Source organism: Gracilinema caldarium, assembly GCF_029265695.1.
Classification (GTDB): domain Bacteria; phylum Spirochaetota; class Spirochaetia; order Treponematales; family Breznakiellaceae; genus Gracilinema; species Gracilinema caldarium_A.
The window spans coordinates 1-53721 of sequence record NZ_JAJUHW010000018.1; the positions used below are offsets into that span (position 1 = coordinate 1).

The 53721-nt window shown below is 48.8% G+C and carries 49 protein-coding genes; 40 read left to right on the forward strand and 9 right to left on the reverse strand.

Translation table 11 applies throughout. The annotated features are described in order from the left end of the window. Positions 1-487, forward strand: a 487-nt coding sequence (locus Q7P68_RS07440) for a GAF domain-containing protein (RefSeq protein ID WP_304224476.1), incomplete at its 5' end; no start/stop codon positions are given. A gap of 30 nt (positions 488-517) precedes the next feature. Further along, positions 518-1012 carry a hypothetical protein gene (locus tag Q7P68_RS07445; protein ID WP_304224479.1) on the forward strand — a complete coding sequence of 165 codons (495 nt, stop codon included), beginning with the start codon at positions 518-520 and terminating at the stop codon, positions 1010-1012. A gap of 17 nt (positions 1013-1029) precedes the next feature. Here the strand turns inward: Q7P68_RS07445 and Q7P68_RS07450 are convergent, their stop codons facing one another. Beyond that, positions 1030-2190 (reverse strand): 30S ribosomal protein S1, encoded by a 1161-nt coding sequence (locus Q7P68_RS07450; RefSeq protein ID WP_304224480.1) that lies wholly within the window; start codon positions 2188-2190, stop codon positions 1030-1032. A gap of 147 nt (positions 2191-2337) precedes the next feature. Here Q7P68_RS07450 and Q7P68_RS07455 point away from each other — a divergent pair, with 147 nt between their 5' ends. The 13 genes from Q7P68_RS07455 (at position 2338) to Q7P68_RS07515 (ending at position 17472) form a co-directional block, all read left to right on the forward strand. Next, positions 2338-3030: a TetR/AcrR family transcriptional regulator gene (locus Q7P68_RS07455; protein ID WP_304224481.1), complete on the forward strand. Its 693-nt coding sequence runs from the start codon at positions 2338-2340 to the stop codon at positions 3028-3030. Next, positions 3020-4084, forward strand: coding sequence for an efflux RND transporter periplasmic adaptor subunit (locus tag Q7P68_RS07460; RefSeq protein ID WP_304224482.1), 1065 nt, complete (start codon positions 3020-3022; stop codon positions 4082-4084). The genes Q7P68_RS07455 and Q7P68_RS07460 overlap by 11 nt, the downstream gene beginning before the upstream one ends. After that, on the forward strand, positions 4081-7176 hold the full coding sequence (locus tag Q7P68_RS07465) for an efflux RND transporter permease subunit (protein WP_304224484.1): 3096 nt from the start codon (positions 4081-4083) through the stop codon (positions 7174-7176). Before Q7P68_RS07460 ends, Q7P68_RS07465 begins: the two co-directional genes overlap by 4 nt. Next, positions 7173-8522: a hypothetical protein gene (locus Q7P68_RS07470; protein WP_304224486.1), complete on the forward strand. Its 1350-nt coding sequence runs from the start codon at positions 7173-7175 to the stop codon at positions 8520-8522. The genes Q7P68_RS07465 and Q7P68_RS07470 overlap by 4 nt, the downstream gene beginning before the upstream one ends. Beyond that, positions 8519-10171 (forward strand): TolC family protein, encoded by a 1653-nt coding sequence (locus Q7P68_RS07475; protein WP_304224488.1) that lies wholly within the window; start codon positions 8519-8521, stop codon positions 10169-10171. Before Q7P68_RS07470 ends, Q7P68_RS07475 begins: the two co-directional genes overlap by 4 nt. Positions 10172-10341: 170 nt before the next feature. Next, positions 10342-10911 (forward strand): hypothetical protein, encoded by a 570-nt coding sequence (locus Q7P68_RS07480; protein ID WP_304224489.1) that lies wholly within the window; start codon positions 10342-10344, stop codon positions 10909-10911. Between the two features lie 120 nt (positions 10912-11031). Continuing rightward, complete coding sequence (locus tag Q7P68_RS07485; RefSeq protein ID WP_304224490.1) at positions 11032-11715, forward strand: hypothetical protein; 684 nt, start codon at positions 11032-11034, stop codon at positions 11713-11715. Beyond that, complete coding sequence (locus Q7P68_RS07490; protein ID WP_304224491.1) at positions 11708-12028, forward strand: winged helix-turn-helix domain-containing protein; 321 nt, start codon at positions 11708-11710, stop codon at positions 12026-12028. Before Q7P68_RS07485 ends, Q7P68_RS07490 begins: the two co-directional genes overlap by 8 nt. A gap of 15 nt (positions 12029-12043) precedes the next feature. Further along, complete coding sequence (locus tag Q7P68_RS07495; protein WP_304224493.1) at positions 12044-12739, forward strand: ABC transporter ATP-binding protein; 696 nt, start codon at positions 12044-12046, stop codon at positions 12737-12739. A gap of 1 nt (position 12740) precedes the next feature. Continuing rightward, a complete protein-coding gene (locus Q7P68_RS07500) occupies positions 12741-14021 on the forward strand; it encodes an ABC transporter permease (RefSeq protein WP_304224494.1) in 1281 nt (426 codons plus the stop codon). A 36-nt stretch (positions 14022-14057) separates the two neighbouring features. Then, positions 14058-15335, forward strand: a complete 1278-nt coding sequence (locus Q7P68_RS07505) for an ABC transporter permease (RefSeq protein WP_304224495.1) — start codon at positions 14058-14060, stop codon at positions 15333-15335. 73 nt (positions 15336-15408) lie between these two features. Further along, a complete protein-coding gene (locus tag Q7P68_RS07510; protein WP_304224497.1) occupies positions 15409-16212 on the forward strand; it encodes an outer membrane lipoprotein-sorting protein in 804 nt (267 codons plus the stop codon). A 21-nt stretch (positions 16213-16233) separates the two neighbouring features. After that, positions 16234-17472, forward strand: a complete 1239-nt coding sequence (locus Q7P68_RS07515) for a hypothetical protein (RefSeq protein WP_304224499.1) — start codon at positions 16234-16236, stop codon at positions 17470-17472. A gap of 294 nt (positions 17473-17766) precedes the next feature. Here Q7P68_RS07515 and Q7P68_RS07520 read toward each other — a convergent pair whose 3' ends face one another. The 5 genes from Q7P68_RS07520 to Q7P68_RS07540 all read right to left on the reverse strand — a co-directional run bounded on the left by Q7P68_RS07520 (position 17767) and on the right by Q7P68_RS07540 (position 21263). Continuing rightward, entirely contained in the window at positions 17767-18471 is a 705-nt protein-coding gene (locus tag Q7P68_RS07520) for a hypothetical protein (RefSeq protein WP_304224501.1), read from the reverse strand. Between the two features lie 14 nt (positions 18472-18485). After that, positions 18486-19046, reverse strand: a complete 561-nt coding sequence (locus tag Q7P68_RS07525; RefSeq protein WP_304224502.1) for a rhomboid family intramembrane serine protease — start codon at positions 19044-19046, stop codon at positions 18486-18488. A gap of 6 nt (positions 19047-19052) precedes the next feature. Continuing rightward, the gene (locus Q7P68_RS07530; protein WP_304224504.1) at positions 19053-19829 is read right to left on the reverse strand and encodes an exodeoxyribonuclease III; all 777 of its coding nucleotides are present in this window, start codon (positions 19827-19829) and stop codon (positions 19053-19055) included. A gap of 127 nt (positions 19830-19956) precedes the next feature. Then, on the reverse strand, positions 19957-20676 hold the full coding sequence (locus Q7P68_RS07535; protein WP_304224505.1) for an SDR family oxidoreductase: 720 nt from the start codon (positions 20674-20676) through the stop codon (positions 19957-19959). A 98-nt stretch (positions 20677-20774) separates the two neighbouring features. Beyond that, positions 20775-21263, reverse strand: coding sequence for a TOBE domain-containing protein (locus tag Q7P68_RS07540; RefSeq protein ID WP_304224506.1), 489 nt, complete (start codon positions 21261-21263; stop codon positions 20775-20777). Between the two features lie 149 nt (positions 21264-21412). Here Q7P68_RS07540 and Q7P68_RS07545 point away from each other — a divergent pair, with 149 nt between their 5' ends. From Q7P68_RS07545 to Q7P68_RS14040, 18 genes are all read left to right on the forward strand, one after another. Continuing rightward, complete coding sequence (locus Q7P68_RS07545; RefSeq protein WP_304224507.1) at positions 21413-21997, forward strand: RNA polymerase sigma factor; 585 nt, start codon at positions 21413-21415, stop codon at positions 21995-21997. Then, the gene (locus tag Q7P68_RS07550) at positions 21994-22638 is read left to right on the forward strand and encodes an isoamylase early set domain-containing protein (protein ID WP_304224508.1); all 645 of its coding nucleotides are present in this window, start codon (positions 21994-21996) and stop codon (positions 22636-22638) included. The genes Q7P68_RS07545 and Q7P68_RS07550 overlap by 4 nt, the downstream gene beginning before the upstream one ends. Positions 22639-22652: 14 nt before the next feature. Next, positions 22653-23081: a hypothetical protein gene (locus tag Q7P68_RS07555; RefSeq protein ID WP_304224509.1), complete on the forward strand. Its 429-nt coding sequence runs from the start codon at positions 22653-22655 to the stop codon at positions 23079-23081. 47 nt (positions 23082-23128) lie between these two features. After that, on the forward strand, positions 23129-23770 hold the full coding sequence (locus Q7P68_RS07560; RefSeq protein WP_304224510.1) for a hypothetical protein: 642 nt from the start codon (positions 23129-23131) through the stop codon (positions 23768-23770). After that, positions 23767-24681: a hypothetical protein gene (locus Q7P68_RS07565; RefSeq protein WP_304224511.1), complete on the forward strand. Its 915-nt coding sequence runs from the start codon at positions 23767-23769 to the stop codon at positions 24679-24681. The genes Q7P68_RS07560 and Q7P68_RS07565 overlap by 4 nt, the downstream gene beginning before the upstream one ends. A gap of 63 nt (positions 24682-24744) precedes the next feature. Then, positions 24745-25056: an ATP-dependent Clp protease adapter ClpS gene (gene clpS, locus Q7P68_RS07570; protein ID WP_304224512.1), complete on the forward strand. Its 312-nt coding sequence runs from the start codon at positions 24745-24747 to the stop codon at positions 25054-25056. A 176-nt stretch (positions 25057-25232) separates the two neighbouring features. After that, complete coding sequence (gene clpA / locus Q7P68_RS07575) at positions 25233-27626, forward strand: ATP-dependent Clp protease ATP-binding subunit ClpA (protein WP_304224513.1); 2394 nt, start codon at positions 25233-25235, stop codon at positions 27624-27626. Between the two features lies 1 nt (position 27627). Next, positions 27628-28404 carry a leucyl/phenylalanyl-tRNA--protein transferase gene (gene aat, locus Q7P68_RS07580; protein WP_304224514.1) on the forward strand — a complete coding sequence of 259 codons (777 nt, stop codon included), beginning with the start codon at positions 27628-27630 and terminating at the stop codon, positions 28402-28404. Positions 28405-28436: 32 nt separating this feature from the next. Further along, entirely contained in the window at positions 28437-29453 is a 1017-nt protein-coding gene (locus Q7P68_RS07585; RefSeq protein WP_304224515.1) for a sugar ABC transporter substrate-binding protein, read from the forward strand. Then, complete coding sequence (locus Q7P68_RS07590; protein ID WP_304224516.1) at positions 29450-30925, forward strand: sensor histidine kinase; 1476 nt, start codon at positions 29450-29452, stop codon at positions 30923-30925. The genes Q7P68_RS07585 and Q7P68_RS07590 overlap by 4 nt, the downstream gene beginning before the upstream one ends. Beyond that, the gene (locus Q7P68_RS07595; protein WP_304224517.1) at positions 30922-32481 is read left to right on the forward strand and encodes a response regulator; all 1560 of its coding nucleotides are present in this window, start codon (positions 30922-30924) and stop codon (positions 32479-32481) included. Before Q7P68_RS07590 ends, Q7P68_RS07595 begins: the two co-directional genes overlap by 4 nt. Further along, a complete protein-coding gene (locus Q7P68_RS07600) occupies positions 32478-33521 on the forward strand; it encodes a substrate-binding domain-containing protein (RefSeq protein WP_304224518.1) in 1044 nt (347 codons plus the stop codon). Before Q7P68_RS07595 ends, Q7P68_RS07600 begins: the two co-directional genes overlap by 4 nt. A 225-nt stretch (positions 33522-33746) precedes the next feature. Continuing rightward, entirely contained in the window at positions 33747-34856 is a 1110-nt protein-coding gene (locus Q7P68_RS07605) for a sugar ABC transporter substrate-binding protein (protein WP_304224519.1), read from the forward strand. A 180-nt stretch (positions 34857-35036) separates the two neighbouring features. Further along, entirely contained in the window at positions 35037-36563 is a 1527-nt protein-coding gene (locus tag Q7P68_RS07610) for a sugar ABC transporter ATP-binding protein (protein WP_304224520.1), read from the forward strand. A 16-nt stretch (positions 36564-36579) separates the two neighbouring features. Beyond that, entirely contained in the window at positions 36580-37764 is a 1185-nt protein-coding gene (locus Q7P68_RS07615) for a sugar ABC transporter permease (RefSeq protein WP_304224521.1), read from the forward strand. 108 nt (positions 37765-37872) lie between these two features. Then, positions 37873-39945, forward strand: a complete 2073-nt coding sequence (locus tag Q7P68_RS07620; RefSeq protein WP_304224522.1) for a methyl-accepting chemotaxis protein — start codon at positions 37873-37875, stop codon at positions 39943-39945. Positions 39946-39986: 41 nt separating this feature from the next. Further along, positions 39987-41348, forward strand: coding sequence for a sensor histidine kinase (locus Q7P68_RS07625; protein WP_304224523.1), 1362 nt, complete (start codon positions 39987-39989; stop codon positions 41346-41348). Between the two features lie 314 nt (positions 41349-41662). Next, entirely contained in the window at positions 41663-42070 is a 408-nt protein-coding gene (locus Q7P68_RS14040) for a hypothetical protein (RefSeq protein ID WP_486187666.1), read from the forward strand. A 67-nt stretch (positions 42071-42137) separates the two neighbouring features. Here Q7P68_RS14040 and Q7P68_RS07635 read toward each other — a convergent pair whose 3' ends face one another. After that, on the reverse strand, positions 42138-43628 hold the full coding sequence (locus Q7P68_RS07635; protein ID WP_304224524.1) for an alpha-amylase domain-containing protein: 1491 nt from the start codon (positions 43626-43628) through the stop codon (positions 42138-42140). Positions 43629-44007: 379 nt separating this feature from the next. Here Q7P68_RS07635 and Q7P68_RS07640 point away from each other — a divergent pair, with 379 nt between their 5' ends. After that, a complete protein-coding gene (locus Q7P68_RS07640; protein ID WP_304224526.1) occupies positions 44008-44346 on the forward strand; it encodes a hypothetical protein in 339 nt (112 codons plus the stop codon). Positions 44347-44420: 74 nt separating this feature from the next. Here Q7P68_RS07640 and Q7P68_RS07645 read toward each other — a convergent pair whose 3' ends face one another. Both Q7P68_RS07645 and Q7P68_RS07650 read right to left on the reverse strand, forming a co-directional pair. Then, positions 44421-45140, reverse strand: coding sequence for a response regulator transcription factor (locus tag Q7P68_RS07645; protein WP_304224527.1), 720 nt, complete (start codon positions 45138-45140; stop codon positions 44421-44423). After that, the gene (locus Q7P68_RS07650) at positions 45127-46839 is read right to left on the reverse strand and encodes a sensor histidine kinase (RefSeq protein ID WP_304224528.1); all 1713 of its coding nucleotides are present in this window, start codon (positions 46837-46839) and stop codon (positions 45127-45129) included. Before Q7P68_RS07650 ends, Q7P68_RS07645 begins: the two co-directional genes overlap by 14 nt. Positions 46840-46990: 151 nt before the next feature. Here Q7P68_RS07650 and Q7P68_RS07655 point away from each other — a divergent pair, with 151 nt between their 5' ends. From Q7P68_RS07655 to Q7P68_RS07680, 6 genes are all read left to right on the forward strand, one after another. Then, positions 46991-48289 (forward strand): efflux RND transporter periplasmic adaptor subunit, encoded by a 1299-nt coding sequence (locus Q7P68_RS07655; protein ID WP_304224530.1) that lies wholly within the window; start codon positions 46991-46993, stop codon positions 48287-48289. A gap of 34 nt (positions 48290-48323) precedes the next feature. Then, positions 48324-49013 carry an ABC transporter ATP-binding protein gene (locus Q7P68_RS07660; protein WP_304224532.1) on the forward strand — a complete coding sequence of 230 codons (690 nt, stop codon included), beginning with the start codon at positions 48324-48326 and terminating at the stop codon, positions 49011-49013. Then, a complete protein-coding gene (locus tag Q7P68_RS07665) occupies positions 49001-50563 on the forward strand; it encodes an ABC transporter permease (RefSeq protein ID WP_304224534.1) in 1563 nt (520 codons plus the stop codon). The genes Q7P68_RS07660 and Q7P68_RS07665 overlap by 13 nt, the downstream gene beginning before the upstream one ends. A 14-nt stretch (positions 50564-50577) precedes the next feature. Next, positions 50578-51879 (forward strand): ABC transporter permease, encoded by a 1302-nt coding sequence (locus Q7P68_RS07670; RefSeq protein WP_304224536.1) that lies wholly within the window; start codon positions 50578-50580, stop codon positions 51877-51879. A gap of 3 nt (positions 51880-51882) precedes the next feature. Next, positions 51883-53217, forward strand: a complete 1335-nt coding sequence (locus Q7P68_RS07675) for a TolC family protein (protein WP_304224537.1) — start codon at positions 51883-51885, stop codon at positions 53215-53217. Positions 53218-53499: 282 nt separating this feature from the next. Beyond that, positions 53500-53721 (forward strand): hypothetical protein (locus Q7P68_RS07680; protein ID WP_304224538.1); only part of this gene is annotated, 222 nt, incomplete at its 3' end.

Here is a 53721-nt window from a genome sequence, read left to right on the forward strand (position 1 = left end):
ATCAATGATTGATGAACAAAATCCATCTCGCAGCCGTTCCGCCCTATATGGAAGGCTTTACGAGCAGCTAAAAGAGCTTATTTCTACTAAGTCTCCGAACCTTATTGCCGGCATGGCGACCATGGCGGCTCTGCTCCATGCAAAGCTCCGTCATCATTTTTGGACCGGTTTTTATTTTGTCGCTGGAGAGGATGAACTCCATGTGGGTCCCTACCAGGGTGCGGTGGCTTGCCAGGTCCTAAAAGGCAGGGGGGTATGTCTTGCCTGCGCCCGGTCCGGAGAACCGGTCATTGTACCCGATGTGGAAGCCTTTCCGGGGCATATCGCCTGCGATTCCCGTTCCAAGAGCGAGATTGTCATTCCCCTTAAAAAGGACGGCCAGGTCGTCGCGGTTTTAGATGTGGATTCTGACAAACTTGCCCAGTTTGATGAAGGAGATGCGGAAGAGCTCCAAAAAATCGTGAATTTGCTGGTACCTCTTTTATAAACTGCTATACTTAAAGGGAGGGGGTATTGTATGAAACGTCTCCTCTCTCTAGTAGGGCTCTTAATTCTCACTGTTTCAATAGCAGGCGCGCAGGCCGCGCCCAAAAGGGTATTAACCCAGGCAAAACTGGATAAATTCGTAACCGATTTACCAAAGATTGCCAAGGATCTTGAAAAGTTCGCTGAAAAATATGACCAGGATATTGGTATGAACAATCCTGAACTTGCCGAATCCTTTAGCCAATTTACCGTTCCCAATGTGGCTGCCATGTTCAAGGCTATCCAAGCAGACGCCCAGGTAAAGGCTTTGCTTGCAAAATACGGTTGGAGCGATTTTTGGGAAGTCTATGGGGCCGTGCTCTCAGGCTACTTTCTTGTTACCTTTGAGGATATTGCAGCCCAAATGAACTCGGCAGAGTTTACCAAGGCGGTGGAAAAAAGCAAAGCAGACTACAATAAGGATGATTACCAACTGGTCAAGAAGAACCAGACAAAGATTGCCGCCTTATTCGAAAGCCTGGAATAAGGCAGGCTTTATTTTATTTATTTCTTTTTAAGCAGCGCCGCGAAGGGGTTATAGGTATCGTTCTCATCATCGCCGGCCATATATTTCTGAGATACCGCTTCTTCTTCGGCGGAGCCTGCCGGCTTAAGTGAGATACGCTTTCGGCTGCGGTCCACCTCAAGCACTTGGACCGCCAGGGTTTGACCAATACTCACCGCGTCTTTTACATTGTTGTACTTGCCGCCGCCCCGGAGTTCTGACACATGCACAAGGCCGTCCAATCCCGGCTCCAGGTTTACAAAAGCCCCGTAGTCGGCAATTCGGACCACTTTGCCTGAATGTTTTGAACCTGCAGGATACTTTTCCGCCGCCTTGTCCCAGGGATCTTCCTGGAGACTTTTAAGGCTTAAAGTGATTTTTTCCGTGTTCCAGTCCAGCTTAATGATTTCTGCTCGGATTTCCTGACCAACCTTTATCGCCTTGCTAATATCTTCCACCCGTTCACGGCTGATTTCCGAAACAGGAAGCAGGGCTTGCACCGCGCCGAGGTCCACAAAGGCCCCAAAATCCTGGATAGAAGTCACCTTTCCGGTGACTATACTGTGTTCTGTGAGTGTTTCCTTAAGCTTAGCCAGCTGCTCTGCATGCAGGGCTTCTTCTATTGCCCGGTTAGAGACAATAAGGTTCCGGCCGCCGTCCTTGTATTCCTGGATCAGGAAGGTGAGGTGTTTCCCGACCCAGCTTGCAGTGTCCTCTACACGTTTTAAGCCCATTTGGGAATAGGGACAAAAGGCCCGCGCTTCGCCGATTTTTACTTCGTAGCCGCCTTTAATTTCCTTTTCAACCACCCCTTCCACGGGGATCTTATTTTTATAGGCCTGTTCCAGCATGGAAGAATCTGTTTTATCCGCGCTAAGGCGTTTTGTAAAATAGAGCTGTCCGTTTTGAGCCTTAACAAAGAAAACCCGGATAGGATCTCCTTCTTTAACAGTTAGGTTTCCATCCTTGTCCAGCACTTCCGCTTTATCCAGGATACCTTCGCTCTTGCCGCCGAGCTGCAAAAACACGGTATCATCCGATATATATTCAATCCTCGTTTCTACCATCTGGCCGATTTCGTATTTTTCCCTGCTCCCCAGGTTCTGTTCCATGTAACGGGCGAAACTACTGTCTGCCGCTTCTGCTGCGCGCTTTGCCATCTTATTACTCTCCTTATCAGGTTGATGAAAGCATACCAAAAAAAATTATTTATGGGGAGGTCCATTACAAGCTTGAAATGGTTCTGCCAAAGCGCTATAATTACACAATAAATGTGTAAAATGTGTAATTATAGGGGGCAAGGTAAATTGGCCGATATCACACGGGACCGTATTATCAGTGCTGCCCAGGGAATTCTGAAAACCCGAGGGGCAGAAGCGCTTACCATGGAGACTGCCGCAGAACTCGCGGGGGTGAGCCGGAAAACGGTGTACAATTATTTCCAGAATCGTTTTGAACTCATTGATGCAGCGGTAGCCCGGTGGATGCGCCATGTCCTCGATGGAGTGGAAGGTATCGCTGCGGATAACAGTCTCCCCTTTATCGACAAGCTCAACGCTATCGTAGACCGGGGGTTTCGGGATCTCCGGGAAGGGGGCCGAATCTTTGGCCGGCCCCACCGGGAATTGCTTGACCCAAACGAGCTTGATCTGCGGAATAGCCTCCAAAATTCGCTGGAAAACCTGATTAAAAGCATCGTTAATTCCGCCGCCGGGGAAGGGTACATACGAGAGGAATTTAGTCCCCATCAAATTACCTGGATTATCATCAATATAATTACCGGAATTACCGTCCTTGAGCAGGTGGAGAACCAGAGTTTTTCCAAGGCAGAACTGCTCCAGGACTCTCTTAAAGCAGTGGTCCTTGGGGTCTTAAGTCCCGCCGGTTTGGCCGCCATGAGGGATTCTCCGCTGCTTATGGGACAGCCCGCCGCAAAGACCATGCCTGAGGATGAAGCGAAAGTGTTACGGCCCCAAGGAGCGCCCCATTATGGCAGCTAAAAAGCTTACGGTCGGCCGGATTGCACGGTTTTTTATCCCCCTGCTTATCCTCGCGGGTGCTTTTTTTATGAGCCGCGGAATGGGAAAGAGCGGCGAAACCGAAAAGAAGGCGAGTCCTATTCCAGTCCGGGTGGAAAAGCCCCGCTTCGGAGATTTAGTCCGGACCTTGACTATTAACGGCTATGTGGAATCAGAGCGAATGGTGACGGTACTTCCCCTTGTTTCCGGGGTGCTCCAGGACCTCTATGTGGATGTGGGGGACCGGGTGCGGGCGGACCAGATAATTGCCCGAATTGACCCTGAACGGTATCGGCTCCAGTTTCAGCAGGCTGAAACCGCGTACCTTTCTGCCCAATCTACGTTTGATCGGGTGTCCCAGCTCTACAAATCAAACGCAACCAGCACCCAGAACTATGAACAAGCCAAGGCTCAGGCGGAGGCTTATAAATCTCAGTACGATTTAGCAAAATTACAGCTCGAGTATACCAATATTAAAAGTCCCCTGGATGGGGTGGTTCTGAAAAAACATCTTTCGGTTGGATCCTTGGCTGCCCCTGAACGGCCCCTGGTAACCATTGCGGATCTCAATAACCTCCTTATCCGCTGCCAGATTCCTGAACGGTATTATTCCCAGTTTCAGAATGCCCACAGGACGGGCGGGGGAGACCTCCGGATTAGTATCCGGCGCAGCGACGGCTCGGTATTCCCTGGCCGCATTAAAAGTATAAGCCCCTTCGTATCGGCGGAAACGAAAAACTTCGAAGTGGTCATTACTGTCGCTTCTGGTACGGAGTCCCTGCGGCCCGGTATGTTTGTGACTACTTCCTTTGAACTTTCCCGGATAAAAAATGTGTACACCCTGCCTTTTGCAGCCCTTGCGGGGGGAAACACCCTGTGGTACGCCGAGGATGGCCGGGCAAAGAAAGCAGAAATTGCCATTACCGAGAGCAACGACGATAGGTTTGTGGTGGGCAAGGAATGGGCTGACCGGGATGTGATTGTGGAAGGCTGGTATTTCCTGCGAGAACAGAGTCCTGTGGCGGTAAGTCAATGATACTCTCAGATTTTTCGGTCAAACATCCGGCTATCATCGTTATACTCCTTGCGGCGCTGCTCCTCTTTGCCATGCTTGCTCTGGGGGCGCTCAATACAGAAATGATTCCGCCGGTTACCATGCCCAAGGCAACTATTATCACGAAACTTCCCGGGGCGGGGGCCAGGGAAATGGAACGGAATGTGAGCCGGATAATTGAAAACCAGATGGCCACTTTGCCGGGTTTAACGGAGCTTACTTCATCAAGCTATGCGTTCTATTCGTCGGTAACCCTTTCTTTTAACGCTTCGGTCAATGTTCGGGACAAGCTCCCCCAAATACGGGAACTTTTGAACGGCATTCTGGACGAACTCCCTGAAAATATTGATGGAGCCCCGGTTATCTATATTATGGAAGCCGGCGCGTTTTTGCCAATTTTTTCTGTCCGTATCGACAGTTCCATGGATCTGGAACAGCTCACTACCTATTTGGAAGACCGGCTGGAACCTTCCCTGGCCCGGATCGACGGGGTCTCTAAAATAAATCTGGTCGGCGGACTCCACAAGGAAGCCCGCATTACCCTGCGTCTCGATGACCTTGCGTCCCGAAAACTTTCGGCCCTGCAGATTTACCAGGCCTTGCAGTACAACAACCGGAACATCCCGGCGGGAAACGCCCAGTTCCGTGAGCGGGAGCTTTCCTTTACCGCCGCAGGATCCCTGGAAACCCTTTCTGACCTGGAAAACCTTACTGTAGGCTATGCTGATAATACGCCTATTTATCTCAAGGATGTTGCCACGGTGGCCCTGGTCCAGGAAAGGCAGGAATTCCGCGTCCGTTCCGCCGGTAAAAACTATGTTATGGTGGATATCCTAAAACGGGACGAAGGGAACACGATAAAAATAGTTTCGGAGGCAAAAAAGGTCCTGGAGGAGATCCGCCAGGAGACCAATGGAAATGTAAGCTATCAGGTCATTAGCGACCAGAGCGAAACTACCCAGCGTTCTTTGGAAACGGTCATATCCGCCGCCATAAGCGGGCTGTTACTTACAATCCTCGTTATACTGCTCGTGCTTCACAACTTCAGAGCCACCCTTATCATCAGTCTTTCCATTCCCCTTTCCATCCTCTTTGCTATTCTGGGCCTCTATGCCACGGGCCGGTCCTTGAACCTGCTTTCCCTGTCGGGCATGACCGTGGCCATCGGTATGATTGTGGACAATTCCATTGTTGTGCTGGAAACAACCTACCGGAAATTCAAGCAGAGCGGTGACCGGAAGGACGCGGCCCGCCGCGGGGCAGATGAACTCGGGGCCGCAGTGCTGGCCTCTACCGTTACCAGCATCTGCGTTTTTGCGCCCCTCCTTTTTCTCAAGGGTATCATCGGTATTATTATGAACGACCTGTCTTTGGCCATCGTGTTTGCCCTGGGGGCCAGCGCCCTCGTGGCGGTCGTGGTGGTCCCCTGGCTTTCTTCGCTCATCCTGGCCGATGAAGATACGTTGAAGCGGCCCAAAGTGCTGACCCGGATAGAAAAGGCCATAGACCGGACGTTAGACCGGCTCGAAGGGGGCTACCGGCGTCTCCTTTCCTGGGTCCTATCCCACAAGCTGTTTACCATTACCCTCTCCCTCTCTCTTTTAGCCGGGTCGCTCCTTTTTATCAGCGCCCTTAAAATCAGCTTCCTGCCCCCCACTGATACGGGGGAGATTGAAATCTATATCCAGACCCCTCTGGGCTATTCACTGGAGCGGACCCAGGCCAAGGTTGATGAACTGGACCGCCAGGTGCGGACTCTTGTGCCTGAACTCGAGGCTGCAGTCTATTATGTGGGCTCAAGCAGCGCCATAACCATCTCTGGCGCTCCGAACCGGGCCTACGGCAGGCTCAGGCTTGTTCCGAGCGAAAAGCGGAAACGGACCGTCCAGGACCTTATTCCCCTTTTACAGAAGACCCTCTCGGAAACGATTCCCGATGTGGATGTGACGGTTTTGAACGGCGGCTTTGATGCACTCCTGGCTCTCGGAACTGGCGGTCAGGGCTTCCAAATGGAAATTTACGGCCCTGACCTGGAGGGGGTAACGAAAACGGCTTCCATGGTCCAGTCCCTTTTGGACCAGGATCCGGATGTGTTCAAAACGGAACTCTCGGTCCGCAGCGACGCGGAACAGCTCTATATGGACCTGAGCCAGCTTTATATGGGAAGTCTCGGTGTTACGCCCTACGAGGCGGGCATTACAAGCCGCATTCTCTTTTCCGGCATGCGGTCCGGCAAACTGAGGCTCGGCTCAAAGGATTATACCCTCAGGCTTACCTCCGATGCGGCAGACAGGCCGATTAACCAGGACCTCCTGAACCAGATTACGGTAAAAACCCAGGACGGAAGGCTCATCAGTTTTTCCGCCTTTTCCAATCTGGAGGCCCGGGAAAGCCTTTCCCGGATAGACCGGAAAAACAGAACCTTTTCTGTCGAGGTCCGGGGCTATCTCAGGACCGAGGACCAGTCCGGGGTAAGCCGACGGATCCTGGCGGCCATGGAAAGTATGAACCTTCCCCTGTCAGTCAAATACCGGACCGCCGGGACGAGCGCCCTTATCGGCGAATCCCTTTCCAGCCTGAGCCTCATGCTGCTTATCAGTATCTTCCTTATATACGCAGTGATGGTCATCCAGTTCGAACGGTTCATGCAGCCCCTCATCATTATGGCTTCCATTCCGTTCTGCCTTATCGGGGTCGTATTCGGGCTCCTTATCTTTAATTCGGGTCTGTCTATGATTGCCATGCTCGCGATTATCGCCCTGGGGGGCACGGTGGTGAATAACGCCATAGTTATGGTGGATTACACGAACCAGCTCCGTGCCGGCGGTGCGGCCGACCTCCGAGCCGCGGTGATCGATGGGGCAGCGACCCGGCTCAGGCCCATCCTTATGACCGCCATGACTACCCTCTTTGGTGTCCTGCCCATGGCCCTGGCCCACGGCAATGGATCCGAGGTCTACGCGCCCCTGGGGCAGGCAATTTTCGGGGGCCTCCTCACGAGCACCCTCATTACGTTGCTTATTATTCCAATCCTGTATGAACGCCTGGAAGGGCGAAGAAGGGTACAAGTATGAAAAGAATCGGATCATCCATATTGATGAACACCGCGGTCCTCTTTGGACTTATTTTTGGTTTTGCCTCCTGTTCGGTAGTGTTCACCTCCAGCATTAACGGCCGGGTAATCGATAAGGAAGAGCGGGAAAACAACAACAATGTGGTCGGTATCTCCGATGCCCGGGTTTACCTGTATACGGACAGCGCTTCCTGGGAGGCGGATTATAACGCCTATGTGGAAGGAAACACCGCAACACTCCCAGACGCGCCGAACCGAAGGCCCTACCGGTATTTCCAAAGCACCACCACGGACAATAACGGCAACTACCAGTTTGCCGGAGTGGTTTGGGAAACAATGAACTCCACCTACGGTAAGACCGCAGACCGGAGGGAGGTTTATCTTCTGGTCTACCACCCTAACTATGGCCTCTGGAAAAACCCGAACCCCTACATCGTAGTCTCCGGTGTTACCAGCGAATTTCCCCCCATGGAGATTGAAGACCTTTATAACGAGGGCCGCCTCTCAGGCCGGGTCCTCAACTGGAGGGACGACAAGGCCCTGGCTAACGTGCCGGTTAATATCTATGTGCCTAAAAGCTGGTCCTATACTGCAGGTTCGGTGGATACGACAAGCCTCGTGTTTCCCACCGCTGCGGCCTATACGGTGAATACGGACGGTGAGGGCTACTGGTCTGCTACGATCCGCTACAAGAAAATGGGGGGCCACGCCGATAGCGTTAATAAAACCCGGGTCCGGGTCGCCTGGAACCAGACGGACTATCGGGCAGAAGACCCTGCGGCAGGAACTCCCGCCGAGACCAGCATTAACGGCGGAAAAGTATACGGCGACGAAGACCTGGACGGGAACGGCCGCACCGCTTTAGACGGGGACAGCAAGGACTGGTACCTCCTGTCGGTTGACATCCCCGCCTCTACGAGTTCTGATCCCCGGACGGTGGTCACGCCGGAAGTAACCCTGCAGCGCTATCATTTTACGGTCAATGTGACTGGCCGAGTGTTTGCGCATGAGACTGAAAACGACCCTTATGTTGCTATTAACGGCGCCAAGGTGGTGCTCACGGTCCCTGACAGCCTAAGCGGCCAGGAATTTGCCGCCTACTCCCAAACCCGGGATACCCAGAACGGCAGCGAAGAGGGCTACTTTAACCTGGGGACCGTGGAATGGTATTTGGAGGATATTACTTCTGATGAGGCGGACCAGAAAAGCGGCACCGTAACGGTAAAAACCGAGGTATTTCTTGACGGTTCCAACACCCCTGCCAGTTCCGTAGCTGGCCAACCAACAACGCTCAAACCTGACACGCCGGTTTATCTTAACCTCAAGGTGACGGTGCCCACCCCATGAACGGTTCGATACGGCGCAAGCCCCTTGTGGCGCCTTTACTTTTATTAATAGGAATGGCCCCCAGCCTGATCGCTCCAGGTTCTCTTGCGGCCCAGACCCGCAACGCCCCCTTTGCGGCGGACTATGCGGAGGCCAGCGGGAGCCTTGTCTCGCTCCTCGATTTTCAGGTCCCCTTTGAACCCGCGCCTCTGGGACGGCCCACTCAACCCGTACCGCACGCCGCATTAGAGCGGCCCACTCAGCCCACGGTTGCTGTCACTGCGGGACCGGCACCGCAGTCTGCGCCTGCCGCCTCCGCGGGACAGGCGCCTCAGCCCACCGCAGCGACCAGGGGCCCCTATAGCCTCGCGGACCTGGAGTCTTTGGCCCTAAGTTCAAGCCCCCTTATCCGTTCTGCCCAGGCTGGGCGGCAGGCTGCGGAGGCGGACCTCCGATCCGCTCAGGCCCAGCGGCTCCCTGTCTTTGCCCTGGACACTTCGGCCTCCTATCTCGGAAATCCCCTGGGGCCCATCACCATAAAAAAAGGCGAGTTCGGTTCTGTTGCAAATCCCCAGGATCCCAGCGGTTCAACTATTCTGCTACCTCCACGGGATACCACCCTTTATAAGGGTATGGAAAGCTCCCTGTACCAGTTCAAGCTCAGCGCCGACATTCCCCTGTTTACCTGGGGCAAAATCAATACCGGTATCGAGGCTGCACTGGCGGCCCTGTCCGCTGCCCGCATCAAGGAAAATCAGACGATACACGAATTGCGATTCAAGTTGCAGGGCACCTGGGAAGCTCTGGCTTATGTGGTCCAAACCGAAAAAATCCTGGAGCTGCAGTACAAGGCAGGAAGCCGCCTTCTTGAGCTTGCCCGGCAAAGCTATGCCTCTGGTTTCAGCACCCGTTCAGAACTCCTTGCAGCGGAGGTAAAAATTAAAGAAATCGAAATAGGAAAGGCCATGGCGGCGGAAAAACGAAACCGTCTCCTTTCTGATCTTATCTATATGACGGGGAACAGGGATCTTACTCTTGGGGATCTGGCTTTATCACCCATACCCGCAGGTCGACCGCGGCTCTCGCAGCCTCAAGCTTTGGCAGAGCTTCCCCGGAAAAACCTTAACCTTGCCTATGGCAGGGCCATGTTGGAAGCCCAAAAACGGATGCAGAACCTGGCGGAGATCCAAAGCTGGGGGCTTCCCGATATAGGACTTCATTTAGAAGCCTCCTATGGGGGCTCCCGGTTCCCCTTCTTTGAAACCGACTGGTATGGTAAGGACGACTACCAGTTTACCCTGAGCCTCGGCACCAAGGGGAGCCTATTTGGGAACCCCGTAAAGGCCGGTGAAGCCCTTAAGGCAAAAGCCAGGACTGAGGATGCCTTAGCCCAGCTTGCCCAGGGTGAACAGAATCTCGCTTCCTTTATACGGGAGCATTATCTTACCCTGGATCTCCAAAAGAGCAGGCTCGAATATGCCCAGCTCAAGCTTTCAGCCCAGGCAGAAGAACTGGAACGTCAGAAACAGCTCCTCTCTAGCGGGAGCGGAGCCGAATCGGAGTACCTCAGTAAACTCCTTGAAAGCCTCAGTACCCTGACCGACGCTTATAGCCAGCTTGCGATCTACCGCAGCACCCTCCTCAGCTTGGAAGCCGCAGGGGCGGAATAAATTCCGGAGATTTATATATCGTCTTTTTAATCGATATTTTAAATATTCGATATTATAGTCGAATATGAATAATATAGACTATAAAGTCGAATATTGTAAGATTTGACTAATTAGGCGATAATATAAATATGCACGCTATTTTGACCGGTGATATTATAGGATCCTCTCGTATGAAAGCCGATCTCTGGCTTCCTGTTCTGAAACAGGAACTGCAGGGTTTGGGTGAGGCGCTACTGATATGGGAAATATTCCGAGGAGACAGTTTCCAATGTATGCTTAAACCAGAGATTGCCCTGGAGAAGGCTATTCTCATCAAAGCAAAGATTAAGCAATTTTCTGTACTAGATGTGCGTATAGGTATAGGTATTGGAGATATCTCGTATCAAAGTGAACGGATTACCGAATGCAACGGAACTGCCTTTGTGAATTCCGGAACAAGTTTTGATGCATTAAAGAAATATACTTTAGGTTTAAAAACGCCTTGGAAAGAATTTGATGAACCAATGGGGATAATGCTCCAGGTGGCTTCTTTCATAATGGACTCCTGGTCTGCGAAGGAATCAATATTTATATATGAACGGTTGAGATCTCCCGATCTTTCTCAAAAAGATCTTGCCCAAAGAATGCAGAAAAGTCAAAGCACGGTGAGCGACGCATTAAAACGATCTGGTTATAATGAAATAGAAGCAGTGCTAGAGTATTACCGGAAGAGGGTAGGAAAGCTATGTCAGAGTTCATAACACCCATCAATTCAATTCTTTTAGAAACTTTTTTTTTATGGGTGTTTCGCTTCTTGACGTATTATAGTTTATAATATAAACTAGTTTATATAAATGCGTCGCCGCATAAGGAGTCGTTATATGGACACAAATGAGATGCCGGATCTGGAACATATTATTAAGGATATCCAGGCAATAAAGACTGCCCTGCATCGGCATGACCATGTTATCAGGCAGATACTGCTGCCAAAATACTTTGGCCTCATGAGCGCCTATTATGGGGGAGCCATGCTTTTTGTCTTTGGCTTATTCCAGGGCTTTATTGTGTATTACGGCGCTTACGATCATATCCCCCCTGTAGTGCGTTACCTCCTCTGGGCTTTATTTGCCTTTGCTACGGTGAGCGGCGGTATTATTAAACTCGTTAGCCTTACCAGGGCAAGCAGAGAACTTTCTGGCCCCACGGGGGTTTTCTCTCTGATGCGGGAGTTTTTTATACTGCCCCTTAGGCATGTTTATATAGGAGCTGCCATCGGCGCCCTCCTGGTATCGGTTTATCTGGTGCAAACCGGGCTTGCTATGCTCGTTATTTCTGTGGTGGTTCTGATGGTCGGTATTATTTGGAACCAGTTGGGCGAATTTATAAAAAGTCGATCCTATCTTATGGTGGGTTATTGGCTCATCGTGAGTGCCGGTCTTTCCTTTTTCTATGTTCAGACCTATCCCTTTGCGGTCCTGGCCCTCAGCCCCAGCCTGGGTTTTTTTGTATTCGGCCTCCTCGGACTTTGGGAAGGTCACAAGGACAGGAAGGCCTCCCATGAGTAAACCGGGCCAGGGCCCACGGCTGGACAAGGTTATCCACGAGCGGTCCAGGCTTATGATTCTGACCTACCTCGCATCTGCGGATAACCTCAGGGCGGCCTTTACGGAACTGCGGGACCAGCTTGGCTTTACCGCGGGAAATCTATCAATACAACTAAAAAATCTTGAAGATGCGGGCTTTGTACAGATCGAAAAATCCTTTGTGGATAACAAACCCTTTACCGATGTGGCATTAACGAAAGCGGGAGAAGCGGCTCTGCAAACCTATCTTGATGAGATGGAGCAGCTTATCATGGCCCTTAAAAATAGGTCGTAGCACAAGGAGGCTATTATGTCGGCAATTTTAGAACTGGAAGGTATTACAAAAATTTATAAAAAGGGAGAATCGGAAGTACATGCCCTAGATGGGGTGAGCCTTTCTATTGAAAAGGGAGAATTTACCGCCATTGTGGGACCCTCAGGGTCCGGCAAGACGACCCTTCTTAATATTATCGGGTGTCTTGATACCCCAACTACGGGGGTAGTCCGTTATAATGGCAGTCCCCTGGGTGCGATGAGCGAAGATGAACGGTCAGCCTATCGGAAACAGCATATTTCGTTTATTTTCCAATCCTACAACCTTATTCCGGTGCTGACGGTCCGGGAAAACGTAGAGCTGCCCCTGGTCATTGAACGGCGGCTCTCTAAGCCGGAAATTCGGCAGAAGGCAGAGGAAGTCCTCGCTGCCGTGGGGCTTGCCGGACTGGGTGATCGGTTTCCCCGGGAGCTCTCTGGCGGCCAGGAACAGCGGGTTGCCATAGCCCGGGCCCTGGTAAAGGATCCCTACATTGTGCTTGCCGATGAACCTACCGCCAACCTGGATTCTCATATGGCCGAGGAAATTGTGGAGCTTATGCGGAATATCAATAAAACCCTCAAGGCCACCTTTATTTTTTCCACCCACGACGCCCTCGTTCAAAGAAACGCCCGAAGGGTCATCAATATACGGGACGGGATTATTCATAGTGATGAAAAGAAAGGGGAATAATATGAATAACCGTAAGGAACGCACCGCTTGGACCACCCTTGCCACCATTGCCTGGCGTAATGTTTGGCGCCACGGCAAACGGACCGCACTCACGGTCATCACCATGACCTTTGGTCTCGGACTCTATATTGGTATGGATTCAATCCTAAAAGGTATGGACCGAATGGGCCTTGAAAATATGATGGAACTCTCCGATTCGTCGGTAAAGATTACGACCCGTGCCTATGACGAAGAAGCCCAAAGTATGCCCCTGGACTACGGTATTCCCGATGTGGCCGCGGTCAAGGCTTTTCTTATGCAGGATAAACGGGTGCTGGCGGTTTCCGAACGGCTCCGTTTTGTGGGTCAGCTTTCCAATGGGCAGGATGCCCTGCCGGTTCAGATTATCGCAATAAATCCGCAAGATGATGACCAGGTGTTTTCTCTTGCAGCCTATCGGACCGGCGATTCTTTGGCGGCCCAGACTGAGGGGCCAGCAATCATGCTGGGCAAAAAACTTGCTTCTGAACTGGGGCTCCAGATTGGTTCCTGGGTAACCCTGTCGGCCCGTACTCGTTACGATGCGCAGAACGCCCAGGATTTTCTTGTGGCAGCTCTGCTTGATACACCGGACCCCACCATTAATAACGGGAACGCCTATATCAGTTTTGCCGCTGCTGAACCCTTTTTGGATTTGGAGGGGCTCAGAACAGAATTGGTTGTCCGGATGCAAAAACGGGTCAATCTTAAAGACGCCATGAAGGATTCGGATGAAATTGCCGCCAAGGTCAATGGCGCCTTTCCTGACCTTTCGGCTAAAAGTTTCGGTGAAATTGGCCGGCAGTTCTTAGAGCTCTCCAAGGCAAAGTCCAAAGGGGCGGGGATGATCATCTTTATTATGATGATAATCGCTGGGGTAGGCATAGCCAATACGGTGCTTATGAGCGTTTATAGCCGGATCCGGGAGATTGGGGTGCTCCGGGCCTTTGGTCTTACCGCTCGGGATATTCGGCGCCTCTTCCTATTGGAAGGGGGGCTTATCGGACTTGTAGGCTCCCTTGCTGGTGTGGCCTTCGGCATACTCCTCGATGCATATTTTATTTTCTGGGGTATGCCCCTCGATGCCATGATGGGAAATATCGATATGGGGCTTCCCGTTGGAGGAAACCTCTACGGCGAATGGAATCCGGACCAGATGCTCACTGCCGCAATTGTCGGAATTCTAATAGCCCTCTTTGCAAGCCGTTCCCCGGCGAAACGGGCGGGGAAACTGGAAGTAACCAATGCACTGCGCTTTGTGTAGCTTCGCTGCGAGAGAAGAGAAGCAGGGAGAACCTTTATGAACTGGATTTTTGATTTAGCCCTCAGGAATATCAAACGGAACAGGCGCCGCACGGTGCTGGCGGTTATATCTATCGCCCTTGCGGTAGCTTTAACAACCTTCCTCAATGGTTTTACCAGCGGGGTCCTGCAAAATATGGTAAAAAATATCACTAAAAACGAAAGCGGACACATCCGTATCGCCTCAAGCGGTTTTGTAAAACGGTCCCGCTTTATGCCTATGGATGAACTGGTCAGCAATCCCAAAGCGGTCATTCAAGCGATACGGTCTATCCCCGAGGCTGAAAAAGAAATAGTAGCCATTGCGCCCCGTATCGTCTTTGGGACCCTCCTTTCTAACGGCCCCAATACGGTCCCCGCCTACGGTATTGCGGGGGACAGCGAAACCGAGGCTGGGGTACTCAACATGAACCGGAGTATTGTAAAGGGCCGGTATTTGGAAAAGAAGGGTGAAATCATTTTGGGCGAAAAAGCCGCTTCGTCCCTGGGCCTTACGGTGGGGGGCAGTATCCGTATCGTTACCCAGGGAGCCGATTACAGCCTGCGGCTGCGCCGCTTTACCATTGTGGGTCTCTTTTCTACCGGCCTTGTGCAAATGGACAAGGGTTTCTTTCAAATACCCCTGGAGGATGCCACGGAATTCTTAAGGACCGGCGGGGCAGTGCAGCAGATTCTCATCTTCCTAAAAGATTATACCCATGCCGATCAGGTAAGCGCTCAGATAAAAAAGAGTCTTGCCAAGGCGGGGATTCCAATTGCAGGAAGCGGCTCTGACGCGGATGGAGAGCTCAGCATTCAGAGCTGGACCGAAATCGGCGAATACCCCCGGCTCATCAAATTGATGGAAGTGATCTACTTTTGGATTGAACTTGTCATCACCTTTTTGGGGGCTTTTATTATTTCCAACATCATGATGATGGTAGTCTTGGAGCGGAAACGGGAAATTGGGATACTCAAGGCTCTGGGACTTAACCGGCGTGAGACACTCAGGCTTTTCCTTGCCGAAGGGGCTGTCATGGGTCTTATCGGAAGCGGGGCTGGCGCTCTCGTAGGCCTCCTCTTGTGCTGGGTCTTTTCGGTCTATGGGATCGATTTCAGTTCAGCCGTCGGATCCCTGACCTTCCCCATAGATCCGGTTTTTTATTCCGTAGTGAATCCCCTGAACGTGGTTGCCCTTTTTATCATGGGGCTTTTCGTTTCGCTTGTGGTTTCGTATCTGCCGAGCCGCCGGGCTGCCCTGCTCGATCCAGTGGAAGCCATCAAATCCGTCGCCTAGCCGGTTCCTGAAAATGGCCTGCATAGTAAAACCAGCGCTGGGCCCACGGGCGGCCCGGAAAGGAGTTATATCGATGAAAAAGATGATGTTTATATTGCTTATCCTCATATCAATGTTTGCCGTGGGTGCGAACCTCTTTGCCCAGACGGAGGCGGCATCCTCTAGTACGCCTGCAGCACTGGCATCGCCTGCCCTTCCTGCCCTGTCCGGCGAAGCGATTCTTGCTAAAATTGATGAAAACGCAAGCTTTAGTACCATAAGCTACCGGGGCATTATGGAAATACAGCAGCAGTCCAAAAAAATGCTCAAAGAGTTTTCTGCCCTCGCTGAGGGAGATAAAAAGGCCTTTGTGGAATTTATCAATCCGGAAGACCGGGGCATCCGGTACCTTAAAATAGACAAGGACCTCTGGATGTATTTCCCGGATGAGCAGGAAACGATTAAAATATCGGGCCATCTCCTTAAGGAAGGTATGATGGGCTCCGACGTTTCCTACGAAGATGCCCTGGAATCGGGAAACCTCCTCTCTAAGTATTCTGTTGCTGTGTCAGGTACCGAAACACTCGACGGCCGGCCATGCTATGTGCTTGAGCTCTCAGCCACCGCCAAAACAGCCCCCTACGACAAACAAAAATTCTGGGTCGACGGAGAACGTTTCATCGTACTGAAAACCCACATGCTTTCTAAAAGCGGAAAACTCATTAAAGAAAGCCAGGCCCTTAAGGTTGCCCAGTACGGAAAACGCTGGTTTGTGACCGAACTGCGCATGGAAGACAAGCTAAAAAAGGGCGGGGGTACCACCTTTAAGATGACCGATATAAAGTTTGATGTAAGTCTTCCGTCAGATCAGTTTAGCCTCCGCCGTTTAAGCCGTTAGGGGTACTTTATGTTTATATTGATGAAAAAACGGTGGCCCATGATACTCGCCTGTCTGCTCTTCGCCCTTGTCTCCGGGGCACCCATTCAAGCCCAAGAGGTGAGCCTGGCGCAAGAAAATAGCCCCGCCCAGAATCGGGGCCTTTCCTGGAACGCTGCTCTGAGCACAGACCTGGTGTACAGCTATACAGATGCAGCGCAGATAATACAGGCTGATTCCTGGGCAGATTTTGCCAACGCCCTCGGAAGCGGTTATTATGGAGGTTTTACCACTTTGAGTCTCGGTTTTCAGGGCGGGGACCGGGATTCGGCCCAGCTTGTGGGGCTCATCAAAATGCTTGTACCCTATGGTGTTGCTGCGGCCCAGCTTAGTCAGGCAGGTATACCGGTCCCCTTTGGGCTTGATATCTCAAAGCTCTATGTCACGCTCAGCTTTGCAAAGGCTGATCTTTCTTTTGGCCGTATGATCGTGAACTATGGAAAGGGTCGGCTCTTTTCACCCTCGGACCTTTTTTCCGCGGTGAACCTGCAGGACCAGGCCTTAGGCCGCCTCGGTACCGATGTGCTCCGCCTTCAGATTCCCCTGTCGGATCTTGCGGGCCTTGATTTTGTAGGAACCCTGGTCCTGCCTCCCGAAAAGGCTGTGTTTGGCGGCAGGGCCTTTGCATCCCTGGGCAGCTGGGATGTTTCAGCTATGATCTTCCAGAATAACGGCGGCCTTGCGTCGCTTAAGGCGGGCATGCTGACCCAAGCTCTCGTCCCTGGCGGCCCTGCCGCCGCATCAACAGAACCCTCTTTAATAGGCAGCATCGATGTTAAGGGGAATCTTGTTCTGGGTCTCTATGGGGAAGCTCTTATGTCTATCCCTTATGAAAACTATCATCTTGTTCCGGACCGGAGCAGCCTTTCGGTCGTCTTAGGCGCAGATTATTCTTTTGGGGGAACCCTTTTTTGTGCCCTGGAATACCAGGGTAACTTTGGAACAGGATCGCCTGTGGGCCAGTTCAAGGCTGACACGAGCCTCTTTGCAAGCCTTTCCTGGAAACTGGATGATTGGACAAGCACCGCCGGGCACCTTATCTATGCCCCAGATATCCAGGCCTGGCAGGCAAATGTATCGCTCAGCCGAAACCTCATGCGCCGAACCAGCCTCGTCGTATATACCGGCGCTTCCCAGGGCGATGTGCGGAGCAGCGGAGCGCAAAGCGGCGCCGATAACATAAGCCTTGCCCTGGGTCTTACCCTGCGTGCGGCTTTTTGATAGTCTCATATAATATTACATTATTTTCCCGTCAAATAGATCATCGATGTGCTTTTTTGCCATACTATCGTCCAGAATATTGGTTTCTTCTTGAACATAATATTTTAAGTAGCACTCGTTCCACTTCTTAATAATTGGAGTAATATTAAATGCATTAAGATAAGAATTTAAAAATTGGGAATTAAAGGATTCATCAATAAAGAACTCAACCTTTGATTGATCATGTTTGATAAAGCCAGAAACAATTATATTTGAATTTGGCTCGCTTTTGTTTATTTGAATCTTATAATCTATTTAAAGATCGGATTTATTTATTTTGATATGGATATCATTTTCTATCACAAAAAAGCAGCCTTGTCTTTCGGTGTGCTCTGGTTTTTCAAATTGAAGATCCTCGTAAAAATTTTGAATTACATATGAATTCGTCTTGAAAAAATAATCTTCATTTTTATGGTTTTTTCCTCGGATCATATCCTTAAAGGTCTTAAGTTTTAATTCTTCCAGAGTTTTATTTTCTTTCTTCTTTGTTTCTTCTAAGGAGGTTTTTAGTTTTTCAGCTTTTATTTTTTCTTCTTCGTCGACAAAAAGTTTCTGATAACTTAATAGTCGATTCATTTTGTCGATTGTAAAGGTAATGGCTGCGTTTTTATCATGAATTAAAAATTGGATAGCATCCTTAACAGAGTATAACATTTTTTCTTTTATAAAAAGTTTTTGATCGTAGAGCTTAAGTTCGTTTTTTATAGTTTGAATAATTGGTATAGCATTTTTATCAATATACTTAAAAATATCTTCCTGATTAAAATCGTTGACCCGCAAAGAAAGCAATTTTGCAGTCAATGCGTTGATATCATTAGTTATACTTTCTGCCTTGTTAAAAGCGTCTATTTTTTCATAGGTGCTTAAGTTTACGCTCTGTTGAATATGCGCAAGATACACAAGGTATTGGTTAACACTTTCATCTAGATCGAAAATGGTTTTATTAAACAAAACATACATTTATTTTTTCCTCTTTATCTCCGTGCAGGGCGGAAAAAGCCGAAGAGACTGCCGCAGAATCCGCCGACAATGTGGGCGAATTCCGAAATATTGTTATTGCTGAATGAATTAAAGATTTCCCGTCCCAGGTAGAGAGTAAGGACGAGAATAAAGGTAAGCGGAATTTCTCCCTGCTTAAAATTAGTAAAAGACGCAAGCAGTATCATCATAAATACCACGCCGCTGGCGCCCAACAGGGCTGTGGGGAGCAAAAAGGCATTGAGGATGCCGGTTACGAAGGCAGTAACGGCTATCATGAACAGAAGTGAGAGGGACCCGTAGGTTTCTTCCAATATAGGGCCTATGAGCAGGATAAATGAAAAGTTGGAAATCAGATGGGTCCAGTTTGCATGGCCTATAACATGAGTAAAGACCCTGACCCAGTTCAGTATATCCCGGGGGCTAAATTGGTTCTTTCCCGGTACCATAAAAAGAGACGTTGTGAGGCTGGGAAGCAGAGTCTGGCTTAAAATGAGGACGATGGCGCTCACAAAGGCGTAGGTTAATACCGTAGGTGAATTGTACTTAATATGCATAGGTTCCTACCTTAACACTAATTCTATAGGACAATGGTCAGATCCGGTAATTTCTGGTCTGATAAGAGACTTGGCAATTTCGGGTGCGAATGCTTGATTTACGCAATGATAGTCGATACGCCAGCCAATATTCCGTTCCCGGGCCCTGGTCCGGTAGGACCACCAGGTATAGTGTCCGCCTTCGCCGGGGTGCTCGGCGCGGAAGGTATCCACATAACCGGTGGCTAAGAACTTGGTCATCCAGGCCCGCTCTTCGGGCAGGTATCCGGGATTTTCTTCGTTATCCTCTGGCCGGGCCAGGTCTATGGGGGTATGGGCAATATTGTAGTCCCCGCATAAAATAATGTTTCTGCCGGACTGGACGAGGCTGTTGCAGATTTCCAGCATGGCATCGCAAAACGCAAGTTTGTAATCCAGCCGGGCGCCGGCTTCCTGGGAATTAGGAAAATAGGCGCAAATAATCGATACCCGATCAAAATCGGCGATAAGAACTCGGCCTTCGTTATCAAATTCCTGGATGCCCATGGTACGGACATTGTTCGGCTCGATTCTGGAATAGATAGCTGTTCCTGAGTAGCCTGCCTTTTTTGCGCTTGCCCAATAGGATTTATAAGGCCGGCCCTCAGCGTCCAGAGGGGTAAGCAGCTCAGGAGAAATTTGGCCGGGATGGGCCTTTGTTTCCTGAATGCATACCACATCGGCCGATTCTTGCTGCATCCACTGGATAAAACCTTTTTTTTCAACCGCCCGCAGGCCGTTCACATTCCACGAAAGTATACGCATGTTGTAAAAACTATAGGTAAAAACTATAAACTGGGCAAGGGTTGTTACAGATATTCAGCGGCTGCCGATCGAGCTGTGGAAAAAAATATTATACAGAGCCGATTGCCATACAGGATGACCGGTATATTTACCAGGCGAGTGGCTTTCCTTCCCAATCAATATAAAGAGGCATTTCAGCTGCTGCTGGGCTTTGTATAGTGAGCATGATTTGATTGAAAACTGCCTGAGCTGATTCTTCGGGGCTCAACTCTGCATTACTGCCGCCCATATCGGTTCGTACCCAGCCAGGATGGATTAAGCGGATCCGGAATTGTTCATCCTTCAACCTGTTCTGGAGAATCCGCATGCCCATGTTAAAAGCTGCTTTAGACATGCAATAGGCATATTCCCGGTCCCGCCAGCAGCTGCCGATACTGCCTGCTTCGGAGGAAATGTTTATGATACATTTTTTAGTTCCCGCTCTGAGCAGCGGCAGGAATGAGACTGCTGTCATGAGGGGGGCCACCGCGTTCACCTCAAGTGTGGGAAGGTATACAGAAAAATCAAGTTCATCAATATCTGGCTTGTTCTGTTCTAAATGTACCGCCGCATTGTTGATGAGTATATCTAATGAAGGGCTCATGGCCTGAATGCGGTCGCAAGCTGTGCGCAGCTGGGCTTCATCGGTAACATCGCACTGAATTGGCACAAGATGTGCTTTATTATGATCGGCTTGCTCGTTTGCGAGCTTTTCAAGGGTTTCTCCTTTGGACCGATAGAAAGCAAAAACCCTATGACCCGATACCAGAAAAATTTTACAGAGGGCTAGACCCAAGCCGCGATTTGCGCCGGTAATTAAAATATTCATAGTTATTTTTTATTGTATCACCGGCAATTGGGCTGTACAACTAAAAAACCGTCCCCCGAGATGAGGGACGGTCAGAAATGGTTAGGTAAGGGCGCTCATTATTTCTTGCCCGTGCTGGTCTGACTCTGGGTGGCTGTACCGGTGCTAGTCTGGCTCTGTGTCTGAGTCTGTGTTCGTGTCTGGGTCTGGTCTCCGGTCCCGTCTTTAAGCTGTAGGCGGAGCCGCTCCTGGTCCTGGGTTGTAAGCTGTACCGCATTCTTGACCTGTTCTTGTTTTCCGTTCACTTCGCAGGTGCGGGCATACAGTCTGGTTTGAATCTGAGCTGCGTTATCACCCTGTACTAATACTCCCTGGAACCGGATCTGGGCTCGTTCCCGGATTTGAAGCCGCTCAACTTCTGCTGCGGGAAGAACTACTTCTACCGTTTCACCGTTTGCTAGCTGCAGTGCAACCCGTGCTTCTGCCTGGAGCGGGGCTACCTGAAGCACCGTCCCTTCCACAGTACTCAGCTTTTCTGCATTCCCATTTGCCCACAGGGCACCGACACTGAGCGCTACAAGCACTGCAATCAAACTAATCCGTTTCATGTTAACCTCCTGGTTACTGGTCTCTGGAATAGGGCATGCTCATTTTTGCATGCTCTCTAACCTTATATACCTCGCAGCCAGGGAACTGGTTGCAGGCTGATCGAGAAAAATTGGGAAAAAATGTCTTTCCCATGCTATAGTTTTCTTCTGTGAATGATTCAAACATGAAAACGGAAGACAAGATTCTTCTTGCAGTGCAGCATGTGCTTGCGGGAGATAAAAATGCCTTTCGTGAAATAGTAGAAGTCTATAAAGATATGCTCTATCGGTATTGCCTTGCCAGGACTGGAAACGAAGAACGGGCTGGGGATTTGGTTCAGGAAATATTTATACGAACCTACCGGGCGCTTCCATCCTTTAAACTTGGTAAACAGTTTAGCCCCTGGATTTTTACTATTGCATCGAATGTGCTTCGATCTTCTTGGCGCAGGCTGAAACGTGAACAGAATATAGCTGAAAAGCTTTTTTATCCCGATGACCCTGAACAGAACAACCCTGAAAAAGATGCTTTACAGGCTGAAACTTCTGCGGAATTACTGCAGGCCCTCAGGAATCTTCCACACGAATTATACGAGGTGCTCTATCTTTATTATTTTGAAGGTCTCTCGGTCAGCGAAATAGCAAAAACGCTTTCTTTAGGAGAAGAAAATGTAAAATCCCGTCTTTTTAGGGGAAGAAAAAAAATCCGCCAAACCATGCAACCGGAAACACTTACGAAGGGTATAATAGAATGATGAATTGTGAACAGATCGCTACCCTGCTGAAAAGCTGGGAACAGAATGGGACCCTCTCTCACCGTGAATTTGAAGATACATCGGCTCATCTTGCTGTATGTCCCCGCTGTGCAAAACGGTACGCTTCCCTGATGCCCTTACTCAAACGGGATGCGGGTGACGTTCCCAACTTGAGCCTTCCTAGCTGGACAAAATCTGTTCCTGATTCGGACCGAATCATGGATAGCATTGCACGTAGTACCCAAACAACAAGAGGCAAAGCCCGTCCCGAACCATTTGTCCGCTTCCCTGGCAGATTGGTTCCCCTGGTTGCCGCGGCAGCCCTTGTACTTTTGTTGCCCCTCGGATACTTCATCTATGCTAACAGGGACTCGGATACGGTCACGGTGCGTTTTGTCCTGGAAGCCCCCGGGGCGACGACGGTCACGGTTTCCGGTAATTTTAACCAATGGTCAAGCCAGGATATCCCGCTTAAACCCGAAAAGGACGGAAAAACCTGGTCTGCCACGGTAAAACTGAAACGCTCCTTTGAATACCGGTATAATTTCGTTATTGATAACCAAATCTGGATAGCTGACCCGAATGCGGCGGTCTCTATAGATGATGATTTTGGCGGCAAGGTTTCATTGTTGGACTTATAGAGTAAAGGGAGGATATGATGCGGTGCAAGAAAATCAGTTTTATGATAACGGTTGTTTTAATTGTATCAGGTATGATATATGCGCAGGAACAAAATTCTTTTGCTTTACAAACACAAAAGATACTGCAATATCTCGATAGCTTATATCCTGATTTAGCTTCTGACAGTGCACTGCGCGCCCAGCTTACCGCACAAATTCGCATTCAATTGCTTAAGGGATATACTGTTCAGGATGCCCTTGCCCAAGCTGGGCAGGAATTGCAGTTAAGATTTAGAAGTGAAGAAAAAGATGAAGAAATGGTAGCCCGGAGATTAGAGTCTTTAAGAAATCTTGCCATGTATCGTTCAGAACGGGATATCCTGGCCGGCAAAGCGGGATTTGACCTGAGCAGAGGAAGTTCCGGCAGTTCCTCCCGGCAAAAACCGGGGTCTCCGCATCAATGAAAGGTAAATTTGTTTTCCTGTTAAGCTTTTTTATCCTCCCCGCTTTTATGATCTGGGGCGAATATGCCCCCCGTGTCTGGTTGCAGAGCAGCGCTTCCAGCGCTTACCATTCGGTATCACAGGAATTGCAAAGCCTTATTAACGATGCAGAGTCACGGCGCATCCCTGAAAATCTTGTACTCGACAAACTCAAAGAAGGGGCGGCAAAACGGGTTCCCCCGCAACAGCTCCTGCAGGCCCTGAGGACTGAAATTGATCGATTAACCATAGCAATGCAGCTTCTGCAAAAGGGTAGCCCTGTTCAAAATGCGCAGTTAGAGTCCCTGCTTAAAAGTTTGTCTTTGCTGCTACAAGGAGGTGTACTGGTGGACACCATAGATGCGGTCATTGACTATGCCGTCATGTTAGAAAAAAGCTCCAGTCGGGCCGTCAACGCCCTTTCATCGGCTTTTAGAATCATTGCCATAGCCCAGGCTCCGGCGGAGCTATTGCGGCCACTTTCAGAGTGTCTCGTTCGCAGCAACCTTTCGGAGTCCCAGTTCCCCCAGTTACAATCCTTTGCAGTTCGCGCCAAAAGCCGGCAAGTCCTCGGAGAAAACATGATAAAACTCATTATAGGAAGTTTGGACGGGGGCTACGGATTAGTTGGCCTGGATCGGGAGCTGCAAAAAAGGAGTCAGCGCCCATGAAAAAATATAGCGGAATTGTCTTATTATTTTTATTAACAATCATTTATCAGCCTCAGAGCCTTAATGCAGAACTGGTATTAAAACCCGGTGCAGGTTTTGGAGCTCAGGACCAATCGTTTGCTGAACCAAGCCTTTTTTACGGTGGGCAGGCTGGTTTTTCCGCTGACATCAATCTAGGAACCGAATGCCTTGTGAGCCTCAGCGGATCACTAGACGGAACCTGGTGGCAAAAACCATCAGCAAGCCAGTTTAACGCTCAGGGCGGAGTTGATTTTTCCCTTGCTCAGGACTTCTGGGTTTACAAAGCAGGACTTTCGGGCTCCTTTGGGGAAGACCAGCTTGCAGATACGGGTGCCTCAGGCAACATCCAATTCAGCCTGGCCGGCATCCGCAATGGTGCCACCGTGTCTTATCAAATTGATGGCTCTGTTCTTTTTAATGTTGGCCAAACTCTGACCATCGATTACTTTGGCGGGATTTCCGCTTCTTTGCTCTGGGGAGAGACGGTGGTAAAACCCGGCTTTGCTCTGTATACCAGTATGGCATCCTCTGGGTTCACATCATATTCGGTGAGTCCAAAACTTGGGCTGTCTTGGTATCCCGCCTTTCCTATTGCTCTCGATATTGTGCTTCTCTATGAAAGAAATCTCCTTGAACCAGGCGATTCACTGCAAATAAATACAGACTTTTCGATGCAGCCAGTGCCGATATTCGGTGTCAGTCTATCCCATGAGGCTTCTATGAGCAGCACTGGATATACCGGTACGGTATGGGGCGAGTTCCGTTTCAATCTTTATGCTTCCCTATGTTGTACAAGCTGGTGGTATGTATCAGGCAGCATGGATTACACAGAATTTTTGGATACCAATACTGGGTGGAAACTCAGTACTGGTGTAGGATTCCGCTTCTAAACCCGTTGTTTTATACCCTATTTTTAGCTATCTTTATTGGTAGAAATAGTAGGGGTTCGATGAATGTCAAAACGCATGAGTTTGGGTACCCTGTTAAAACCTAAACAGGAACAGAAGCTGCAGGAACCAGAACAGTACCGGGTAGTGTTGCTCAACGATGACTATACCACCATGGATTTTGTAGTAGCTGTACTGATGATGGTTTTCCATAAGGATGAAACAGAAGCCCAACGAATCATGCTGGATGTTCATAAGAAGGGAAGGGGTGTGGTCGGTATATATCCCTGGGATATTGCAACCACCAAGGCTGAACAAGTTCATAGCCTTGCCCGTCAGGCCGAATTCCCCCTACGCTGTCTTGTAGAGAAAGCTTAAGCATTTAAGCCAATTTCAAAAGTCTGTCACTTTTGAAATTGGCTTTGCGATTGCTTGCGGTTGCATGCTATTTTATATAAAAAGCATGCAACCGTTGCGCCAAATCGTGAATTTTAAGGTAGTTCTTTCAAAACTCCCTGAGTTTTGAAAGAACCTCATTTTACAGGAGTTAGTTTATGCAGATAAGCCGCCATGTGCAGGCTATAATAAATGCCGCTTACAACGAAGCCAAGGTCCGGAACCACGAATACCTTACCCCGGAACACATACTCTATGCCGCGCTGGCCTTTGAAGAAGTTCAGCAGGTACTCGCTGCCTGCGGGGCAGACCTTAACCAGATTAAGAGCGGCATGGAAAACTATTTTGAGCAAAAAGTTCCGGTTGTACAAAATATGGAACCTACCCAAACTGTAGGTTTCCAGAGCGTCCTGGAACGGGCGGTACTCCAGAGTCAGTCAGCCCAAAAACAAGAGCTCGATGTGGCAGATATTCTGGTATCCCTGTATGACGAAGAACGCAACTATTGCGCCTACTACCTCAGAAAAGCCGGTGTAAAGCGTATCGATTTGCTTGAGGTCCTTTCCCACGGAATCCGTTTCGGTGAAGAATCAGAGGAAGATGCCCCTGATAATATGGACCCATCAGCTTCTGGTTCCTGGAAAGAAAAAAACGACGAAAATGCCGAAGATTCAGAAAGTGAAGGCGGTATCGAACCGGAGCCCCGAATACGGCCGGCTCGGAAAAGCGCCCTGGAGCGCTTTACTACCGACCTCACCGCCCTCGCCCGGGAAGGAAAGCTTGAGCCGGTTATCGGCCGGGAACATGAACTTGACCGGACCGTGCAGGTCCTCTGCCGGCGGCTTAAAAACAATCCTATCCATGTGGGCGATTCGGGGGTAGGAAAAACAGCTATTACCGAGGGACTCGCCCAGCGCATAGTGGCTGGCAATGTGCCGCCAACTTTAAAGGATTTTTCAATTTACGCCCTTGATATGGGAGCCTTGGTAGCGGGCACCAAATACCGGGGTGATTTTGAGGAACGGATAAAAAAGGTGGTTGATGAAATCCTGAAAAAGGAAAAGGCTATCCTTTTTATCGATGAAATTCACACCCTCGTGGGAGCCGGAGCAACCTCAGGCGGGTCATTGGACGCGTCGAACCTCTTAAAGCCTGCCCTGACCTCCGGAAAAATCCGCTGTATCGGTTCCACGACCCACGAGGAATACACCAAGTATTTTGATAAAGACCGGGCCCTCTCCCGGCGTTTCCAGAAAATCGATATTAATGAACCAAGCGAAGCGGACGCAATCGCCATACTCAAGGGGCTTCGCCACAAATATGAAGAATTCCACCGGGTCCGCTACACCGATGCGGCCTTGGAAACGGCGGTGCGGCTTTCTGCGCAGTTTATCACCGAGCGGCGCCTCCCCGACAAGGCTATTGATGTTATTGACGAAGCGGGGGCCTTCGCCCGGATACAGGCCTTCAAGGCCCGGGAAGAACAGGGAGTAAGGGCCGACATAGCACTACCTGAAAACATTGGCGATCCCTTCCCGGATGAAAGCTCCGATGCTGACTTTATAGAAATTGATGTTCCCCAGATAGAAACTGTGGTAGCCCGGATTGCCCGTATTCCTGAGCGGACCGTTGGGGAAAGCGAAAAGGATAAACTGCGGTTCCTGGAAAAACGTCTTAAGGAGCGCATCTTCGGCCAGGATGCGGCTGTTGAAGCCGTGGTCCGGGCGGTTAAACAGTCCCGGGCAGGGTTCCGTTCTCCCAACAAGCCTGTAGCAAACTTCCTTTTTGTGGGACCCACCGGGGTCGGCAAGACCGAACTTGCCCGGAGCCTGGCGGATGTGCTGGGGATCGCCATGCACCGTTTTGATATGAGCGAATACCAGGAAAAACATACGGTGAGCCGCCTTATCGGGTCCCCGCCAGGCTATGTGGGCTACGAAGAGGGTGGCCTTTTGACCGATGCGGTCCGGAAACAGCCCCATGCGGTAGTTCTCCTGGATGAAATAGAAAAAGCTCATCCTGATATTTACAATATATTGCTCCAGATTATGGACTATGCCACCCTGACGGACAACAACGGCAGAAAGGCCGACTTCCGCAATGTGGTGTTCATTATGACCAGCAATGCGGGAGCCCGGGATATCGGCAAGAGCCTTATTGGGTTCGGCGAGCGAATCCTGGACGAAGCCGTCGTGGACGGCGCTGTGGAGCGAATATTTACCCCCGAATTCCGCAACCGTCTTGATGCGGTGGTGCGCTTCGGACACCTGAACCAGGACATAGTGGCTTCCATTGTTCGCAAGGAATTGGACCTGTTCCGCCAGCAGCTTGCCGAAAAGAAGGTGGTGCTCGAGGTCACCGAATCCTGCATCATGGCCCTTGCACGGGACGGATACAGCCGTGAATTTGGGGCTCGGAATGTATCTCGCTTAATAGAAGATAAAATTAAGAGCTTCTTTGTAGACGAGGTCCTCTTTGGCAAGCTCTCCTCCGGAGGTATTGCCAAGGCGGATTGGATCGACGATGCTTACAAGATAGAGGTGGTTTCTTAAAATGCAATTGGTTAAGTGGTCAGAGTTTTTCTCAGATCCGGGCCCGGATCTGCCTTATTTAGACGAAACACAACGGTATTTCTTTCCCAATCCATCGAGATGTGGAGATATTATATTTATCGGAGGCAACCTATCGCCGGGTATGTTGCTTTCGGCCTATGAGCAGGGAATTTTTCCCTGGTATGACCCCGAAGGTCCCATCATTTGGCAGTCTCCGGATCCCCGCTTTGTTATCTATCCAGAAACCCTCCATATTTCAGAATCAATGCGAAAAATCTTGAAAAAGCACCTTTTTACCATACGTTTTGATACCGATTTTGAAGGGGTTATCCGTAATTGTGCTTCTGTACCCCGACCGGGACAGTATGGAACCTGGATCGGCGAAGATATAATAGAAGCCTATACCAAATTGCACCATCTTGGATGGGCTCACAGCGCTGAAGCCTACCTCGATGGCCATCTTGTGGGTGGCTGCTATGGTATTCGGATCGGAAAGGTGTTTTGCGGGGAATCCATGTTTGCCTTGTATCCGAATGCTTCTAAGGCAGCCTTCCTGACCCTGGCCACAAACCTTTTTAATGACGAAGTGCAATTTATTGACTGTCAGGTTCCAACAGCCCATCTGCGTAGCCTTGGCGGCCAGATGCTGTCCCGACCGGACTTTCTTATGCTGCTTGATAATGCTCTTTTTTTACGGACCGTAATGGATCGAAAGCAAGAGCAAGATCAGGCTGACCGCCGAGGTTCTTGGACAAATCGCTATACAGAAATTTTCTAGCCTTTACTGCCCTGGCATGCTACAATACGCCCATGCGGAAGAACAGGTTCAGCCTTTTTTTGCTTATTGCCTTTGGTACTGCCCTAGCTTTTACAACAGCTTTAAACATCTTTTTGATAGGCAAAAGCAGAGAAGAACTGGGCAGATCGGTACTGCGCAATCCTGCATCTTTAAAAACAGTTAAAAAACATTTTATTGCCATACTGCCCGCCATTTCCGATCCCTTTTTCATAAACCTGTTTTATGGAATCCAGCAAGGATCTACCAAAGAAACCGCAGGGCTTGAGCTGTTATCCTATTCTCCCGAAGTCGAGGTAAATCAGTTTTTTCTTTCCGCTGAAGCCTATCGTTTTTTTGATATAGCCTTACGGTCCAAGCCCGATGGCATTGTCATGTATTTCCCGCCGGGCAGTGATATTAAAAGCTTTTCAGACAAGGCACAGGATAAACAAATTCCCTTTGTCCCTATCGCAATGGACCAACCTGTCCAAGGGATTCCCGCTTTAGTGACCAGCGATTCCTTTGTACAGGGTTCGGAGGCGGTCAGTGTAGCCCTGGGCCTGCTTGGCAAGGATGCCCGCATCGGCGTAATTCTGCCTGCGGGGAATCCTAATTCATTCATCCTTTCAGAAGAACCCTTTTTGAACGGCGCAATCTTTGAGATTAACCGGAGGCAGCAGGGCAAAATTGTCGCCGCCGAACGGGAAGAGGAAAACATACTGGGGGGCGAGGATGTCTGCACCACCATGCTCCAGCGTTTTCCCGAATTGAACTGTTTCATCTGCACCAGCGCCCGCAGTACGGTAAGCGCTGCCCAGGTTATTATAGACCGGGGCATGGTGGGTAAAATTGTCATTATTGGATCAGATGAAGATTTGGATGTGGCCCGGTTGCTAGAAAAAGGTGTTATTCAGGCTACCGTTGTCAGGGATGCTATTAAAATGGGGGAAACCGCAGTCCTCTCCCTTTCCCAAAAGGGCGTTATGTCCAAGTTTGCTCCCATCAGCAAAGTTTCAACCTACACTAAATATGGAAAGACCACAAAATGATGAAACACCGTCTGCGGAACCGCATTGTGCTTAACTCCATGGTGATCCTCTTTATTCTTTCTGTGGTAATGATATACACAGCCATATCATCCATGGAACTGTCCCGGAGTTTCGACCTGCTTCTGCAGAACAATCTTGTTCTCAAGGATATACGCAAAAACCTGGATGAGACCCAGAAGAACCTTACCGCATATCTGCGGGCAAAAAACTCCGAGTCCCTTAAGGAATATATCCGGTATGCCTCCAACCTGCAGGTTTTAGCGGGGAAATTGAACCGGGAAATAAAGGACGACCAACTCCTGCTTTTGGAGCGGAACCTAGCCATACTGCTCGATAATTATCTCGTGTCCACCGACAATGCGGTACAAGCAAAGCGAGGTCGTAACGTTGCAGTTTATGTGGGCCAATACGACGAAGCAAAAAAAAGCGAAGGGCTCATCAAATTCCTTTTGGAAAAAATGAACACCCTCTACCTGGATGAAGCCCTGTCTTCGTTCATGGGGTATCGGAATAATATAAGCCTGGTTTTGTTCCTCAATTTGCTGCTTATCCTGCTCGCCTTCCTGGTGAGTTCCATTTTTATGATGCGATATTCATCAATCATAACTGAGCCTCTGGAACATCTTTCAGAAACGGTTAAGGCGGTTGAACGGGGCGACTATTCTTATAATCTACCACCCTATGAAGATGATGATGAGATCGGCACCTTGAACCAGGCCTTTAAGCGTATGCAGAAAAGCATACAGAATGCCTTTGAAGAACTCAATAAAAAGGCGGAGCTCGAAAAACTGCTTTTAGAACAGAAAATGCAGATGCTCGACTACCAGCACAAATTAAAAGATGCGGAGCTCCTTGCCCTGCAAACCCAGATTAACCCCCATTTTCTTTACAACACCCTTTCGGCGGGCTGGCAGCTTGCCCTGGCAGAACAGGATGAGACTACCGCCGAATTTCTGGAGAAGCTTGCGGACTTTATCCGCTATGTGCTTAAACCTACCAACCGTTTTGTGCCTATTGCGGAAGAACTGGACTGTGCGCAAAAATACATTTGGCTCTTAAAGCTTCGCTTTGCTGATCGGTACCAATTTGATATTGATGTTGATGAACGGGCGCTGGTCTATGAAACCCCCGCCTTAGTTTTGCAGCCTCTGATAGAAAACGCCATCACCCATGGCCTCCATGACCTTGAGCAGGGTGGCCGGGTTTCCATTTCCGTCCAATTGGATGATGCGGGCCGGTTTATCCGCCTCGCCGTGGCCGATACGGGCAAGGGAATGAAAAAGGACGATATCGAAGCTGCTATGAAGGCCGCCAAACTGGATGATAATTCTGAACATAGCGGCATCGGACTCTTTAATGTGATACGCCGGGTCACCCTTTCTACCGCAGGCCGCGGTCACGTTGCCATAGAAAGTACCGAAGGCCAGGGCAGCAAGGTTATTATTAGTATTCCCATGGAGCTGCACGGATGAAACGAATTCTCATCGTAGATGATGAACAACCCATTATATCAGGGCTGAGTCTTGTCATAAAACGGTATTTCGCAGATGAGTATACTATTGTCGGCAGCGCCGCATCGGGCCGGGAAGCTATAGAAAAAGCACGAGACCTGGTACCAGATATTGTCCTTATGGATGTACAGATGCCGGGAATATCGGGGTTAGAGGCTATCAAGTCGATAAGCTCCTTAGGTGGTTCAAAGGCCTTTGTCTTAATCACCGCCTATGAACGGTTCGACATCGCCCGGGAAGCCCTCAGCCTCGGCGTGTGCGACTATATCTTAAAACCCGTTTCCCGGGAACGGCTGGAAATAGCCCTGCATTCCGCCGCTCAATATGTGGATCGCAGCAGGGAACTGGAAAAACTTAAGCTCCAGCTGGCAGAGCAGGACCATCAAGCTGCTCCACTTATTAAAGACGCTTTTTTTTATCGCATTAAGAACGGCATTCCCTACCAGCGGGAGCTCTCGATAATCCGGAAAACCTTGAATCTGCAATCTGAAGATGCGGCGATTGTTATTGCCTTTATTCGTGCTTCTGATGATGAACCTGTGGCAGGTCTTTATAAACGATTGTCAGAATATGTCCAATATAAGACTGAGGCCCTGATAGGCAGCCTGGAAGAAGGGCAGTATGCCCCCATCCTCGTTTCTCTTAAAAAGCAGGATACTGAAAGGCTGCAAAATGTACTGCAAAATCTTGAATTGGCCTTTGCATCCGAAATAAATCTGGGGAGGCTGTCTCTGTTCCCTGGAGAAATTCTCCCTCTGGAATCGCTCCATGATTCTTGGGATACAGCGTTGAACCAAATACTTCTTCAGCCAAAGGCTCTACAGACGAACGAGCCTTTGATCTGGCCGCCCGGATTGGAACGAGAGCTTGCGTCTGCAGCCAGGGATGCGAATCTGGGACAGATCCAGCGGATTTATGAAACTATTTTAGAGCAGCTTATGGTCCGGGGCTTCCATGGCAGCGAAGACCTCTATCGGTTCCTCGGAATTATTTCCCTCATAGTTGGACAGTTAGCTGAATCGGCATCCCTGTCAGAGCAAGAAATAAAACAATTGCTTGACTATCGGGAGCTTATTTCTCTGTGGGAACACAAGTTCATTTCTTCTTTTTTAGAAAGAGCCAGGGAAAAGCTCTCCCGAATCTTGGAGAGGGCGAGAGAAAAGAGAAAAATTTCACCGACCGCAAAACGAGCCCTCCAGTATATGGAAAACCACTTTGCAGAACCAATCAGCCTTGAACAGGTGGCAGAAATTCTCGGGATTGCGCCTGCCAGCCTATCCCGGCTTTTTTCGGAAGAGCTGGGAACCGGTTTTGCCCGTACCCTCATTGAGTACCGGCTTAAACGGGCTAAGGAACTGCTCCGCCAGGACAACCTTTCGATAAAGGATGTCAGTAATGCCTGCGGTTACCAGGACCCAAACTATTTTACCCGTCTTTTTAAAAACTGGATTGGAATGACTCCCACAGAATATGTTGAATTCCTGAGACAAAATCCAGAAGGAGCAGATAGGCTATGAAACGAATCCTTGTTGGTTTTGGCCTCCTTGTTATTGCATGCACTGTAACTATTTCGTGCACTCGAAATGCTAAAAAATCGGATACCTATAAGCCGGTCATCGGCCTTTCTCTGGACTCCCTTGTGGTAGAGCGCTGGCGTCGCGATGTGGACAGCTTTACCCGCGCTGCTACCGATTTGGATGCCTCGGTAAAACTCCGGGTTGCAAACCAGGATGCGGAAACCCAAATTGCCCAGATTAAAAGCCTTGTAGATTCTGGAATTGATGTGCTTGTGGTTATCCCTAACCATGCGGACAAATTAACCGATATCTGCCGGTCTGTTGTGCGCAGGCATATTCCCGTCATTAGTTACGACCGGCTTGTAAACCGGGCTAATGTGGACCTTTATATTTCATTTGACAACGAAGAGGTCGGTTCTCTCATGGCAAGCGCAGCCCTGTCTGCAAAGCCTGAGGGCAACTATGTTATTATTAATGGAGCTATAACTGATAATAACGCCTATATGATCAACAAGGGCTATCACAAGGTGATGGATCCCCAAATTGCTGCAGGTAAAATCAATCTTATTAAAGAAATATGGCCCTCCGACTGGATAAGCGATGAAGTAAAATCTCGGTTTGAACAATTACTGTCGGAAGAAAAAAACATAGATGTGGTTCTCTGCGGAAACGATATGCTGGCAGAAACAGTGATAGGTGTGCTTTCGGAAAACCGGATGCTGGGAAAAACACTCGTCCTCGGTCAGGATGCGGAGCTTTCCGCCTGCCAGCGGGTTGCAGAAGGGAGCCAATTTGCAACGATTTACAAACCTATCGAACGGCTGTCGCTCAAGGCTGCCGCTCTGGCGGTTATGCTTGCGAAGGGAGAAAAGCTTCCCGCCACATCGACTATATTTGATGGTTTATATAATGTTCCCTATGTTAAACTCGAACCTATTCTCGTAACCAAGGACACTCTGGAGAAAACAGTAATCAAGGACGGTTTTCATAGCTATCAAGATGTATTCAGGAATGTTCCCAATCATAAAAAGAAGGAATAGCTGGTCTCAAACCAGGATAAATTTGACTCTCTTGTATGTTAAAAAAGTGCTATTTGGTTTGTAGTACATAAAATATTAAAAAATACCAGAAAAATGCAAATTCTTTCCTGATGCGGGATTCTAAAAACCGGGAGACACTGGTACTCGGCAGGGGGCTGGTTCAGCTGCCCTGTCACTGCAGTTCTTAGTAACTGCAGATAAAAAGTCCCCATGTAGGAGGAAGCAATGAAACTGGTACGTGGTTTGTTCATTGCACTGCTCTCTGTAGCCGTTATCGGCGGTGTGTTTGCAAGTGGCCAGGGCGAAGCTGGCAAGACCCAGGTTGGTATCGTTCTGCCGACCAAGGATGAGCCCCGCTGGATTCAGGACCAGACCCGGTTCATGGATGCCCTAAAGGCTGCTGGTTTTTCCGCCAACGTTCTGTTCAGCCAGGGCGATTCTGCCAAGGAAAAATCAAATGTCGAATCCCTGATCAGCCAGGGTATTAAAGTTCTGGTTATCTGCCCCCATGACAGTGCTGCCGCAGCTGCTGCTGCCGACCTCGCTGCTAAGGCAGGTGTAAAGGTCATTTCCTATGACCGGCTTATCACCGGAACCACCTCTGTTGATTACTATGTAACCTTCGACAGCGTCCAGGTTGGTGCCGCTTGGGGTGATTACCTCAATTCCAAGGTTCCCGCCGGTTCCAAGAACAACAACCTCTATATCTATGCTGGTGCTGCTTCTGACAACAACGCCTTCCTGTTCTTCGAAGGTGCCTGGAGCAAGCTGCAGCCCAAGATTGCTGACGGAACCTATATCGTTCGCAACTCCGACAAGGCTGTCGCCCTTAAAGATAAGGCTAAACTGACCCGCGATGAAATGGCCCAGATCATTGGCCAGGTTACCACCAACTGGAACTTCAACGATGCGAAGAGCAAGGCTGAAGCGAACCTGACCGCTGTTGACGCCGATGCCAAGGGCACCGTATACATCTGCGCCCCCAACGATGGTACCGCCCGGGCTATCGCTGATGCATTCGCCGCTGACAAGGCTGTGACCAAGTACTACATCACCGGCCAGGATGCTGAAATCGCGTCCATCCAGTACATCATCGATGGCAAACAGTCCATGACCGTCCTTAAGGACGTCCGCACCCTGGTTCAGGATGCTATCAATGCAGCAATTGCCTATATGAAGGGCCAGACTCCTCCTGTTACCGCCTACTATAACAACGGCAAGAAGGATGTTCCTGCAAAGCCCACCGCTATCGTGACCGTAACCAAAGAGAATGTAAAGAAAGAAATCATTGATTCCGGTTACTGGCCCGCTGACAAGTTTACCGGCCTGAAATAAATAACCGGTACAAATCAGCCCTGTAGGCGCTGCTTACAGGGTTTGCAGCCTGAGCCTGCTGTGGCAGGCTTGTTTTTAGGGCTGCATGAAAGTCTGGGAATGTGGTTGTCCGGAGAAACAAAAGAGGATCTCCGGACAATCCATTGTTTGGCTTTTAATACATTATGAGCAGGTAATCCAATGAGCGAATCCATACTGGAAATGCAGCATATCACCAAAACCTTTCCCGGGGTACGGGCTCTCAGCGATGTCACCTTTTCGGTAGCAAAGGGAGAAATACATTGCCTCGTTGGTGAGAATGGAGCTGGTAAGTCAACCCTGATGAAAATTTTAAGCGGTGTTTATCCACATCACGAATTTCAGGGAAAAATTATTTTTGATGGAAAGGAAGTAAAATTTAACGGCATCCATGACAGCGAGGAAGCCGGTATCGGAATTATCTATCAGGAACTGGCCCTGGTTCCGGAAATGATGGTCTATGAAAATGTGCTCCTTGGTCATGAAATAAAACGGGGCTTTACCATAGATACCCATGAAATGATAAAAGAAACGGAGCTTTTGCTTGAACGGGTTCACCTTAAGGTTAATCCCACCACTAAAATTAAGGACCTGGGAATCGGAAAACAACAGCTTGTAGAAATTGCGAAAGCTCTCAGTAAAAATGTAAAATTGCTGATTCTGGACGAACCCACCGCAGCCTTGAACGAAGACGACTGCGAAAACCTATTGAATATTATCCGGGAACTCAAGAGTCAGGGTGTAACCTGCATCATGATTTCCCATAAACTTAAAGAAGTACTGAGCATTGCGGATACCATTACGGTCCTCCGGGACGGCAAGACAATCTGCACCATGGACCGGGAAAAGGACAAGGTCACCGAACAGGTGCTGATCAAGCACATGGTTGGCCGGTCTATCGAAAATATTTATCCTAAACGCAATTCCCGAATTTGGGATGATGTGGTTATCGAAGTAAAGAACTGGACCGCTTTTGATCCTAAGCTGGGCCGTACGGTTCTTAAAAATGTCAATTTCAAGATCCGGCGGGGCGAAATTGTAGGTCTCGCGGGCCTCATGGGTTCTGGCCGCACTGAGCTTGCCCGCAGCCTTTTTGGGAATCCCGACGGTTACGAGATTTCCGGAGAGCTGGTGTTCAAGGGCAAGAGCCAGCGATTCAATCACCCGGCAGAAGCAATCGAGGCTGGTATGGCCTATGCCTCAGAAGACCGGAAACGAAATGGTCTTGTGTTAATACAGCCCATTAAGACCAATATAACCATGGCAAACCTGGAAGAAGTGGCAACAAAACAGGGCGTTATTATTGATGAAAAGGAAATCCAGGTTGCTTCCGAATACGTCAAGGATATGACGATTAAAACCCCCAGTATTCAGCAGTTAGTGCTGAATCTGTCCGGCGGCAACCAGCAGAAAGTTTCAGTTGCCAAATGGCTTTTTGCTAAACCAGATCTGCTCATTCTAGATGAACCCACCCGAGGTATCGATGTGGGTGCGAAATATGAAATCTACACCCTCATGAATGAGCTTGTAGCCCGGGGCATGAGCATCCTTATGATTTCGTCGGAATTGCCAGAGGTGCTCGGGATGAGCGACCGGGTCTATGTCGTAGCCAACGGACAAATAACCGGTGAATTGCCGATCAGCGAAGCCACCCAAGAACGTGTCATGGAACTCGCTACCCAATATTAGGATTTTGGAGGAAAAAATGGCCTATAAAGAAATTAGAACCATGATCCGCAGAAACCTGCGGGAATACGCAATGTATATCGCCCTCGTGGCAATTATGATTATTTTCAGTATTTTTACCAACGGGAATTTTACATCTTCTCGTAACATCGCTAATCTGCTGAACCAGACCGGGTATATCGCGGTTCTTGCGGTTGGTATGACCCTGATTATCGTCATCCGGCACATTGACCTTTCTGTCGGCTTCTTAGCCGGTTTCCTTGGCGCGGTTGCGGCGGTCCTGATGACCCAGGTACACCTTAACGCCTGGTTAACCATACTCCTCGTGTTAGTGCTTGGCGCCGCCGCTGGTTTTGTAACCGGTTTTCCCGTTGCAACCCTGGGGATCCCTGCCTTCGTATCCTCCCTGGCTGGCTGGCTCATTTACCGCGGCGCCCTCATGCTGACCACCGCCGCAACCGGCACGATTATTGTTCCCAACGAGGATTTTAACGCCCTAGGTAACGGCTATATTCCTGAGCTGCTTCCTCTGGATAACCTTCTCCCCGGTCTTCATAAGACGACACTCCTTATCGGGCTTATCGCTATCGTTATTATGATTGTGACCCAATTCTTGGATCGCAAGCGCAAGCAGCAGTACCATTTCGATGTCCTTTCCATGCCCATGTTTATCCTCAAGCTTCTGCTTCTTTCGTTGGTCATCGCATATATCACCTGGATCCTCGCAGGATATAACGGCCTTTCGTGGACATTCGTGATCATGATGCTGGTTGTCTTTGTCTATGATTTCCTTGCCCGCAAGACTGTTTTGGGACGGCACATTTTTGCCGTCGGCGGCAACCCGGAAGCTGCAGAACTTTCCGGCATTAACGTAAAAAAGATTACTCTCTTTGTATTTGCCTCTATGGGGCTCCTTTCAGCATTGGCTGGTATCCTCTTTACTGCCCGGCTCAAATCCGCCACTCCCCAGGCAGGCACCCTGTTTGAACTGGACGCAATTGCAGCCTGCTATATAGGCGGTGTATCCGCTGCCGGCGGTATCGGATCTATTACTGGTTCCCTTGTCGGTGCCCTGGTGTACATGTCCCTCATGAACGGCATGAACCTCATGGGAACCGATATATCCTTGCAGTACATTATCCGCGGTCTTGTTTTGGTGGGCGCCGTTATCTTTGATGTCACTTCCCGGAAACGAAAGGCATAATGTGTTAGAGATAATGTAAATAATAAATATAATAGAAAAAATATGCTTCTAGTGATATAATAAAAGGGCTGTCTGATGAGGCAGCCCTTTGTTGTAAGGGGGTAAGTGATGAAGCAAACAATCCGATTAAAAATGATTTTTAGTTTCGGGTTATTGGCCATACTTATCCTGAGTACCATAACCTTCGTTATTAGTCTTCGAATTGGCTCTGATGTCCAGCGGATTTCTCAGGACGATATTCTTCAGCTTTCGCAGGCAAAAGCTGAAGTTTTGAACAGGCAAATCGAACAGCTCCGCTGGGAACTGAGCATCCTTGCTTCAGTTTATCCTATTAATGAAAAAGACAGCATGGAGGTGTTGCAAAAACTTCGCCGTCAGGTTTCCGAGGAAGTCCTGGGGGTATTTTATACAACTGCCGATGGCACTACTTATACGGATCTTCGGTCAACATATTCATCAAAAAATAATGATTTCTATAAAAAAATTGTACAGGGAACCGACTTTGTCATCGGAAAGCCGGAAATATCACAGAATTGGGGTATCCCCATAGTTGTATTGGCAAAGGGGATACGTGATCCTAACGGACAGTTAAACGGTATCCTTGGTTTTCAAATTAAGCTTTCTACTCTTTCTAGTATTACTGAACGAATCAAGGTAAATAAAAGCGGCTTTGGCTGGCTTGTGGATCAGGATGGGCTTGTACTTGCCCATCCGGACGAAAGCATTGTCATGGATATGCAAATCCAGGATGCGGATTCAAGAGGGTACAAAGGTCTTGGGGCGCTCAGTTCCCGTATCCTTACTACAGAAGCTGGTTTTGGATCCTATACGGATAATTGGAAGAAATCTTATGTATGTTTTTTTTCCAAAGTTCATGAAGTTTCCCAATGGAAACTGGTTATTTCGGTTCCCACCTATGAATTGAATAAACCTATACGGGATCTTTTTATTTTTATCATAGCCCTTTCTGTACTAGCGCTCTTTTTTACCATCTTGGTATCATTGCTCATAGCTCGTTCTATTACAAAACATTTGCAGAAAACGGTCTTTACCTTTCAGGCTCTTGCCCAGGGGGATGCGGATTTAACGAAGCGTATCTCTGTGCCTGGATCTGATGAAGTAGCCGATCTCGTGAGCAGCTTTAATGCATTTATAGAGAAACTGCACGCCTTGGTGACAAGCCTCAAGCAAACGCAGCAAGAATTGTCGTTAGTTGGAAAAAATCTGGAAAACGAAAGCTTACAGGCTAAAAATACGGCAGAAAAAATAATCAATACGGTTGTAATGGTCCAAAATAAATCGGAAGATCAGGTTCAAAGTACCGATCAGGCTTCCGATGCAGCAGGACAGATAACACAATCTATAGAAGACCTTAATGCAATCATTAAGACCCAGGCCGAGAGTATAGGTCAGGCTTCATCGGCTGTAGAAGAAATGATTGGCAACATTGGTTCAGTGACCGCCTCTGTGGAAAAAATGGCGCAGCAATTCGAAGAGATCAACAGGGCCTCGGGTCTTGGTTCGGAAGCCCAGCAGGATGTGGTCGATCGGATCAGTCAGGTTGCGAACCAATCTCGGGCGCTGATAGAAGCTAACGAAGCGATTGCGGCCATTGCGAGTCAGACAAATCTGCTTGCCATGAACGCTGCCATAGAAGCGGCTCATGCGGGTGAGCTCGGCAAAGGTTTTTCAGTTGTGGCTGATGAAATACGCCGTCTTGCGGAGACCGCAAGCGAACAGTCCAGGACGATTGGTGCAAATTTGGCTTCCATGGGGGCCGAAATAGAGGGCGTTGTGTCGTCCTCCCAGGCCTCTGTTCAAACCTTTGGGAGTTTGTTGAATCATATTGAAGCCACTGGTTCATTGGTATTGGAAATAAAGCATGCGATGGAGGAACAAAACACCGGTTCCTCCCAAATTCTAGAGGCTCTAAAAAACATGAATGATATTACCGACCAGGTTCAGCGGGCCTCAGGAGAAATGGCATCCAGTATATTGGTAGTACGGGATGAAATTGAAAGCCTCCATGAAAGTGCCCATGATATACAAGACCTCATGGATGTTATCGTTTCTGAAGTCAAAGAAATAGAAGGCACTACAGGGGTGGTGCTCGATTCTTCCGATAGGACTGGAAAAATCATCTCCACTATGGAAAGCTATATCGGCCGGTTTAAGGTATAAGTTATTGGCTTTTTTTTGAGTTCTCTACTATCTTTTTTAGTATGAATGCAGTTCCGCATGAACGGCCTTCTTTACTTAAAGAAGTATCCTTTTCCGTATTTAAGGTCTTTTTTGCAATGCTTCTTTGCATAAGTCTGGGATGGTCTGTTTTTGCGTTTTTTTCAGTCAGGAACGCTGTTCATGTAGAAGATCAGTATATCACCACGATTTTTAGGACATCCCTTAATGAAGCCCTTTGGGAAATGGACTCTCAAAAAATCAGAGAACTTGCACAGCTTATTGTATCGAATACTTCTTTGTCATCCCTGGAAATCATTGATGAAGAAGGAATTCTTCTTTTTTCTTATAGCAAAAATCAAATAAAATTGTTCGGCTATAGTGTGCAATCCCGATTTGAGCATATCAAAAACGGTTATAAAATAGGTGAAAGCCGGTACTCGCTTGACTATATACTCATAATAAAAGGAATTGCAGGCGGTTTTTTATTTTTTTTAGGAGCCGTTTTGTTCATTTTTTTCTTTATGCAATTTTTCTTAAGAAATATCCTCAAGCATAAGCTGCAGGATCCCCTGGACGAAATTGCCCAGCTCATTTCAACTTATGGAGTATTAACCACCGAGATAAAAGAGGAAGACGAAACAAGGATACTATTTTCTGACTCGATTCACAAAGGGTATATAGAGTTTGAAGGAATCCGAGGGCTTCTTCTCTCTCTCAGGGATACTATTTTAAACCAATTTAAAGAATTAAAGCGTTCTATCGCCGAACGAGATATACTAATGCGCGAATTAAATCATAGAATTAGAAATAACCTCCAGCTGCTCTCCGCAATTATTAACCAGCAAAGAGCCGCAGCTATAGAAGCAGCTACAGATGAAACTGATATCCTTACCAAGTTATTAGGTCGTATTGACACTATTGCAGAAGCCTACGGTCTTCTTATTGAAACTCGAAGAATTAATGGCATAGAAATGGCGTCGTATATCGCTTCAATTTGCGGTCTCAGCAAGGAAATGACGGGTAACGGTTCAATTACTTGTATCATGGATATACAGCCGATGGTGTTCCCTATCGATTATGCGGTAGCAAGCGGACTCATCATTTTTGAGCTTATCTCCAATGCAGCGGAACATGCCTATGAAGGTGGATCTGGTGCAGTACGTATTACATTGCGGCAAGAGGGAGACCTGATCATCCTTTCAGTTGCTGATCAGGGAAAGGGGTGTCCCTTTACTATAGCTAATCCACCCAACGGAACCCTGGGTTTCCGTTTTGTAGCTGCCTTGAGCAGTCAGATGAAAGCCCTTATTCATGAATCATCGAAAAATGGCTTCGAAGTTGTTTTGGAGATGAAAAGAAAAGAAATAGAAGATTCGCTCAAACGGGAAATCTATTCGCGATGAAAATGCGTTCAATAATTATTTTTTATATCTTGCTTGCAACTCTGCTTACTGCACAGGGGGAGAACACTTTAAACTTTGCTATCGGCGAATGGAATCCCCATACAGGAACAAGTCTGCCAGAATATGGATTTGTAACCGCTGTTGTCCGCAAAGCATGTTTAGAAGCAGGATTGTCTCCGACATTCTATTTTTTCCCTTGGCCTCGGGCAGAGTATCTTGTTCAAAAGGGCGATTTTTTCGCAACCTTTCCATACCTTCAGATACCGGAACGGGAAGATTTTTTTTATTTTTCGGACCCCTTATTTATTTCAAAATTGATAATAGTCCGAAATAAAGACTCTAAAAGAACCGCAGAATTTAAATATTCAGGGAGAATAGAGGAGTTAAAGTCCTATCGAATCGGCACTACTGCGGGGACCAAAGCGGTTGTTGTACCACTTCGCAGCAGAGGTATTCTGGTAGAAGAATCTGCCAGTCTAGATTTTGCATTGAAAAAGCTTGCGAAAGGAAGACTCGATTTTGTTATAGATGAATATAAGGTAATTTTGGATGCCTCTAAAAATTTGTTCCGCGGTCAAGAAAATCCAATTGATATAATTGAAAAACCTTTTGCTGAAAATTTGGAATATTGTCTCATGGTTTCCAAAGCCTATCCAAATGCACAGGTCCTTTTGAAGCGTTTTAATGAAGGCTTAAGAAAAGTATTGGGTCAAGAAAAATAAAGGCTGACCACATACGTGAGCCAGCCAAACCGACGCCGGTTCTTATGAACCGGCGAAATTACATCAATTATAGTCCATCGACAGAGTAAACCGCATAGCCCCGAGGTGGAGCCCACACCTCTACCCAGCCGTTGCTGTCGCAGTATTTCGTCTGGGGTTGGTAATTTTGGCCACTGACCGGAGAATACCAGGCATATACCTTAAGATTTTTATTCTTTAAATAATTATTTCCTGTCTGCACCCAAGAACCTTTCCAGCTTGTGGGATGGTCATTGATAATAACGATGTAACCAGGAGAACTAGTTGAAGTCCCATAGCTGCCATAAATGAGCATGTCACCATCATTGGTTTTAAGATTTTGTATAGTTGGTGCTCCAGAAGCTAGTTTCCCTCTGACCCAGACCAATTGTTTAATACCATTACCCCACTGGCCGCCTAGGTTGCTCAGTCCATAATTGTAATAATCTTTCCACCAGATACAGGGGTAACCCTGGTATGTAAGTATGAACGCATAAGCCATCATTTTATCTGTGTAAATTTCGTCTGTGTCGTGGTTCCCAACAAAAGTGACAGCCCTCATGGGATTCTTGGCTGCGAAGGACTTACTATAATCGACCAGATTGGGCAAATATCCGCCACCGCTGGTATTATTGCAGATATCCTTCATGGTGTAATAGAGGGCAAAATCAAATGCAGAAGCATTGGCTTCATTGGTCCACCAGTTCAAAGTATCGGTATTCGCATCCCAATATTCGCCGACTGAGAAAGCTCCGCCAGTAGCGGCTTTCATGTCTTTTATTACCCACGGTTCAAGACCTTTAACATAGTCAAAACGCCACTGGGTAAAGCCCGCATTGGTGGTACTCATCAACCAGTTCATCCATGCCTTCTGATCATTGTATGCAGAGCCAGATACAAAACAGACATCAGGGAACCCTGCAAATGCACCGGGATCGCTGGAACAATAATTATTGGGATGGAAGGAATCCCAATGCCATTTATTCTTTCCTGAGGCAACTGCAGAAAAGTCTGTCCATGTATTGGCACCAGTTTTAGGATTAAATTCGCTATTTCCTCCAGATCGGTGGTTCAAAACTATATCAGCCATACTGGCGATACCGTAACTTTTAAAAGCTGCAATAGTACTCTTTAATTCCGCCTGTGAACCGAAGCGGGTTTCGATAGATCCTTTTTGATTGTATTGGCCGAGATCGTAATAATCGAATGGATCGTAGCCCATGGAATAGGCTCCATTGTCAGCCTTGGAAGGTGGCGGGAACCATATCGCATCAATACCATAGCCGCCAGCCATATTGGCAAGTTCCGCAGCCTTGCTTTTCATGGTGTTATACCAGGTACCCCCTGCAGGGACGTCCCAATAAAAGCCCTGCATCATGACCCCAGATTTACCGGTTATGGAACGGGCTATGCCGGTATCATTAGTGCCAGCCTGATCATTCTGGCTCGATCCAAAAAACTGTGTGTCACATCCTGAGAACAGTAGTAAAAGGCTTGCTGCAACAGCAAGCACAATACTAAATCTCATACCCCTTTTCATGTGATCCTCCTTACTTTGATTTTTATCCGCCCCAGCGAAATTGATACGAATAGAATTACAATGGAGATAATAGAGTTTGTGTAGATAATCTATGTCGTATATAAAAATGGTAAACCTACTCTAAAAATCTGTCAACAAAAATCTAAACCGTTTTATGTTACATTATTAAAAATATCTATATATGTATTAAATGATATAAAACACCTGTTTTATTTATTGGGATTCATATGTTATTATATTATAATATAATAAAGAGAATAAAAATTTATTGATGAGTATGGTATTAGCGACATCTTATTATATAGTTTGTATTTGATATAATGAGTATTGTTTATCTGGTTTACCGTTTTAGTATTATATATGTACTGAGGGTTGTGCAGTGGAAGAGCTATGGCTCGTATCGGCAGAAAAATTGTTATATACCCGTGAGGATGGCCGCCTTATTATTGCTGCACAGCTCAAAGTTGTGACCCAAGTAAAGAATCTTAGTTATGAAAAACGTGTTGGCCTTCGATATAGTATGGATCAATTCGAACATTATGTTGATATGATTGGTCAATGGAGCCGGCAAGTAAACAATGAGATCGATGAGTTTGTTGTTCTAAGCCGTGCCGATATTCCCCCCGGAGTTCTGGTACAGTACTCTCTGTTTTACCAGGTAGAAAACATTACTTATTGGGATCCTCCTGATGGGACTTTTTATTCAATCCAGCTGTAAGTGTAGTGTATCCAATACCAAGAGAAATATAAGCAAGTGTTACCCGTTACCTGAACAAACTATATAGCCTCCGTTCAGGGCACAAAGCGGTACCCTAGACCGCGGACTGTCTGGATATGGTAGGGGGCCGGCTCGGTATCTCCGATTTTTTTGCGAAGCCAGGCAATATGAACATCCACCGTGCGGGTTGTAGTTTCGGTCCCATAGCCCCAGACTGCATCGAGGAGCTTGTCCCGGGAAATGATTTGTCCTGGGTGTCGGGTAAGGAAGGCGAGCAGCTTGTATTCCTGGGCAGAGAGACTCTGTATTGTACCTGAATGTTCCACCGTACCGGTCTGGAAATCCACCGTAAAATGGGTGTACCGTTCGGTTCCCCGAGATCTCTCAGAAGGAGTCCCGCCTATTGGCCCTTCCTCCTGGGGCTGGGCTCGTCGCAGCAGCGCTTCTATACGGGCAAGCAGTTCGTTCATATCAAAGGGTTTACAGAGATAGTCGTCGGCTCCTAATTTTAGCCCTAATACCCGGTCGATAACCTGGCTCCGGGCGGTAAGCATAAGGATGGGCAGCTTATAACCGAGAGCCCGCAGGTCACGGCAGATATCAAAGCCCCCTTTGCCGGGAAGCATCACATCTAAAATAATAAGATCATAGGAGCCGTTTTTTGCCTTTTCAAAACCAGCTGTTCCATCACTGGCGGTATCGCAATGATAGCCTTCGGCGGTAAGCCGGTCTGAAATGGTCAATACCAGGCCCGGCTCATCTTCCACAAGGAGAATAGAGCTAGTCTTTCCCATGTCCAGTCTCCTTATGTAAAGGCAGTTTGATGATAAACAGGGCCCCCAGATCTCCCATGCTCTCGCAGGAAATGGTTCCCCCATGGGTTTCGATAATCCGGCGCACAACATTAAGGCCGAGCCCGCTGCCGGGGACCTGGTTTTCCCTTGCCTGGACGCCGCGGTAAAAGGCCTCAAACACCTGTTTTCGTTCCTGCCGCGGAATACCGGGACCATGGTCGCGGACCGCAATAATAGCCCATTTGTTTTGTTCCTGCCGAATATCTATTCCTAAAAAAGCTCCGTCCCTGGCATGTTTGAGCGCATTGTTCACCAAATTGCCCAGGGCAAGACCAAGGGTTTGTTCGTCTCCCCTCACAAACAAGCTTTCCGGGGCTATTACTTCGACTCGGAATTCAGCTTCCGCAAGGGCTGATTCATATTGCTGCAATACCATGTTGATGAGCTTCCGTAAGTCCAATGGTGCAAGTTCTAGTTGCTTGTGGCTCGAAAGCCGTGAATAAATGAGGAGCCGGTCCACCATGGTGGCTAATTTGTTGCTTTCTCCCATAATCATGGCGCCGTACTTCCTAGCCCTTTCCGGCTCAGCGACGATGCCCGAGGCCAGGTTGTCCGCCGCTGCTTTAATGACCGCCACCGGAGTTTTAAGTTCATGGGTTACGGTGGCGATAAAATCCTGCTGACGCTCTGCCAATTCCTGGTTTCTCCGGACTGCTATGGTAAGCGCAAGTATGGCCAGGGCAAGCAAAAGAAAGGTTCCCATACTAAGTATGGTATTTCGGAGCATGATAGTATTTACCACCGCCTTGAGGGACCCCGATTTATGAACCGCCTCGAGCACCCATCGAGCCCCTTCGATACGGTCTCGCTGTTCTGGCGGTCTTGGTTCTGAAAAACCTTCAGCAGCCAGGTCGGGATTCTTCTGGGTTGCCGCGTACTGACGCCTGAGCTGCAGTATAGTCATGGCTGGTACGGTATCAAAATTGGGATCCCTATTTTCCGGCAGTCTGCTAAAGGTAAACAAAAAATCTGGCCGCAAGAGAGGATACCGAATATCGGGATTGTCAAAGATTCCATCGGGAATACTGATTGAGGATTCGTACACTACAGTTTGGTTTACCCGGTCGATCACTCTAAAATAGTAGTCGTTTTTGCCGAATAAAAATTGTTCTGCCAGCGGTGGAATTAATTTTTTGCTTAATACATCGTTGTTAAATTTAATAACCAATTTGTACCGATTTGCTGTGTTCCCTGGCCGCAGGGGAAAGACAAAAAGACCGGAATCTTCGATCTTAAAGGCAACACGTTCAAAAGCTGTTTCTTCCCATTGCCAGGCGGTTGAGGTTATATCAAAGCGCCCTTCATCAACTATAATATAGAGCTCTGAAATGATGTCCGGACTTTGTGCATAGGTTTTCCAGGCAGTCCAACGTTTTTCGAATTCTTCAAAGTCTCCCCGGCTGAGAATGTAGGCCATTTCATCACAGTCGAAATCAAAAAGAACAGGGATGACGGCAATTTCGTTTTGAATGGCGTTTCCCAGCTGGTTCGCCGTAGAATGCAGGGCCTGTACTAGCCGGTACCGTTCCCGGACTCCAAGATCCCTAATCCACCTGATCTGGTTTACCGCAAGAAAGAGTAACAGGGGTATCATTGCGGCGGTCAGTACTATAGACCAGTAACGCTTAAAAAACTTCATATTATTATTGTAACAAAGAGCCCCGTTTCCTGTCATAACTGGGCTTCCTGAGATCGCATCTTTTTACAATTTTAACATAAGGTTTTACACACTCTTAACCACAGCAGCTTCGTTATGCAGTACGTTTAGCCTGTCGAAGGAGAAAAATGCTATGCCAAATACAAGTCCTATTTTTCAGAATGGTCCAGAGACGACAAAAAAACAGACGGTCTCTTGGCTGCTTGTGGCGGGACTCATTGTGGTGATAGGAATCGCCGCTTTGGGTCTCAGTACCCTTTTATCTGCCAAACCCCAGAACAGCACTGCGGTCGTTAAGGCCACATCCCAGGCGGTGGTGGAAAAAAAGACCATCCGGGATATCGTGTCAGTATCAGGCGTCCTTGAACTTGCAAAAAAAGAAATTATTACCTCCCCCGGTGACGGTGTAGTTACCCAGGTATATGTACAGGAAGGTGACCAGGTTGCTCCGGGGCAGGTCTTGCTGCAGATCGGTGTCTCTGATCTGGAGTCCCAGCTCCAGAGCAAACAGCTGTCCTTAGAAAAGTTGAACCGTCAGATTGAACAAGCCACGGTTACCCAGCAATACAGCCGTAAACAACGAGCAATCGAGATCGATGCCGCATCCAGGGCTGTCGATGATGCCCAGCGGGAGCTGGATAAGGTTCAGGCTCTTAAGGGTAAAAACCTTGCCTCAGACCAGGAAGTTCTGGCAGCCCAGCTCAAGCTGCAGAGCGCCAAGGATACGCTGGTAAAAGCCCAGATAAACCAGGACCAGGCGGAGGCTTCCTATCAGCTTGATATGAAAAACTCCCAGGCCGACCGGACTATTTTGGAAAAGGACATTAAGGACCTTAAGGACAAGATCGCTGCCTATACGGTCCGCACCAGCCGGGGCGGCACGGTCTACAGTGTATCAGTGGAGGCCGGAGGCACGGTCAGTAATTACAAGGAACTGGCGGTTGTGGCCAATCCTGCCGACAGCCGTGCCGCCCTCGATGTGCCGGAGACCCGGATAAGCTCCGTAACAAAGGGGCAAGCAGTGACTGTTTACGTAGGGGAGAATGCCTACGCGGCCACCGTAGATACCATTGCACCCTCGGCGACCAGTTCATCAAGCTCATCGGGCTCGGTGGTTAAAGTAACTGCCGTGTTCAAGACGAAGCCCGAAAAACCCACCATCGGGGCTTCCGTATCGGGCGAAATTGTGGCTGGTACCTTGCAGGATGCACTCGTACTGCCCCGGGGACCATATCTATCCAGCGGAAACTATTCCACCGTTTATGTGGTATCCGGCGGGGTAGCAAAAAAGCAGACCGTTAAATTCGGTGTTGCTGACGGTTCTTATATTCAGGTTGTTTCGGGACTTAAAGAGGGGGACCGGGTCATTATTTCTGACTACCGGGACTTTATCCATCTCGATTCATTCACCGTCGATGAGTCGGCTAAATAATTTTAACTAAATCATTTTATAGCAAGGAGTATGTATGCTGCAATTAACGAATATAACTAAGGCTTGGAACACTGGCACAGGCCAGATCGTGGGATTAAAGGACATTAATCTGGAAATTAAACGGGGCGAATTTGTGACTATAATGGGGCCCTCTGGGTCTGGAAAATCAACGCTGCTTCAGATTATTGGTCTTCTTGATATGCCGACCTCCGGGGTGTACAGCATCGAGGGCCGGGATGTGATGGGGCTCCGGGATGCAGACCTGGCTCGGATACGAAACCGCCACTTTGGTTTTGTATTCCAAAAATTCCATCTGCTGCCTGAGCTGACGAGCCTCGAAAATGTAATGCTCCCCATGGGGTATGCGGGGGTTCCCTTAGCCCAGCGTAAGATTCGGGCACAGGAATTGCTTAATAGGATGGGACTATCCCATAGGCTCCACGCGCGGCCTACTACCCTGTCGGGAGGTGAACAGCAGCGGGTGGCTATTGCGCGCTCACTGGCAAACGATCCGGGCTTCCTTTTGGCGGACGAACCGACGGGAAACCTGCCCTCTGACCAGGGAGCGGAAATTATGGAAATTCTCCATGCCCTTAATAAGGAAGGCATGACGGTTATTATGGTTACCCACGACGAAAAACTCGGTGCCCAAGGGACCCGGACAGTACGACTTAAAGACGGTCTTATTGAGCAGATTGTGGAGCGTGAGCCATGGACAAAATAATGTTAAGCTGGCGACAGATCCGGATTCACTGGGTCGATTCGCTTTTAGCGGTGCTGGGAATTGCACTGGCAACCGCTATACTTGCGGCGGTAATATCCTTAATAGGTTCTTATAATACTGTTTTTGATCGTTTTACCCAGCAGCCCCAGGCCCGGCAGATTACGGTTCGCGGTGTTTTCCAGGCCATGGGATCCGGTGAAGCTGCGGTCAGGGTCGATGCGGCTTCGAGCGAACCGGTACGGTTCAATCTGCAGGATGTCCCCAAAATATTGGAGGATAATCCTGACATTGTGGCCTCTTACCAGGCCCGGTATATGCGGTTTACCACCACCTCTGTTGCGGGTGGTGGATTCTTCGGCGGTGCTGGACCTGGTGCTGGTACCGGTGCGGCTTTATTCGCCGGTGCCGCTTCTAGCGGTACTGCGCCTGGCGGCACCTCGGCTGGCGGTGCTATGGCTGCTGCAAGCAGCACTGCGCAAGCCAGCAGGACCAGCCCTACTCAAGCCAGTGGAGCAAGTTCTGGACAAGCCGGCGGCCCCGGGTCTGCTGGAGCCGGACAGGCCGGCGGACCCGGGCCGGGTGGGGACTTCGGTCCGCCTGAGATCATGGGTTTTGCTCAAGAAACCACAAGCCAGGCTGTCGATACGCCCCTGCTTGAGCAGGTTCAGGGCTATATGGCCAGTGCTTCCTTCTTTACGGCCTATGAACTTACTGCCAAGGAAGGCATCCTTTTTGATGACCGGGATGTGAGCCAGGGCAATGCGGTGGCAGTGGTCGGTTCGGAACTGGCTAAAAAGCTCTATGCGGATCAGCAGGTCCTGAATAAAAAGATTCGCCTGAATGGCCGCATCTATACCATAGTCGGTGTGCTTGCGCCCTATGCGTACAGCACCGAAGGTCTTGCTGCTTCTTTTGATGAGCTTGTGTTTGTGCCGACCCGGGAAGGCATAGCCCGGACCGGAGCGGGGGCCAATGCAACCTTTTTTGGCAGAGTAGGGGAGCTGTCCTTTACGGCGCGGAAAGGGGCTGACCTGGCCGCCGCGGCTCGAAAACTCGAAGCCTCCTTTACCCGCATTTACGGTGAGGACAAAGCTGTAGCGCAAACCCAGATTAGCCAGATAAAGAAAGATCTGGATAAACGGCTAAAAATCCTGTCCCTTTTGGCCTTAATGGCCAGCGCAGTTGGTGTTGCGGCGGCCATCAATATCTTCAATTTGATGATCGGCCGGGTTTCCCGCAGGACCCGTTCTATCGCGATTCAACGGTCCCTGGGAGCTACCTCTAAAAGTATGCTGGGGCAAACCCTTATCGAAACGCTGCTGCTTGGAGCAAGCGGAGCTGTTTTAGGCTTTGCTGCATCCTTCCCCCTCGCGAGTACCCTGCAGGGTATACTGGAAAAAAGTCAGCTCCGCGGTATGGTGCTGCCCCAGCGGCTCGATCTCGCCCTAGGGGTGTCGGTTCTGGCAGTCATTGTTGCCTGTATCTTTGCAATTCCTGCGGCCCTTGCGGCGGCCAATACGGATATTGTTGATGCGCTTCGCGAAGAATAATAAGGAATACCTGTATGAAATTATCTGTTAAGTTATCGGGCCATGCATTCCGCCGGTTTTTACTGGTCCTTGTGGTAACGGTAGGGACCGCAGCTTTGGCTGTATCTTATGCTATATCAGCCCAGCTTGATCGGCTCGTTACCGTAGCGGTCCAAGGCGGGGGCCGGCGGGTCATTATTGCAAACGCTAATCTCAGTGCCGATTCCTCCCTGGATTGGCAGTCACCACTCATACTGAGCCCTCAAGACAAGCAGACCCTTTTGGATGCAAATGTGGGGCTCAAAGCCGTTTCCATTATTAATGAATTACCCTGGCGACAGATCGAAGTAGCCGGAACTGCCTACCGGCCAGGCACGGTACTCGGAGCCGACGACCAGTATGCGGATATCATGGGTCTACGCTTTGCAGCGGGGAGTTTCTTTTCAGGATCCGATGTGAGTGGCCGCGCTCGTGTGGCTGTCCTTTCTGAACGGGCTGCCAAGCTACTCTATGGCTCAAGCCAAGACGCGGTCGGCAAGACCTTCCGGGGAGACCGCAATATTTTTGTACAACGGCAGGTAAGCGGCGCTCCCAGCAGGGCCGAATCATCCTACGATTCATATACGGTAGTCGGTGTATTCAAGGATGTAACCGCCTTTGAGCGGGATGTTTACGGTGTTCCCGATTATATCGTTCCCTATACAGTTATGTTCCCTGCCGATATGCCCATCCTCCCCTTTGCGCGGACCTTTGTAGGCCGGACCGTGGATGTGCGGCCCTTGGAAGGTATCACCGCGGGTCTCAGAAGTTATTTGAGCCAGGTAAAAAAACTTGATACGGTAAAAATCGCCGTCTGGGAAGGATCTATCGATCGGGGAGGGGCATCGTCGGTTGAACAGGTTCGTTCCACGCTCCAGGGCCTTTCGTTAATCACCGAACTATTTGGTTTTGCCATATTGATAGTGGCAGCCTTTGGTGTGGTGTCCAGCATGATGGCCGAAGCAGCGGAACGCCGCCGTGAAATGGCCATTAAGCGTGCCATTGGCAACACGGTGTTAAAGGTCACACTGGAACTGATATTGAATGGTCTCAAACTGACCGCTTTGGGGGGACTTGCCGGTTTTATCATATCCCTCTTTATTCATGGCTTTAGCAAGGACCTGCTAAGCCCCTTCCTTGAGGCCTTGCAGATGAACGGCACGGATCTAACCGCTTCTGTGTTTGAACCAAGAAGCCTCCTTGCGCCGATTGTGGCTGTCCTCCTTTCGGGCCTCTTCTCTTTCCTTCCGGCCATGAAGTCCGCTTCAGAGCCCATTGTAGATGGTCTAAAGGAGTAAGGTATGAATCAACATAAGCGGTTTGTTCCCCTCCTTGTATTGCTCTGTCTTGCCTTTTCTGGGCTGGGCCAGCACCTCTTTGCCTATGACAGCTTGGATGAGGTGGTTTCTCTGGCCCTCTCGAATAATCTGGATGTGGCGGCGGCGGCGATTAAACTAAAAAACAGTGCCGCTTCTCTCGCGTCGGAACCTGCCTGGCGTTCCAGTTCTGTTAGCCTTTCGGCTAATACAGGCGGTTCCTTTGGCGCTGTCCCAACTGGTCCTGCTTCTTCCGCAGGAGCAAACGGTACAAGCTATGGGGCATCCCTGTCGGTCCCCCTGGCAGACTGGTTTTCCTTGGGAGCCACAGGGACGATTAAAAGCGACGGAACTATAGCTTCGACCATTTCGGCGACTTTGAGTCCCCTTTCTGGTCAACCATCTAAGGCAGCAATTGATAACCTTTCGAGCCTTCAGTCTTATCGCAGTACGCTCCGCGCCGCGGTACTCCAGTTCCGCAGTACGGTTCGCAGTCTTGTGGTCAGCAAGGCTGAGGTGGCTTACAAAAAGGCAGCCTTGGATGCGGCGCAGGCAAAATATGACCAGTCCCAGGTTCTGATGAGCCGGGGCGAGGCATCCCAGACGGATGTTTTGGATGCTATGGCTAACTTGACCCAGGCTCGGTTGGATTATGAAACCGCATCAGCAAATTATGAGAGTATTCATCAATCTTTAGCAATGAGCCTTGGCATTCCTACAGGTGATTTACCGGACTTTGAACAGCTCCTTAAAGCAGAAGGTGATGTCCCTGCTCTTGAATCCGCTGCGCTGCTAGAAAAATCTACCTATCTAGCAATAAGCGATACCTATGTCAAAGCCAAACTGGATGCGGAATCGAGCAAAATTGATGCACAGACGGCCCAACCGAAGCCGGATATTACCATAAAAGGTGATTTTTCTCCCTCATCAAACACCTGGTCTGCTCAAGCTATGGTAAAGCTGCCCCTGGATCTAGTGTTTCGGGAAAAGGCGGCTCTTGCTCAAGAGACAGCCGTACTCAAACAAAAACAAGCAGACCGGACAGGGGAGACTGTAGCCTTAGAATATGAGCAAAAAGTAAGGGAGTTAAACCGGCTCTATGAAAGCTGGAAAAAGACTGCCACTTCCTATAATTCTGCCCAGCTTGTCTACGACCAAATGGAAATACTCGCTTCATTGGGGCAGAAGTCGCGCCTCGATCTCTCATCTGCCCAGGCTGAGCTCCTGCGTTCAGCCTGGCAGCTCGCGAGCGCGGAAAAATCTTACCGGGACGCTTTGGAAGCCCTTTCGCAGCGGTATGTCTTTACAGATGAAAAATAGGGGTTACAAGAGCCTGTTACCCTTTATGTAAAAATATATATTTTACCGGGACTGCTCTTAATGATTGCTGTTTAAGAAGCAGTTCCGGTTTATTTCGCCCAACATTGTCAGTATTCGTCTAAAATGTCGAATTGTCTTTAATATCTCCAAAAAGATAATTTTTTACAATTTTGTAAAACGTTCCGATATAATAAATAATCTAAAAATGAAAATTTTGTTAGCAATAAGTTAGTTGGCATAATATTTGCTAATTTTTTAAAAGGTGTCTTTTTGGGGGAATATATGCGTTCATTAAAGCTTTCTGTTGTCAGTACTCTGGCCGCTCTGGTCCTCAGCCTTTCAGGCTGTGATCTCTTTACCGCCGGTCTCGGTGCTAAGGTAGACTTAAGTCCGCCGGTTGCCAAAATTCTGTCGCCGGTGCCGAACACTTATGTGAATAGTGCTGAGTTTACGGTAACTGGAACAGCGAGCGATGATAGCGGAAACCCTTCACTGACCATACGG

Excerpts from the sequence above, each read along its gene's own strand:
- Q7P68_RS07445 (WP_304224479.1), top strand. The coding sequence starts at position 518 with ATGAAACGTCTCCTCTCTCTAGTAGGGCTCTTAATTCTCACTGTTTCA.
- Q7P68_RS07450 (WP_304224480.1), bottom strand. The coding sequence starts at position 2,190 with ATGGCAAAGCGCGCAGCAGAAGCGGCAGACAGTAGTTTCGCCCGTTAC.
- Q7P68_RS07460 (WP_304224482.1), top strand. The coding sequence starts at position 3,020 with ATGGCAGCTAAAAAGCTTACGGTCGGCCGGATTGCACGGTTTTTTATC.
- Q7P68_RS07465 (WP_304224484.1), top strand. The coding sequence starts at position 4,081 with ATGATACTCTCAGATTTTTCGGTCAAACATCCGGCTATCATCGTTATA.
- Q7P68_RS07470 (WP_304224486.1), top strand. The coding sequence starts at position 7,173 with ATGAAAAGAATCGGATCATCCATATTGATGAACACCGCGGTCCTCTTT.
- Q7P68_RS07475 (WP_304224488.1), top strand. The coding sequence starts at position 8,519 with ATGAACGGTTCGATACGGCGCAAGCCCCTTGTGGCGCCTTTACTTTTA.
- Q7P68_RS07480 (WP_304224489.1), top strand. The coding sequence starts at position 10,342 with ATGAAAGCCGATCTCTGGCTTCCTGTTCTGAAACAGGAACTGCAGGGT.
- Q7P68_RS07485 (WP_304224490.1), top strand. The coding sequence starts at position 11,032 with ATGGACACAAATGAGATGCCGGATCTGGAACATATTATTAAGGATATC.
- Q7P68_RS07490 (WP_304224491.1), top strand. The coding sequence starts at position 11,708 with ATGAGTAAACCGGGCCAGGGCCCACGGCTGGACAAGGTTATCCACGAG.
- Q7P68_RS07495 (WP_304224493.1), top strand. The coding sequence starts at position 12,044 with ATGTCGGCAATTTTAGAACTGGAAGGTATTACAAAAATTTATAAAAAG.
- Q7P68_RS07500 (WP_304224494.1), top strand. The coding sequence starts at position 12,741 with ATGAATAACCGTAAGGAACGCACCGCTTGGACCACCCTTGCCACCATT.
- Q7P68_RS07505 (WP_304224495.1), top strand. The coding sequence starts at position 14,058 with ATGAACTGGATTTTTGATTTAGCCCTCAGGAATATCAAACGGAACAGG.
- Q7P68_RS07510 (WP_304224497.1), top strand. The coding sequence starts at position 15,409 with ATGAAAAAGATGATGTTTATATTGCTTATCCTCATATCAATGTTTGCC.
- Q7P68_RS07515 (WP_304224499.1), top strand. The coding sequence starts at position 16,234 with ATGAAAAAACGGTGGCCCATGATACTCGCCTGTCTGCTCTTCGCCCTT.
- Q7P68_RS07520 (WP_304224501.1), bottom strand. The coding sequence starts at position 18,471 with ATGTATGTTTTGTTTAATAAAACCATTTTCGATCTAGATGAAAGTGTT.
- Q7P68_RS07525 (WP_304224502.1), bottom strand. The coding sequence starts at position 19,046 with ATGCATATTAAGTACAATTCACCTACGGTATTAACCTACGCCTTTGTG.
- Q7P68_RS07530 (WP_304224504.1), bottom strand. The coding sequence starts at position 19,829 with ATGCGTATACTTTCGTGGAATGTGAACGGCCTGCGGGCGGTTGAAAAA.
- Q7P68_RS07535 (WP_304224505.1), bottom strand. The coding sequence starts at position 20,676 with ATGAATATTTTAATTACCGGCGCAAATCGCGGCTTGGGTCTAGCCCTC.
- Q7P68_RS07540 (WP_304224506.1), bottom strand. The coding sequence starts at position 21,263 with ATGAAACGGATTAGTTTGATTGCAGTGCTTGTAGCGCTCAGTGTCGGT.
- Q7P68_RS07550 (WP_304224508.1), top strand. The coding sequence starts at position 21,994 with ATGATGAATTGTGAACAGATCGCTACCCTGCTGAAAAGCTGGGAACAG.
- Q7P68_RS07555 (WP_304224509.1), top strand. The coding sequence starts at position 22,653 with ATGATGCGGTGCAAGAAAATCAGTTTTATGATAACGGTTGTTTTAATT.
- Q7P68_RS07560 (WP_304224510.1), top strand. The coding sequence starts at position 23,129 with ATGATCTGGGGCGAATATGCCCCCCGTGTCTGGTTGCAGAGCAGCGCT.
- Q7P68_RS07565 (WP_304224511.1), top strand. The coding sequence starts at position 23,767 with ATGAAAAAATATAGCGGAATTGTCTTATTATTTTTATTAACAATCATT.
- clpS (WP_304224512.1), top strand. The coding sequence starts at position 24,745 with ATGTCAAAACGCATGAGTTTGGGTACCCTGTTAAAACCTAAACAGGAA.
- clpA (WP_304224513.1), top strand. The coding sequence starts at position 25,233 with ATGCAGATAAGCCGCCATGTGCAGGCTATAATAAATGCCGCTTACAAC.
- aat (WP_304224514.1), top strand. The coding sequence starts at position 27,628 with ATGCAATTGGTTAAGTGGTCAGAGTTTTTCTCAGATCCGGGCCCGGAT.
- Q7P68_RS07585 (WP_304224515.1), top strand. The coding sequence starts at position 28,437 with ATGCGGAAGAACAGGTTCAGCCTTTTTTTGCTTATTGCCTTTGGTACT.
- Q7P68_RS07590 (WP_304224516.1), top strand. The coding sequence starts at position 29,450 with ATGATGAAACACCGTCTGCGGAACCGCATTGTGCTTAACTCCATGGTG.
- Q7P68_RS07595 (WP_304224517.1), top strand. The coding sequence starts at position 30,922 with ATGAAACGAATTCTCATCGTAGATGATGAACAACCCATTATATCAGGG.
- Q7P68_RS07600 (WP_304224518.1), top strand. The coding sequence starts at position 32,478 with ATGAAACGAATCCTTGTTGGTTTTGGCCTCCTTGTTATTGCATGCACT.
- Q7P68_RS07605 (WP_304224519.1), top strand. The coding sequence starts at position 33,747 with ATGAAACTGGTACGTGGTTTGTTCATTGCACTGCTCTCTGTAGCCGTT.
- Q7P68_RS07610 (WP_304224520.1), top strand. The coding sequence starts at position 35,037 with ATGAGCGAATCCATACTGGAAATGCAGCATATCACCAAAACCTTTCCC.
- Q7P68_RS07615 (WP_304224521.1), top strand. The coding sequence starts at position 36,580 with ATGGCCTATAAAGAAATTAGAACCATGATCCGCAGAAACCTGCGGGAA.
- Q7P68_RS07620 (WP_304224522.1), top strand. The coding sequence starts at position 37,873 with ATGAAGCAAACAATCCGATTAAAAATGATTTTTAGTTTCGGGTTATTG.
- Q7P68_RS07625 (WP_304224523.1), top strand. The coding sequence starts at position 39,987 with ATGAATGCAGTTCCGCATGAACGGCCTTCTTTACTTAAAGAAGTATCC.
- Q7P68_RS07635 (WP_304224524.1), bottom strand. The coding sequence starts at position 43,628 with ATGAAAAGGGGTATGAGATTTAGTATTGTGCTTGCTGTTGCAGCAAGC.
- Q7P68_RS07645 (WP_304224527.1), bottom strand. The coding sequence starts at position 45,140 with ATGGGAAAGACTAGCTCTATTCTCCTTGTGGAAGATGAGCCGGGCCTG.
- Q7P68_RS07650 (WP_304224528.1), bottom strand. The coding sequence starts at position 46,839 with ATGAAGTTTTTTAAGCGTTACTGGTCTATAGTACTGACCGCCGCAATG.
- Q7P68_RS07655 (WP_304224530.1), top strand. The coding sequence starts at position 46,991 with ATGCCAAATACAAGTCCTATTTTTCAGAATGGTCCAGAGACGACAAAA.
- Q7P68_RS07660 (WP_304224532.1), top strand. The coding sequence starts at position 48,324 with ATGCTGCAATTAACGAATATAACTAAGGCTTGGAACACTGGCACAGGC.
- Q7P68_RS07665 (WP_304224534.1), top strand. The coding sequence starts at position 49,001 with ATGGACAAAATAATGTTAAGCTGGCGACAGATCCGGATTCACTGGGTC.
- Q7P68_RS07670 (WP_304224536.1), top strand. The coding sequence starts at position 50,578 with ATGAAATTATCTGTTAAGTTATCGGGCCATGCATTCCGCCGGTTTTTA.
- Q7P68_RS07675 (WP_304224537.1), top strand. The coding sequence starts at position 51,883 with ATGAATCAACATAAGCGGTTTGTTCCCCTCCTTGTATTGCTCTGTCTT.